Annotated in this window: 47 protein-coding genes, 4 pseudogenes and 2 riboswitches (1 of these 53 only partly in view); of the genes and pseudogenes, 35 read left to right on the top strand and 16 right to left on the bottom strand. The window is 34.0% G+C overall.

The features are described 5' to 3' along the window. Positions 1–144: 144 nt before the first annotated feature. On the top strand, positions 145–783 hold the full coding sequence (locus HRG09_RS13530; protein WP_174101283.1) for an L-fuculose-phosphate aldolase: 639 nt from the start codon (positions 145–147) through the stop codon (positions 781–783). A gap of 51 nt (positions 784–834) precedes the next feature. Here the strand turns inward: HRG09_RS13530 and HRG09_RS13525 are convergent, their stop codons facing one another. The 3 genes from HRG09_RS13525 to HRG09_RS13515 are packed head-to-tail and all read right to left on the bottom strand — an operon-like array spanning position 835 to position 3,851. After that, positions 835–1,842, bottom strand: coding sequence for a FecCD family ABC transporter permease (locus HRG09_RS13525; RefSeq protein ID WP_174101282.1), 1,008 nt, complete (start codon positions 1,840–1,842; stop codon positions 835–837). Further along, on the bottom strand, positions 1,839–2,879 hold the full coding sequence (locus tag HRG09_RS13520) for a FecCD family ABC transporter permease (protein ID WP_174101281.1): 1,041 nt from the start codon (positions 2,877–2,879) through the stop codon (positions 1,839–1,841). The genes HRG09_RS13525 and HRG09_RS13520 overlap by 4 nt, the downstream gene beginning before the upstream one ends. A 48-nt stretch (positions 2,880–2,927) precedes the next feature. Next, on the bottom strand, positions 2,928–3,851 hold the full coding sequence (locus tag HRG09_RS13515) for an iron-hydroxamate ABC transporter substrate-binding protein (RefSeq protein ID WP_174101280.1): 924 nt from the start codon (positions 3,849–3,851) through the stop codon (positions 2,928–2,930). A gap of 316 nt (positions 3,852–4,167) precedes the next feature. Here HRG09_RS13515 and HRG09_RS13510 point away from each other — a divergent pair, with 316 nt between their 5' ends. Next, positions 4,168–5,217, top strand: coding sequence for an NAD(P)/FAD-dependent oxidoreductase (locus tag HRG09_RS13510; protein ID WP_174101279.1), 1,050 nt, complete (start codon positions 4,168–4,170; stop codon positions 5,215–5,217). 289 nt (positions 5,218–5,506) lie between these two features. On the opposite strand, the gene HRG09_RS13505 is transcribed toward HRG09_RS13510, so the two are convergent. Next, positions 5,507–5,875: a hypothetical protein gene (locus tag HRG09_RS13505; protein ID WP_174101278.1), complete on the bottom strand. Its 369-nt coding sequence runs from the start codon at positions 5,873–5,875 to the stop codon at positions 5,507–5,509. Between the two features lie 190 nt (positions 5,876–6,065). Here HRG09_RS13505 and HRG09_RS13500 point away from each other — a divergent pair, with 190 nt between their 5' ends. From HRG09_RS13500 to HRG09_RS13475, 6 genes are all read left to right on the top strand, one after another. Next, the gene (locus tag HRG09_RS13500) at positions 6,066–6,305 is read left to right on the top strand and encodes a helix-turn-helix domain-containing protein (protein WP_174101277.1); all 240 of its coding nucleotides are present in this window, start codon (positions 6,066–6,068) and stop codon (positions 6,303–6,305) included. Between the two features lie 322 nt (positions 6,306–6,627). After that, entirely contained in the window at positions 6,628–7,098 is a 471-nt protein-coding gene (locus HRG09_RS13495; RefSeq protein ID WP_254610076.1) for a spore coat protein, read from the top strand. A 108-nt stretch (positions 7,099–7,206) separates the two neighbouring features. Continuing rightward, positions 7,207–7,656, top strand: a complete 450-nt coding sequence (locus HRG09_RS13490; RefSeq protein WP_174101276.1) for a spore coat protein — start codon at positions 7,207–7,209, stop codon at positions 7,654–7,656. Positions 7,657–7,860: 204 nt separating this feature from the next. Next, positions 7,861–8,529: an LSm family protein gene (locus HRG09_RS13485; protein ID WP_174101275.1), complete on the top strand. Its 669-nt coding sequence runs from the start codon at positions 7,861–7,863 to the stop codon at positions 8,527–8,529. A gap of 498 nt (positions 8,530–9,027) precedes the next feature. Further along, on the top strand, positions 9,028–10,281 hold the full coding sequence (locus HRG09_RS13480) for an ATP-binding protein (protein ID WP_174101274.1): 1,254 nt from the start codon (positions 9,028–9,030) through the stop codon (positions 10,279–10,281). Positions 10,282–10,491: 210 nt separating this feature from the next. Then, positions 10,492–10,872: a hypothetical protein gene (locus tag HRG09_RS13475; RefSeq protein ID WP_174101273.1), complete on the top strand. Its 381-nt coding sequence runs from the start codon at positions 10,492–10,494 to the stop codon at positions 10,870–10,872. A 22-nt stretch (positions 10,873–10,894) separates the two neighbouring features. On the opposite strand, the gene HRG09_RS13470 is transcribed toward HRG09_RS13475, so the two are convergent. Then, a complete protein-coding gene (locus tag HRG09_RS13470) occupies positions 10,895–11,527 on the bottom strand; it encodes a cyclase family protein (protein ID WP_174101272.1) in 633 nt (210 codons plus the stop codon). Between the two features lie 91 nt (positions 11,528–11,618). Beyond that, positions 11,619–11,731: riboswitch (SAM riboswitch) on the bottom strand. 152 nt (positions 11,732–11,883) lie between these two features. Here HRG09_RS13470 and HRG09_RS13465 point away from each other — a divergent pair. Further along, on the top strand, positions 11,884–12,993 hold the full coding sequence (locus HRG09_RS13465; protein WP_174101271.1) for a PRK06851 family protein: 1,110 nt from the start codon (positions 11,884–11,886) through the stop codon (positions 12,991–12,993). A gap of 170 nt (positions 12,994–13,163) precedes the next feature. Beyond that, positions 13,164–13,943: a nucleotidyltransferase domain-containing protein gene (locus HRG09_RS13460; RefSeq protein ID WP_174101270.1), complete on the top strand. Its 780-nt coding sequence runs from the start codon at positions 13,164–13,166 to the stop codon at positions 13,941–13,943. 28 nt (positions 13,944–13,971) lie between these two features. On the opposite strand, the gene HRG09_RS13455 is transcribed toward HRG09_RS13460, so the two are convergent. Next, positions 13,972–15,498 (bottom strand): FAD-dependent oxidoreductase, encoded by a 1,527-nt coding sequence (locus tag HRG09_RS13455; protein WP_174101269.1) that lies wholly within the window; start codon positions 15,496–15,498, stop codon positions 13,972–13,974. A 611-nt stretch (positions 15,499–16,109) separates the two neighbouring features. Here HRG09_RS13455 and desB point away from each other — a divergent pair. Next, positions 16,110–17,195 carry a Delta(10) desaturase DesB gene (desB, locus tag HRG09_RS13450; protein WP_174101268.1) on the top strand — a complete coding sequence of 362 codons (1,086 nt, stop codon included), beginning with the start codon at positions 16,110–16,112 and terminating at the stop codon, positions 17,193–17,195. 69 nt (positions 17,196–17,264) lie between these two features. On the opposite strand, the gene HRG09_RS13445 is transcribed toward desB, so the two are convergent. The 4 genes from HRG09_RS13445 to HRG09_RS13430 all read right to left on the bottom strand — a co-directional run bounded on the left by HRG09_RS13445 (position 17,265) and on the right by HRG09_RS13430 (position 21,515). Next, complete coding sequence (locus HRG09_RS13445) at positions 17,265–17,957, bottom strand: amino acid ABC transporter permease (protein ID WP_174101267.1); 693 nt, start codon at positions 17,955–17,957, stop codon at positions 17,265–17,267. Positions 17,958–18,055: 98 nt separating this feature from the next. Then, positions 18,056–18,850 carry an ABC transporter substrate-binding protein gene (locus tag HRG09_RS13440; RefSeq protein WP_174101266.1) on the bottom strand — a complete coding sequence of 265 codons (795 nt, stop codon included), beginning with the start codon at positions 18,848–18,850 and terminating at the stop codon, positions 18,056–18,058. Between the two features lie 113 nt (positions 18,851–18,963). After that, positions 18,964–19,686, bottom strand: a complete 723-nt coding sequence (locus tag HRG09_RS13435; protein ID WP_174101265.1) for an amino acid ABC transporter ATP-binding protein — start codon at positions 19,684–19,686, stop codon at positions 18,964–18,966. A 488-nt stretch (positions 19,687–20,174) separates the two neighbouring features. Then, positions 20,175–21,515: an FAD-binding oxidoreductase gene (locus HRG09_RS13430; protein ID WP_174101264.1), complete on the bottom strand. Its 1,341-nt coding sequence runs from the start codon at positions 21,513–21,515 to the stop codon at positions 20,175–20,177. Between the two features lie 224 nt (positions 21,516–21,739). Here HRG09_RS13430 and HRG09_RS13425 point away from each other — a divergent pair. From HRG09_RS13425 to HRG09_RS13405, 5 genes and pseudogenes are all read left to right on the top strand, one after another. Continuing rightward, a pseudogene (locus HRG09_RS13425) lies at positions 21,740–22,363 on the top strand (SpaA isopeptide-forming pilin-related protein); the annotation flags it as partial. A 359-nt stretch (positions 22,364–22,722) separates the two neighbouring features. Then, positions 22,723–24,387, top strand: coding sequence for a glycoside hydrolase family 13 protein (locus HRG09_RS13420; RefSeq protein ID WP_174101263.1), 1,665 nt, complete (start codon positions 22,723–22,725; stop codon positions 24,385–24,387). A gap of 189 nt (positions 24,388–24,576) precedes the next feature. Further along, entirely contained in the window at positions 24,577–26,214 is a 1,638-nt protein-coding gene (locus HRG09_RS13415; RefSeq protein ID WP_174101262.1) for a PTS transporter subunit IIBC, read from the top strand. Between the two features lie 3 nt (positions 26,215–26,217). Then, a complete protein-coding gene (locus HRG09_RS13410; RefSeq protein WP_174101261.1) occupies positions 26,218–27,009 on the top strand; it encodes an endonuclease/exonuclease/phosphatase family protein in 792 nt (263 codons plus the stop codon). A gap of 310 nt (positions 27,010–27,319) precedes the next feature. Beyond that, complete coding sequence (locus tag HRG09_RS13405) at positions 27,320–30,181, top strand: YhgE/Pip domain-containing protein (protein ID WP_174101260.1); 2,862 nt, start codon at positions 27,320–27,322, stop codon at positions 30,179–30,181. Between the two features lie 38 nt (positions 30,182–30,219). On the opposite strand, the pseudogene HRG09_RS13400 reads toward HRG09_RS13405, so the two are convergent. Continuing rightward, positions 30,220–32,094 (bottom strand): annotated as a pseudogene (locus tag HRG09_RS13400) (DNA topoisomerase III); the annotation flags it as partial. Between the two features lie 139 nt (positions 32,095–32,233). Between HRG09_RS13400 and HRG09_RS13395 the strand changes: the two are divergent. The 9 genes from HRG09_RS13395 (at position 32,234) to HRG09_RS28930 (ending at position 41,224) form a co-directional block, all read left to right on the top strand. Beyond that, entirely contained in the window at positions 32,234–33,481 is a 1,248-nt protein-coding gene (locus tag HRG09_RS13395) for a tyrosine-type recombinase/integrase (protein ID WP_174101259.1), read from the top strand. Beyond that, positions 33,465–35,411: a DNA-binding protein gene (locus tag HRG09_RS13390; protein ID WP_174101258.1), complete on the top strand. Its 1,947-nt coding sequence runs from the start codon at positions 33,465–33,467 to the stop codon at positions 35,409–35,411. Before HRG09_RS13395 ends, HRG09_RS13390 begins: the two co-directional genes overlap by 17 nt. Next, complete coding sequence (locus HRG09_RS13385) at positions 35,401–37,038, top strand: tyrosine-type recombinase/integrase (protein WP_254610075.1); 1,638 nt, start codon at positions 35,401–35,403, stop codon at positions 37,036–37,038. Before HRG09_RS13390 ends, HRG09_RS13385 begins: the two co-directional genes overlap by 11 nt. After that, positions 37,025–37,708, top strand: coding sequence for a hypothetical protein (locus HRG09_RS13380; RefSeq protein ID WP_174101257.1), 684 nt, complete (start codon positions 37,025–37,027; stop codon positions 37,706–37,708). The genes HRG09_RS13385 and HRG09_RS13380 overlap by 14 nt, the downstream gene beginning before the upstream one ends. Positions 37,709–37,819: 111 nt before the next feature. Continuing rightward, the gene (locus HRG09_RS29515; RefSeq protein ID WP_174101292.1) at positions 37,820–37,927 is read left to right on the top strand and encodes a GMP synthase (glutamine-hydrolyzing); all 108 of its coding nucleotides are present in this window, start codon (positions 37,820–37,822) and stop codon (positions 37,925–37,927) included. A gap of 305 nt (positions 37,928–38,232) precedes the next feature. Beyond that, complete coding sequence (locus HRG09_RS13370) at positions 38,233–38,748, top strand: TetR family transcriptional regulator (protein ID WP_174101256.1); 516 nt, start codon at positions 38,233–38,235, stop codon at positions 38,746–38,748. After that, positions 38,745–39,461 carry a hypothetical protein gene (locus HRG09_RS13365; RefSeq protein WP_167092504.1) on the top strand — a complete coding sequence of 239 codons (717 nt, stop codon included), beginning with the start codon at positions 38,745–38,747 and terminating at the stop codon, positions 39,459–39,461. The genes HRG09_RS13370 and HRG09_RS13365 overlap by 4 nt, the downstream gene beginning before the upstream one ends. Positions 39,462–39,463: 2 nt before the next feature. Further along, on the top strand, positions 39,464–40,483 hold the full coding sequence (locus HRG09_RS13360; RefSeq protein WP_167092501.1) for a hypothetical protein: 1,020 nt from the start codon (positions 39,464–39,466) through the stop codon (positions 40,481–40,483). Positions 40,484–40,786: 303 nt separating this feature from the next. After that, positions 40,787–41,224, top strand: coding sequence for a hypothetical protein (locus HRG09_RS28930; RefSeq protein WP_309232152.1), 438 nt, complete (start codon positions 40,787–40,789; stop codon positions 41,222–41,224). On the opposite strand, the gene HRG09_RS13350 is transcribed toward HRG09_RS28930, so the two are convergent. Genes HRG09_RS13350 through HRG09_RS13340 form a run of 3 tightly spaced genes read right to left on the bottom strand, consistent with a single transcriptional unit; the run spans position 41,125 to position 47,732 of the window. After that, positions 41,125–44,118 (bottom strand): type I restriction endonuclease subunit R, encoded by a 2,994-nt coding sequence (locus tag HRG09_RS13350; RefSeq protein ID WP_174101255.1) that lies wholly within the window; start codon positions 44,116–44,118, stop codon positions 41,125–41,127. The genes HRG09_RS28930 and HRG09_RS13350 overlap by 100 nt on opposite strands. Positions 44,119–44,178: 60 nt before the next feature. Further along, a complete protein-coding gene (locus HRG09_RS13345) occupies positions 44,179–45,537 on the bottom strand; it encodes a restriction endonuclease subunit S (RefSeq protein ID WP_174101254.1) in 1,359 nt (452 codons plus the stop codon). Continuing rightward, positions 45,537–47,732, bottom strand: coding sequence for a type I restriction-modification system subunit M (locus HRG09_RS13340; protein WP_217448028.1), 2,196 nt, complete (start codon positions 47,730–47,732; stop codon positions 45,537–45,539). The genes HRG09_RS13345 and HRG09_RS13340 overlap by 1 nt, the downstream gene beginning before the upstream one ends. A gap of 661 nt (positions 47,733–48,393) precedes the next feature. Between HRG09_RS13340 and HRG09_RS13335 the strand changes: the two genes are divergently transcribed. Beyond that, positions 48,394–48,609 (top strand): hypothetical protein, encoded by a 216-nt coding sequence (locus tag HRG09_RS13335; RefSeq protein ID WP_167092492.1) that lies wholly within the window; start codon positions 48,394–48,396, stop codon positions 48,607–48,609. Positions 48,610–48,714: 105 nt separating this feature from the next. Here HRG09_RS13335 and HRG09_RS13330 read toward each other — a convergent pair whose 3' ends face one another. After that, positions 48,715–48,948, bottom strand: coding sequence for a helix-turn-helix domain-containing protein (locus HRG09_RS13330; RefSeq protein WP_167092489.1), 234 nt, complete (start codon positions 48,946–48,948; stop codon positions 48,715–48,717). A 133-nt stretch (positions 48,949–49,081) separates the two neighbouring features. On the opposite strand from HRG09_RS13330, the gene HRG09_RS13325 reads away from it, so the two are divergent. The 3 genes from HRG09_RS13325 to HRG09_RS13315 all read left to right on the top strand — a co-directional run bounded on the left by HRG09_RS13325 (position 49,082) and on the right by HRG09_RS13315 (position 52,626). Then, on the top strand, positions 49,082–49,336 hold the full coding sequence (locus HRG09_RS13325; protein WP_174101253.1) for a transposase: 255 nt from the start codon (positions 49,082–49,084) through the stop codon (positions 49,334–49,336). A 75-nt stretch (positions 49,337–49,411) separates the two neighbouring features. Further along, a complete protein-coding gene (locus tag HRG09_RS13320; protein WP_174101252.1) occupies positions 49,412–51,601 on the top strand; it encodes a DNA topoisomerase III in 2,190 nt (729 codons plus the stop codon). Positions 51,602–51,966: 365 nt separating this feature from the next. Continuing rightward, positions 51,967–52,626: a hypothetical protein gene (locus tag HRG09_RS13315; protein ID WP_167092482.1), complete on the top strand. Its 660-nt coding sequence runs from the start codon at positions 51,967–51,969 to the stop codon at positions 52,624–52,626. Between the two features lie 474 nt (positions 52,627–53,100). Here the strand turns inward: HRG09_RS13315 and HRG09_RS13310 are convergent. Next, a pseudogene (locus HRG09_RS13310) lies at positions 53,101–53,421 on the bottom strand (toprim domain-containing protein); the annotation flags it as partial. 250 nt (positions 53,422–53,671) lie between these two features. Between HRG09_RS13310 and HRG09_RS13305 the strand changes: the two are divergent. The 6 genes and pseudogenes from HRG09_RS13305 to ilvA form a co-directional block, all read left to right on the top strand. After that, positions 53,672–53,821: pseudogene (locus HRG09_RS13305) on the top strand (iron ABC transporter permease); the annotation flags it as partial. Then, positions 53,815–54,573, top strand: coding sequence for an iron ABC transporter ATP-binding protein (locus HRG09_RS13300; RefSeq protein WP_174101251.1), 759 nt, complete (start codon positions 53,815–53,817; stop codon positions 54,571–54,573). The pseudogene HRG09_RS13305 and the gene HRG09_RS13300, both read left to right, overlap by 7 nt. A gap of 73 nt (positions 54,574–54,646) precedes the next feature. Next, positions 54,647–55,588, top strand: coding sequence for a siderophore ABC transporter substrate-binding protein (locus HRG09_RS13295; protein WP_174101250.1), 942 nt, complete (start codon positions 54,647–54,649; stop codon positions 55,586–55,588). Positions 55,589–55,694: 106 nt separating this feature from the next. Further along, a riboswitch (TPP riboswitch) is annotated at positions 55,695–55,804 on the top strand. A 70-nt stretch (positions 55,805–55,874) separates the two neighbouring features. Beyond that, a complete protein-coding gene (thiM, locus tag HRG09_RS13290; protein WP_174101249.1) occupies positions 55,875–56,684 on the top strand; it encodes a hydroxyethylthiazole kinase in 810 nt (269 codons plus the stop codon). A 6-nt stretch (positions 56,685–56,690) separates the two neighbouring features. Next, positions 56,691–57,347 carry a thiamine phosphate synthase gene (gene thiE, locus HRG09_RS13285; protein WP_375335758.1) on the top strand — a complete coding sequence of 219 codons (657 nt, stop codon included), beginning with the start codon at positions 56,691–56,693 and terminating at the stop codon, positions 57,345–57,347. A gap of 155 nt (positions 57,348–57,502) precedes the next feature. Then, positions 57,503–57,671: the 5' end (the start) of a threonine ammonia-lyase gene (ilvA, locus tag HRG09_RS13280; protein WP_174101247.1), read on the top strand. 1,040 nt of this gene lie beyond the right edge of the window; the window shows 169 of its 1,209 coding nt (coding positions 1–169); the start codon lies at positions 57,503–57,505; its stop codon lies beyond the right edge, outside the window.

The raw sequence follows: 57,671 nt of genomic DNA, 5'->3' as shown, positions 1-57,671 counted from the left end.
AGGTCACCTTTTGTTCTTCATAGCAGGGGATTATATGTTGAAAAATCAAAATAGATTTGTATATTAACAACTATAAAGAATATGGTACACCAATTATTTTAGCAAACTAGTCATCACAAGGTTCACATCAAGGGGGATATAAATATGTTACTACAAAAAGAAAGAGAAGAGATTGTAGCGTATGGTAAGAAAATGATCACTAGCGGATTGACAAAGGGAACAGGCGGTAATATTAGTATCTTTAATCGTGAGCAAGGTCTTGTTGCAATAAGCCCAAGTGGCTTAGATTATTTTGAAACAACGCCTGAAGATGTAGTTATATTGAATTTAGATGGTGAGATTGTAGAAGGTGAAAGAAGGCCTTCAAGTGAACTGGATATGCATCTTATTTATTATAGAAAGCGTGAGGATATCAATGCGCTTGTGCACACTCACTCGCCTTATGCAAAAACAATTGCATCATTAGGATGGGAGCTTCCAGCAGTATCTTATTTAATCGCCTTTGCAGGTCCAAATGTCCGCTGTGCACCTTATGAAACATTTGGAACAAAGGAATTAGCTGAGGCAGCTTTTGAGGGAATGATTGACCGGCGTGCAGTTTTACTTGCGAATCACGGTTTAATAGCTGGTGGAAACAGTATAAAAATGGCATTTACTGTTGCTGAAGAAATTGAGTTTTGTGCACAAATTTATTATCAAACAAAAAGTGTTGGAGAACCGAAGCTATTGCCAGAAGATGAGATGGAGAATTTGGCGAAGAAGTTTGAAGGGTATGGACAGTAGTAAAATGAAATGAAAACCCCCTTCAAGATTTTTACTCTTGAAGGGGGTTTTTTATGCTTTCTTCAACAATAAGTACATAAAGTAAGGTGCACCAATTAAAGCAACGATAATACCTGCTGGAATGCCGTTAGATTCGACAATATTTCGTCCAATTGTATCTGCTAATAGCAATAACCATCCACCAATTAAAACAGCGATAGGCATGAATATTTGGTGTCTTGGACCTACTAAAGATTTTGCGATGTGAGGAGCCATCAGTCCGATAAAGCTAATTCCCCCTGTTACAGAAACAGCTGCAGCTGCAAGCGCAACGGCTGCAATTAATAAGTATCTGCGTTCTTTTTCAATTTCAATTCCAACTCCAATTGCGACAGGTTCGTTTAATGCTAGAATGTTTAATCGATTTGCTTTATAGAAAACAAACGGGATCAATACGATTAACCATGGGAGCATTGCTAAAACGAAGATCCAGTCATCTCCCCAGATGTTTCCGGCAATCCATTTTGAAATAAAGTCTACTTTCATACGGTCTGCTGATGAAATAAGGACAATCATCGTTCCAGATAGTGCAAATGCAAAACCGATACCGGTTAATGTTAATCGTATTGGTTGAAGCCCTTCTGTTTTACTGTATGAGAATACGTAAATAAGACAAGCTGTCAGAAAAGCTCCGATAAATCCAACGACTGGTAGTAAATAAAGAAACGAACCAACATCTATCGGGAAGTATAGAAAGAAAACAGCAACTGCAACACCGGCACCGGAGTTGATCCCGAGAATCCCAGGTTCAGCTAAATCGTTTCGGGTAATACCTTGCAAGATAGCACCTGATAAAGCGAGTGCCATACCAGCTAATAATGTAATGACAATTCTAGGTAGTCTTAAAGAATATAAAACGAATTCCTCTTTAAATGTACCTTGTCCCATAAGTGTTGGGATCAATCTGTCATAGGAGAGAGAGGCAGAGCCGAGTCCCATTCCGATTACAATTGTTGTGATAGTAAGTATAAGTAATGCAAGTATGATTAGACGTTGTTTCTTGATAATAGATTGCATCATGAGAAAGTTCTTCCTCCTTTACGAACAATGAATAGGAAGAATGGTAATCCTACAATAGCGACAATAGCAGTAACCGGTGTTTCATACGGAGAGTTAATTGTACGCCCAATTGTATCTGCAAGTAGCATAAAAGAAGCACCAGCGATCACTGACATCGGTATGACAAAACGGTAGTCTGGCCCAACGATTGGACGAACCATATGAGGTACCATTAAACCGATGAATGCCATGTTTCCAACAAGTGCTACAGAAGCACCAGCAAGTAAGATAATAATGATAAATAGAATCGTTTTAATGACGATAATTTTTTGACCGAGTCCAATGGCAACTTCTTCACTGAAGCTAAGGACTGTCAATTTCTTTGAAAGTAAAATAGCGATAAATATACTTATTGAAATAACTGGAATAATAATTTTTAATTGGCTCCAAGTTGTTCCAATTACGCCTCCAGCCGTCCAAAGTGATACATCTTGTGAAATTTTAAAATAAATGCCAATACCTTCTGAAATTGCGATTAGGAATGCTGAAACAGCAGCACCAGCTAATACAATTCGAAGAGGAGAAAGCCCGCCCTTTTTCACCATCCCAATTCCAAATACCATAATAGCGCCAATTGCAGCACCGATAAAGCAAGCTAGTGTTAAGTAAAGGTAGCTTATGGAAGGATTGAAAGCAAGTGTCAGTGCAAGCGCAGCGTTCGCACCACCAGTTAGGCCGAGTAATCCAGGGTCTGCAAGTGGATTTCGTGTTAATCCTTGCATAATTGCTCCAGAAACAGCAAGTCCAGCTCCTACAAAAATAGCAGCAACTTCACGTGGCAAACGTATTTCGCGAATAATGGATATCTTGTCTCCTTTAGCAGAGGAAGTGAGTGCTAACCATACATCTTTTATAGAAGTATCTGCAGCACCTAATACCATTGCCACCATAAAAATTAGAAAGAATGCAAGTATGCTCAAAATTAGTTTGTATGTAAAAGTTATGGAACTTGGATTGTTGTGATCTTTTGTCATTCGTTTCACATCTTTTCTTTTCATAGAATAAAGGAAGAGGAATTCTTAAATTAAGAATTCCTCATGTTTGAATTATTGACCAAGAAAGCTTTTCTTGAAGAAGTCTAGTTGGAAGTCTAATGTAAGTGGATCATTGAAATAGAATTCCATCATGTTTGCTTCATATACACGATTGTTTTTTACTGCTGGAATGTTTTTATATGATTCTGTCTCTTGGAATGAGTTATCAGTATCTTTGTTTTTACTTACGATTAAGTAATCACCAGCAAACTCAGGTAATACCTCAGTAGATAATGCGTAGTAACCTTCTTTTAATGCTTTTTCTTTTACTTTTTCGGGCATTTTTAATTTCATTTCTTGGTAAAGAATTTCTGTTCCACGGCCCCAATTATCGCCGTACACATAAAGTTGTTTGTTGAAGTTTTCAACAACAGAAACTGTTGCATCTTCACCGATTTTTTCTTTAATTTCTTTACCAGCTGTTTGTGCACGCTTCTTGAAATCATCCACCCAAGCTTTTGCTTCTTTTTCTTTATTTAGTAATTTACCGATTTCAACATGTTGTGTTAAGTAATCAACTTTTCCGTAAGTGTATGTTACAGTAGGAGCGATTTTCTTTAACTTATCAACGTTTTTAATGTTTGATAAACCGATGATTAAGTCTGGATTTAATTCTGCAATCTTTTCAACATTCTCATCTGATACTTCAGCGACGTTTTTAAGTTTGCTATCAAAGCGTGGGTTGTGTTTAGACCATGAATCTACACCAACAAGATTAACACCTAAAGACATCACGTTACCTGCGAATGATGATAATACAACAACACGTTTTGGATTTGCAGGAACTTCAACTTTACCATTTTCAGATTGGTACGTAATTGTTTCTGATTTACTTCCCTTTGCAGTTGAATCGTTTTTCTTATCTGTCGAGCCGTTGCTACAAGCACTCATAACGAGTACGAATAGAACTGTAAGTGAAATGAATAATTTTTTCATTTTTCTTCTCCTTTTATAAAGTGTATGGAATGTATAGTTTTCTAACAAGATAGGTATTTTAATTGTTCTTATAAATCTTAAAATTGAGATTTATTACCATTAAATATTGAGTGAGTTATAAATAAATAGTTATTTTCCCTCCAATTTTGTTAATAGTTTACATATTGATAATGATTATCAATACTAACTCTTTAAATAATATAATTTTATCTTTTTGTCTTGTCAATAGTGATTTTGATTGTAAATCTAACAGAAAAAAGGTATATTTTACTGAGAATGATAATCATTTAAAGGAATGGTTGAGGAGTGAGCACAAATGAATCCAGAAGAATTATTTGATGTGACCGTGATTGGAGGAGGTCCGGCAGGGCTGTACTCAGCGTTTTATAGTGGGCTTAGAGAAATGAAAACAAAAATAATTGAATTTCAACCACAGTTAGGTGGGAAAGTACATGTTTATCCTGAGAAAATGATTTGGGATATCGGGGGATTGCCACCAGTTACTGGAGCAAAGTTAATTAATCAGCTTGTTGAGCAAGGATTAACCTTTCATCCAGAAGTAGTATTAAATGAAAAAGTAGAATCGATCACTAAGAATCAAGAGGGTATTTTTGTGTTAAGAACTTCCTCTGGCCAAAAGCATTTTTCAAAAACAGTTATTGTAGCTACTGGAAGCGGGATATTAAAGCCACAAAAGCTAGCAATTGAAGGGGCAGAGAGATTTGAAGTATCGAATTTAAATTATACTGTTAAATCTTTAAAGCACTTTAAAGATAAGACTGTCATCGTTTCAGGTGGAGGGAACTCTGCGATAGATTGGGCAAATGAATTAGAGCCAATTGCGAAAAAGGTTTATTTAACATATAGAAAAGATGCTTTAGTTGGTCATGAAGCGCAAGTTACTCAACTTATGAACAGTTCAGTTTCCTGTATCTTTCATACATCGATTACGAAATTAATTGCAGGCGAAAATCATGAAGCAATTGAACGTGTGGAACTGACTAATCACGAAACAGGAGAAATTTCCTATTTACCAATTGATGAAGTAATCATTAATCACGGTTATGAACGTGATATGACATTATTGGAAAATAGCGATTTGAATGTTGAAATTGCTGATGATTATTTTATTGCTGGGAGTACGAATAGTGAATCTTCAATAGAAGGACTATATGCTGCTGGAGATATTTTAAAGCATGAAGGGAAATTACATTTAATTGCGGGTGCTTTCCAAGACGCTGGAAATGCTGTAAATAAAGCAAAACAATTTATTCAGCCAGATGCGAGTGAATATGGAATGGTATCATCGCATAATGATGTATTTAAACAGCGTAATAGGGAGCTTATTAAGCAAATGATGAAATAGAAGAAAAAACAGAGGGAAAATGAGTGTGAATTTTATTTTCTTTTTCGTAGCAGATATATGAAAGATGTTTCAATTACCTTTAATAACAAATAAACACCCAGTCACTTTCCTATCTTTATTAAGTAAGGAAGGAGGCTGGGTATTTATCTGTTTACTCTTTTTTTTATCATTTGTATTGCACCGATTTCTTCAGTTCACGTCTTTTACATGTATTTTGAAAGAAGAGAATACAGAGATGTGAACATTTTATTTGTAAAATTTTTCATTTCTTTTTTAAAGATAAGGAAAATTATGCTGTTCCTTGTGTGTACTGATCAGGAAATTGTTTATTTTGCACAGAAGAGATGTATTGTTTTCCATGTTTTCTAGCAACAGATTCTAGTATTTGACGTACACGTTTTGTAAGTTTCCCCTTGCTTTGGAATGCTTCGCAGTATGCGTCATAGTAAGCATATTTAGCCCAGAGAAAATCATCTTGCTTGAATAAGAAATGATTTTGATACCATTCTCCAATAGTATTATAGTTTACGTCTTCATTTGCAGTCTTTGTTTGCTCAATAATTCTTTTTGGTAAAGCTTTAGAAAGTTGAGCAGCAGTGTTTGTTGTTTCCGCCTGTAATGATTGCTCTAACATTGTAATGATTTGACGAGTTGCCATGTGTTAACTCTCCTTTTGTAAATGGATAAATGCCATCTGTATTTTTTGAATACTCACTATATTATTATACATTATATGGAATGCATCTACCTGCTTTTTGATTTGGATTTACAAAATCTTTTTATTTTGTTTACAAAATTGTCCTATAATAAAGTAAGATGAATGCTGTATATGAAAAAATAATAAGGGAATGAAACTATTGTATATAACGATAAAAGAAGCAGCGGAATATTTAAATCTTCCTGAATCTTACGTTGAAGAATTAGTTCAACAAAAACGAATTCGAGCTTTGTATGACGGTGAGCAATATTTGCTGAATAAAGAACAGTTCAACACACATTTAGAGCAAATGGAAAAATATAAGCAGTTAGTAGAAGAAATATTAAATGAGCCAATTCCAGAGGATATGGATGTAAAAGACGAAGATTAATTTTCTTGGAGTTATAGCGTCGTATTCTATGAAAAATTATACAGAACCAGTTTTATAAATACCGTTTCAAGAGCTATAGGATAAGCATCTTGAAGCGGTATTTTTTATGATGAAATAATAAAGTTTTTTGTATAAGATGGAGGGCTAATTTCAGGATGGGCATTGATAGAAGTCATGTTAGTCTTTTATACATAAGGGATATATGTAATCCCGTGTTAAAAACATATTTTTGTATAATGAGACAATCAGAGAGAACGTAACCTGTATAGATACATATACTATCAGTGCAAACGACTTATAAGACACTGAAAGGAGTTTTCTCATGAGCACCATTAGTAGTGACTTGCTGTATGGATTGATTGGAGAAAGTGTTAGAGTGAATCGAGGTGGACCAGAGTCCCAAAAAGGTACAGTGGTCGCAGTGTATTTGGATTATTTCATTTTATTAAGTGAAAACAAAACGCTTTACTATTATCAACTTCAACATCTAAAAAGTATTACAAAGAATGCAAAAGACGTTGCTGCAGATCTTGGAGTTTTACCAACATTTGCAGAAGGTGAAGATTTTCAAGGTTTACTACAAATTTTAAAGCATCGTTGGGTAAAAATTAATTGCGGCGGTCTAGAAAAGATTGAAGGAATTCTACAAGATGTTTCTTCTGAATATGTGACATTAATTGTAAAAGAGGAAATTGTACAGATTCCGCATTTTCATATTAAAAATGTAAATTATGACATACAGGCACTAGAAGATGAAATATATGGTTATCAAGACTATCAGTCAAATAACTAATAATCCAATCAAAATATAATATATGTTCCATATTCAAAAAGTAAGAGGAACAAGACAATCAAGTGGATAATCGAGGCAAATCGTAATAAAGCAAAAGGAGGGATAAAATTGGAAAATATATTATCTGAAAATCAAATAGAAAGCTGGATTTATCAAAGCGTAAAAGTAAGTCTTGGAGGGCCAGAAAGCTGTACGGGCGTTTTGTTAGAGGTAGGCGGTGATTATCTCATTTTACAAGGAAATACGGGAGAAGTCATTTATTATCAACGGCGGCATGTAAAGGGTGTTATGAAAAAGAAAAAAGATATAGGATTAAGTCCTTATTTTATTGAGCAATATTATGTGGATGGTACCACGTTTCAAGAGATACTAGGTAGTCTTAAGTATAAATGGATCAAAATCAATCGTGGGGGACTAGAAAGTGTAGAAGGGGTATTAAGTGAAGTAAATGAAGAGTACGTTACACTAATAAACCGTGATGAAGTAATCTACGTTATTAATGTTCACATTAAAAACGTGAATCAAATCGTTCAAACTCATAAAGATGAAGAAGAGTAATGTTTGATTAGTAAGAGGAGGAAAATATTTTTAGTTGAATTGCTATTATTTTACTATAGTTTAAATGTCCCCTCTGCTATTTATACTGGTGGGCAGAGGTTATTGTGTCGTTCTGCATACATGCTTTCCCCTTATTATTCTTTTTTAGCTACATGTGAATAAGAGAAAGAGAGGAAGCCACTCTTTAAAGAAAGGAGGATACAGATGAATGAACTAAGCAAAAATATTGGAGAATATATCTATGTTACATTGATTGGTGATAAAAGGTTTAAAGGAATATTAATTGATGTAGGCAATGATATTGTTGTTATTTATGATGGAAAAGATTATATCTATATTTCCTTATATCATATTCAATATTATAAATTTACGGCGAGTTTTGTGGCCGAAATACAAAGAACAGAAATGGATTCTATTATTAAAAGTGAGTCCCCATCCATTTCCCTACGAAAAGTCTTGAGCACAGCTAAAGGGATTTTTACAGAGGTTTATGTGGCGGGTGATCACTCTATCCATGGTTATGTTACAGGTGTTATGAATGATTATTTAGTATTCTATAGCCCTGTTTATAAAATAGTATATATTTCTTTAAAACATCTAAAATGGTTAATCCCCTATCAAGAAAATCAAATTCCGTACTCCCTCAGTAAAAATGAACTTCCAGTTAATCCATTAAATATTACCCTAGCTAGAACATTTGAAGAACAGCTAATCAAAATGTCAGGAAAAATGATGGTGTTTGATTTAGGAGAACATGCAAATAAAATTGGGAAGATGACGAAAATTGAAGATAGTCATATTGAATTAGTCAAGGCGCGCGATGAAAAAATATATTTAAATATTCAACATGTAAAATCGGTTCATTTTCCGTAAGCGAGTTAAGAAGGCTTGCTTTTTCTTTTATATATGTAGAAGAAAAGGTCGAGCCTATTTTTATCCAGCTATTCGTAGGCAGTAAGAATCCTACCTCAAAATTCAGAGAAAGTATTGTCCAGTTCTAGCGGTTAGAATCTCCGGTCGTTTCGCCCCCTCGTTCGAGGGGGCTCCAATGTCCTGCGATTCTGAGTGAGCCGCTTCCGCTTTTCTAAAGAAGTTAGGAGATGGACCAACTACTTGTAAAAGCCTGATTGGTGAGGGATGATTAAATTTTCACCTTATATCGTTTTTTATTTAGATCTATAATAGCTATTTCCTATGGGATGGTAGTATTATAAAATTTGCATGACATAATAATTAGATAGAGAGGAATCCCTATTTAAATTAAATAGGGTTAAAGAATTACAGGTTGCTGTGACAACAATTTCATAAGTACAATTTAAAGAATTAACCAATGCAACATCACTGTTATATTGTTTAAAAGGGGTTATTTGGATGAGTAAATTTCAAAGCTTAATGCAGGAAGAAAAGGAAGCATTAAAAGTATTTTTATTGCTATTCTATATTATTTTTTTTGTATATGACGTTATGTATTATTACATATATCCTGCAATGAACATAAATGAAGCGCAAGTCGGATGGCCAGAGGGTGGACTAGGATTTTGGATATATATTTTTGTAAGTTTGTTATTTCCAACTTCAATGTATCTTCAAAAGGTAGGATATACATATGCTGTTAAATATTTATTTTTAATTGGCTATATGCTAATTGATGTTATCAATAATTTAATGATTTATTCAAAAACAGATCGAGTATTTGAAAATGGAAATATGGTAGAAATATTTCTAATACTTTTTGCACCGGTTTTTGTAAATAAAAAATATTTTTATTTAGTTGCTTTCAGTGTAATTGGTAAATATACGCTTTTTACTGTAGTACTACAAGATATAAAAGTGGTCATCCCTTTAGTGTTGTGTATCTTTTTCTTCATCATTTCTAATTCTTTATTAAAAAGATTTCAATCGTACGTTTGCACAGTGGTGACAGTGTTGAAAGATAAGGAAAAAACTGAGAATCTTGTGTTGATTGGAAAAATGTCTACAGCAATTGGGCATGAAATTCGAAACCCGCTAACCGCTTTAAATGGGTTCACTCAAATTCAAAAGGAACGCAATCCAACTGATGCTGTTAGTTACGATATTATGCTACAAGAAATTGAGAGAATCAATGGGTTTGTTAGTGAATTAATGCTACTTGGAAAGCCCAGACCAACAACTTATCAATTGTGTGATATGCAAAAAATTTTGTTATATGTTGTTCAATTGATGGAAAGTTATGCAATGCAGTATGCTGTAAAAATTGATATACAGGTAGATGAAGACTTACCTAATATAAAGGGTGACGAAAAACAATTAAAGCAAGTCTTATTAAATGTTGTTAAAAACGGAATTGAATCTATGATGGATGGTGGAAGCTTGAAGGTTTACGCATCTAAAACAACTGAAGAAAAAATTTATATTTGCATTCAGGATGAAGGATGCGGTATGGATAGTGAAAAAATAGAAAAGCTAGGAAAATCTGTTTATACAACAAAGGAGAATGGAACTGGCCTTGGCTTAATTATTACACACAAAATCATTGCAGAACATCAAGGTAATATCAAATTTGAAAGTGATGTTTGTGAAGGGACAAAAGTAAAAATAACATTGCCAACTATATCGAAATTAGAAACAAGAGCACTTTTCTGAAAAGTGCTCTTGTTGTGTAAATATAAACATTTTATAAAAAGATTCGAGAATGCTTTTTTTTATAAAACACTTAGTTTATAATAGAGAAAAATATCGGTATGTAGCTTGTTGCTCATATAACGGTTTGTAGTTTTTTGTTTTACGTGAACTAAAAAGAGGGGTGCACACGCATCCTTTTTTCTATGCAGATATTATGAAAGAGGTGGTATGATGGAATTAACATTAAATTCGACTGTATGTTTACACACGATTCAATTTCGAAAAGAACAAAAGAATTATATTGTAAAGGATACAATTACAGGCGAAAAGTATGAAATGCCGCCACTTTGTATTGATGCACTTGCAATGATGCGTGACGGCTTTTCATTGGGAGAAATTGAAGGGAAATTAAAGGAAGAATATCCAAAAGAAGAAGTAAACATTCTAGAATTTACAAGGCGATTGTTAGAACTAGAGCTTGTTGGAATGGTTGACGGTGAAGAAATCATTTGTACGAAAAAGAAAGATAAAGATTATTTTGCATGGGCTCGTCCTCGTATTGAACAATTTTTCTTTCATTTAAACCGAAAATATCGAAGCAGAGATCAATGATGATCTCTGCTTTTTTGTTGAATTAGAAAATAACCGCAAATGCTCTAGCAAAAGCGCCATCACTATTTTTAATTTTTAATGGTGCTGCTGAGAAGAAAAAGCGCTTTGTTTCAATCGCGTCTAAGTTTGTTAAGTTTTCAATTAAGTAAATATTATTCCCTAATAAAATATGATGAATTGGTGATGTTTCAGTTGTCACTTCATCGGGAGAAATGAAATCTAAACCGACAGATTTTACTTTCAACCTAACTAATTCTTCAGCAAGTTCTTCTGAAAGATAAAAGGCTTCTTTTTCATATGCTTCTGTATTCCATTTGTTTGAGAGATTAGAATGGAAAATGACGATATCTCCTTCTTTTATTCCAGCATCATGTAATACTTCTTTCGGTAATTTTCGTTCTTGTACATGTGTTACATCAATGAGAATAGCTTCACCTACAAATTGATTAAGTGGTAATTGATCAATTGTTGTTGCGCCTGAAATAAAATGGGCAGGTGCATTGCAATGTGTACCAACGTGAACAACTGAATGAAAATCTGTGACTTGAAATCCAGCCTCCTCAACACTTGTAATGGGTTCTAGATGAATAGGTGGTGTTCCAGGAAATTGAGGCATATTATTTTCGAATGTTTGTGATAAATCAATTACTTTCATCGGGGATACCTCCAATAATTTTTATAAAATATAAAAAGCCTACCTTTCAAATCAAGAAAGATAGGCTTTACATACTTACATGTAAATTCATGTTTTATCTTCCAAAATGCATTGCATTTTGCAGGATTTAGCACCTATTCAGTTTATATAAACTGAGGTTGCCGGGCTTCAAAGGGCCAGTCCCTCTGCCTCTCTCGATAAGAAAATTATTCAGTTTTAAAATTCGTAATTTTTTGTCGTCTTAATTGTAATTCATTTCCTTTTTTGTTGCAAGAACGAAAATAGATATTCACCCAACTTAGGCTTCAAGCATATTGTGACTTATGTAAGTAGACTGCTATAAAGGAGTGAGGGCAGTGACAGGGAAAATTTTAAATTATTATGCTGGAGGAAATACAGCGATAGGTTTTTATAGTTTATATGAGGAAAATTTAATTGGATTGGAAAGACTTTTCATTTTGAAAGGCGGCCCAGGAACAGGGAAATCCTCATTGATGAAAGCAATTGGGCGTGAGTGGGCTGGAAGAGGATACGATATTGAGCTTTTGCATTGTTCTTCTGATAATAAATCCATCGATGGTATTATTATTCCGAAATTAAAAGTAGGGATTGTAGATGGAACAGCACCACATGTCATTGAGCCAAAAACACCTGGAGTTGTAGAAGAATATGTAAACTTAGGTGTTGCATGGGATTCCGAGAAATTACGAAAACATAAAGATGAAATTAAACGTTATATTTCAGAAGCAAGTGGTGCATTTCAATCAGCATACGCTTGTTTCAAAGAAGCATTAGCTATACACGATGATTGGGAAAGAATTTATATTGATAATATTGATTTTCAAAAAGCGAATGAATTAACAAATCAGCTTATACAAAAGTTATTTGCAGGTAACAAAGGAAAACATGCTGTTGTAAAGCACCGTTTCTTAGGAGCAGCAACACCAAAAGGTGCGGTTGATTTCGTTCCAAATTTAACAGAAGGTATCCCGCATCGTTATTTTATAAAAGGACGGCCGGGATCAGGAAAATCAACAATGTTAAAAAAATTAGCAGCTGCAGCAGAAGAAAAAGGCTTTGAAGTTGAAGTGTATCATTGTGGCTTTGATCCGAATAGCCTTGATATGATTATTGTAAGAGAATTAGGTTTTGCAATCTTTGACAGCACCGCACCGCATGAATATTTTCCAGAGCGAGAAGGTGATGAGATTATTGATATGTATGATCTCATTGTTACTGCGGGAACGGATGAAAAATACGCTACAGAAATTCGCGATGTTTCCATTCAATATAAAACAAAAATGAGTGAAGCGATGTCTTTTTTAGCGAAAGCAAAAGCAGTTCGAGATAAACTGGAGAGAATTTATATTACTGCGATGGATTTTACAAAAGTAGATGCTTATAAAGATGAAATACAGAGTGAATTTGAGCAAATTGCAAAACTTATTGGCAAACAGCAAAAATGAAATAATTGTATAGCTGTCGGGAAGAACCTGACAGCTTTCTGAGAAATTTATTATGTTACTTACGAAAGAGTTACCGATATATATATTAAAAGTAGAATAACACTTCAATAATAAGAATATTATATTTGTCGAATTTCCAGGGAAATGATCAGAAAATGAGGATGATACATATGAAGAATAAAATTCAATTGGAATTAGAAAGAATTGAGAAAGAGAATAATGTGAAAGTTTTATTTGCAGTAGAATCTGGAAGTCGTGCATGGGGATTCCCGTCGAAAGATAGTGATTACGATGTTAGATTTGTATACATCCATCCGGTAGATTGGTATTTATCCATAAATGAAAAACGTGATGTTATTGAGTATCCAATTAGTGATGTTTTAGATATAAGTGGTTGGGATATTAGAAAAGCACTGCAACTATTTGCGAAATCAAATCCAGCATTATTAGAATGGATTCGCTCCCCAATCTTTTATTCTAAGAACTCGGATCTCCCAGAACGTCTACAGAAAATGAGCGAAAGCGATTTTGATCCAAAAGCAACGATTTATCACTACTTACATATGGCTTCAAAAAACTATCGTGAATTTTTACAAGGAGAGCGCGTGAAGTTGAAAAAGTACTTCTACGTATTGCGCCCTATTTTAGCTTGTAAATGGTTAGAAGAGAAAGGGACATTACCGCCTGTAGAATTTGAACGATTAATTATTGAATTGTCGCTAGAACAAAAGCTTTTAAATGAAATTGAAGATTTATTAATAAAGAAAAAAGGAGGCGTTGAGCTGGATGCTGGTCCAAAAAATATAGTATTAAATGAATTTTTAAAGGAGCAGATAAAGTATTATCAGGAATATGTGAAGGGGATTGAAAAAGGAAGGGGCATTGAAGTTGAGAAGTTGAATGATTTGTTTCGAGATATGTTATATGAAATAAGAACCGAGCGCCAGTAGAGTCGCGCTCGGTTTGTTTTAGTTAACTTTATTCTCCATCAACCCGTTTCAGCGGTTTCTCTGCCGGCCCCTCAATTACATCTCCTTCGATTGAAAAGCGGGAGCCATGACAAGGACAATCCCACGTACAATCACCGCTATTCCATTCTACTTCACAACCGAGGTGCGTACAGGTTGTATCGACAATATGTAGTTTGCCTTCATCATCTTTATAAGCACCTGCACGTTTTCCTCGAACTCTTACAACGGAACCTTCACCGTTTTCAAGGTCTTCGGGTTTACGGAGGGCAAATTCTAACTTGCCTTCAATTAAATGTTTTGCTACATCAAGGTTTTGAGAAAAGAATGTTTTTATATCTGGATCTGCATGGAAGCGGGATGGTGCAAAGAGTTCTTTATAAGGGCTATCTATTTTTGTAATAGAGTCTTGTAGTAGCTGAGCTGCAGCAGTCCCTGTTGTCATCCCCCATTTTCGATATCCAGTTGCAACAAATATGTTTGGATTTCCTTCATTGATGTGCCCAATGTAAGGAAGCTTATCTAGTGTAATTAAGTCTTGCGCTGACCATCTGTAAGGAATTTCATCTATTCCAAATGTTTCTTCTGCGAAAGAGTACAATGCTTCATAATGGAGCATTGTATTAATTCCTTGTCCTGTTTTATGGCTTTCGCCACCAACAAGAATGAGTTTTTCTCCATTCATGGTTGTATAACGCAAAGAACGCGTAGGATTGTCGATACTTAAATACATACCTCCCGGATAATCTTTTTTCGCTTTTATAGCTAGAACGTAAGAGCGCTCAGCATACATTCTTGCGAAGAAAAAGCTGTTTGCATCATAGAATGGGAAATGGGAACAGGAGACGACATATCCGCATGTAATGCGATGGCCATCTTTTGTAATGATTTGTGGATATGGGCCTTTCTCGATATCAATCGCAGTAGTCTGCTCGTAGACAGCTCCGCCTGCTTCAACAAATTGTTCAACAAGATTTTTTAAATAATGAAGAGGATGGAACTGTGCTTGGTTTTTCATAACAAGTGCTGCTTGAACTGATATAGGAAGCGGAATGGACTCTACGTAGTCACAAGGAATATTTAGCTTTTTATAAGCTTCGTATTCTTTTGTTAGTTTGTGTAATCCGTCGTTGCAAGTTGTATATAAGTAGGCATCTTCTTCAGTAAAGTCACAGTCGATGTTATTTGTTTGGATTGTTTCTTTAATAAATTGTAACGCTTTTTCATTTGCCTCGTAGTATAGACGAGCTTGATCAACTCCAAAATGATGAATCAGCTCGTCGTAAATAAGGTCGTGTTGTGCAGTAATCTTTGCGGTCGTATGGCCTGTTGTTCCATTTAAAATGTTTCCGGAATCGATTAAAACAACTTTCATACCCTTTTTTGTAAGTAAATAAGCGGTTGTGATGCCTGTAATTCCAGCACCGATAATCGCAACTTCAGTTCTTATATTTTCTGCTAGTTTAGGAAAAGTAGGGAGTGAAGTAGAATTACGCCAGTATGGTTCTGGAAATTGGGGAAATGAATCGTTTGTCATCATATATTCCTCCTGTTTTAAAACAATTTACTACTTAATTTTTCCAATTTATATAAAATTCATGTAAAGTATTTTCTTTTTAAGAGAAGAAAATACTATAAAGCGAACAGAAGGAAAGTATAAATATTTACAAAGTGATAAAGTTATTTTGATATGATAAAAATTGCATATTTCGTCATAAGGGTATTTAAAATATCAGTTAATTCTATAAAGAATTATTTCTGCTCGTATATAAGCTATTCTTGAATGAAACTGATTTTCTTATATGTGAAAGCATTTATATATATAATGGATAAAGTCTTATAAAATCTATGTTTTTTCTTTGGTAAAATAAAATATTATTATGAAAATACAACCACATTTTATTACTAGGTCATAAAAGTTGTTGACAATACAGAAAGTCTATTGATATGATTCATCATGTGGAAAGGTTGATAAAGAGTAAAAAGAGAAATGTTTTTCATTGATAATAAAAGCGAAAATGAGTGACAATAGAGTGAGTATGATTTACGTATATAAATGCTTTTTATAATTACCTAGTTTTATCAATCTGGAAACAAGAATTGATTTATGCAAGTTGCGTAAGCGCGGCATAAGAAAGGGGCAAAAGGATGAAGGAGCTTCATACGTTTGGATGGTATGCAGCACGTGTATCGCCGCATTTGCCAAAAAAAGCATTTAAACCAGTTCCAACTCGCTTGTTTGGTGGACTGGCTTATTTACTTGTGGCGGTAGCTGGATTAATAACGATTGGTTTATTTGACTTGAATGTGTGGGCAAATCTTGGGATTGCAATTGTTCTCGGATTATGTTTTGCTTCACTTGGATTTTTAGGACATGAAATTTTGCACGGGACGGTTGTAAGAAAAGCTTGGCTTCGTGATTTCTTAGGGGCGATTGCATTTATGCCGTTGTCTACAGGACCGAAATTATGGAGAAAGTGGCATAATGCAACGCACCATGTTCATACGCAGCATGAAGAACATGATCCTGATGCGTGGCCAACGCTTGAAAAGATGAAGAAGAGTAAATTTTTAAGATGGGTGTATCGTATGCCCCTTCATGTACGTTCTTTCTTTAGTTTTCTGTCACTAACAATTCAATTTACAATACATTCGACTCGGATGTTCTTTCATTTTATAAAAGAATTTAAGTCATCGAATCAACGATCTGTATGGCTTCAACTTCTTTTGCCATGGACAGTGTGGATTAGCTTACTATTTATTATGGGTCCTGCAAAGTGGCTATTTGCGTATGTGATTCCGTTACTAATTGCAAACTTTATTGTAATGGCATATATTGCAACAAATCACCGTTTAAACCCAATTGTTCCTGTAAATGATCCACTAGCTAACTGTTTATCTGTAACAGTGCCGCGCTGGGTTGACGTTTTACATTTTAATTTCTCATATCATACGGAACATCATCTGTTTCCGGCTATGAGTTCAAAATATTATCCGTTAGTAAAAGAGAAGATTAAAGAAATGTGGCCGGAGCGTTATCATGAAATGCCGATGACAAAAGCATTAGCAGCGCTTTGGAACACGCCTCGAGTGTACTACCAAGGTAGTGAATTAGTTGATCCTCATAAGGAACATTTCTATGGTTCTTTAGGGAATGGACTAGATCCTGAGAATATTTCATATCGTGAGGATCATATAGAGGAGCAAGAAACGATCAAAAAAGTGAATCCATGATTTTTGATGAATCATTTAGAACCTCCAACTATAAAAGCAAGCTACCAAAGAGTAGCTTGCTTTTATTTTTTAAAGAGAGAGAGCTTTTTCTTTCTCTTTATTTACTTGTAAAGAATTGCTTTGTTTACGCTGAAGTCGTTTTTCTAAGAGGTTTACGAGATAGGTAAATAAAAGTACGAGTGCAAGGTAATAGGCACTAACAACAATGTATGTTTCAAGTTGCTTAAAGTTCCCGGCGGCTATAGATAAACCGGATCCCCACAGTTCAGACATTCCTACATATGCGACAAGGGAAGAATCTTTTAATCCAATAACGAATTGATTTCCGAGCGGCGGGATTGATAATCGAAATGCTTGCGGTAAAATGATACGGCGCATAGCGAGCGGATAGGGCATTCCTAAAGAGCGAGCAGCTTCTAGTTGTCCACGATCAACAGATTGAATGGAACCACGGAAAATCTCTGTAATATACGCACCGTTATGAACTGCTAAAGCGATTGCACCAGCCCAAAAAGGAGACAGGACGACAATAGACGTAATACCAAAATAAAGAATCATGATTTGAACAATTAATGGTGTTCCACGAATAACAGCAATATATATATGTGCAATACTGTTTAAAATTTTATTATTGGAAATACGGAAGAAGGCAAATAAAAGGCCGATTAATGAACCGAGTAGTAAGGAAGTCAATGTTAATTGCAAAGTCATGATAATAGCTTTTAGAAATGTTGGATAAGTAGATATGAAAATATCTATCATTAGCGTCACCTCTATATGCGATTGATTTTAGAAAATAGATACAAATGCCCCACAGCTAAGATGAGGGGCATTGTTTTTTGATTGAAAACGGTTCTTTCTTATTTTGTCTGCTTCTCTTCTCCAAGAATGTTGCGTCCAAACCATTTTTTACTGATCTTTTCATAGGTGCCATCTTTAATAATTTCATCCAATGCCTTATTTACTTTTTTGACCATTTCTTTATCGTCTTTGCGAATTGCAATCCCCATCTCATCGAGGTTTAATGGTTTGCCAGCTTCTTTTATATTAGACTTACCTTCTTTAATCATACGAAGACCAACCATTTGATCAGTAATAACTGCATCTACTCGGCCTGGTTCTAAATCCATAAGAGCGGTAATGTCACTGTCGTATTCTGTAATTTGATCTGTTTGTTTTGCAACTAGTGTTTTAAAGGTACTTGCTTTTACAACACCAACTTTTTTACCTTTTAAGTCTTCTGCTGAAGAAATACTATTATTCTTCTTGGTAACGAAAGTTTGAGCACCAGAACGGTAATATGGGTTTGAAAAATTAACAGCCTTTAGTCGCTCTTCTGTAATTGCCATACTTCCTAATATGACATCATATTTTTTTGCTTTTAGACCTTGAATTAATGTTTCCCAAGGATTCGTAACTGGAACAGGCTTCATTCCCATTTTTTTTGCAAGTGCTTCACCAATCTCGACATCAAAACCAACTAGCTTTCCGTCATTTTCTTTAAAGTTAAATGGCTTATATAAGCCACTCATTGCATAGCGAAACTCCTTCTCGCCACCACCCGAAGTCGTACTACTTTCCTTACTACAGGCTCCAAGTATGAATGATGCACATAATGTAATAGCTGCAACAACAGTAAATATTTTCTTTCTCACAAAACCCCTCCTAGATATTTATCTTTTACATACGGACAATCATGTCACGCTTCAAAGTACTATGAGAGTTTTTCTATTGGGAGATAAGCTGCCCGTATGAGATTAAAATATTTTTATAAAATGTTTCGTAAAAATTGTTTGGCTCTCTCATTTGACGGCGCTGAAAAAAACTGTTCTGGTGGCGCATCTTCTACAATTTTTCCATCATCCATAAAGATGACGCGATCTGCTACATCTCGTGCAAAGCTCATTTCATGGGTGACGATAACCATTGTCATACCTTCCCCAGCAAGTTCTTTCATAACTTGAAGTACTTCTCCAACAAGTTCAGGGTCAAGAGCTGATGTAGGTTCGTCAAATAGCATGATTTTTGGATTCATCGCAAGTGCGCGTGCGATTGCAACACGTTGCTTTTGTCCACCAGATAAAAGGTGAGGTGTTACGTTTGCTTTGTCTTGTAATCCGACCTTTTTTAATAAATCATTTCCAATTTCTTTCGCTTTTGTTTTGTCCATTTTTTTTACATGAATAGGTGCTTCTACGATGTTTTCTAATGAGGTCATGTGTGGAAAGAGGTTAAAGTGTTGAAATACCATTCCAACATTTTCGCGGATTTTGTTTAAGTTTGTACTTTTAGGATCAATTCGTTCCCCTTGTAAGTGAATTTCCCCTTCATCGTACATTTCTAAAAAGTTAAGGCAACGAAGTAAAGTGCTTTTTCCTGAACCGCTCGCGCCAATTAAAACAACAACTTCTTTTTCTTTTACTTCTAAATTAATACCTTTTAAAACGTCCAATGAACCAAATGATTTTACTAGATTTTGAACTTGAATCATGCCAACCCCCCAGTCACTTTTGTATTTTACAAATGTTGCCCCTTATTTTTGTTATTAGTCATAAAGTGCCAAAACCCTTTATTTTTTGCCAAAAACATTGTTTTGGTATAGATTACGTGAGAGATATTTTCATGATTTTTACAGAATTTGTGAGCGGGAAAGCCCACGTGCTTTAGCAGTAGGAGTGGTCAATAATTGTATTGGAAAAGGAATTATATTAATTAGATTCTTGATAGTGAAACAATCTAATTAAAAGTCATTTTTGTTTTATCCCGCATTAACGGGCAGTAAGATCCCCCACCTTAAGATTCAGAGAGAAACAAGGAAGATAGGTAGGGAATCAACTGCCCGTAAAAGCCCGATTGGTAAGGGCTAACCATAAGTGGGGGATGAAGCCCCCCACTTATGGAAGTTTCACTTTATGTAAGGAAGAACAGAATGCCCTTCTTCCTAGTCTAAAATAAGATACCTCAAGAAAATTAAGTGGTTTATTTTAAACATTTAAAAGGGGGAATGCTCTGTGGAAATTTAAAAACATTGCATGGATCGTACTTTGTTTTTACTGCCCGTAATTTGGAAAAGTTTGTCCCGTAGTAAGTGCGCTGCCAGTCCTTAATATCAATATCAGGCCAATTTACATAATCGCCTAATGTATATGGCGACATAGCGTTTCGCAAATTTTTAATCCATTGTATATTTTCTTCTTCCTCTTCATCACATTCCCAAGATGAAATATATTCTTGTGCAATAATTGCTTTTCGATGAAAATAAGCTGTTTCATTTGGAGAGATATCTTCTACAGCTCCTACAAGTGATTGGTGCCAAACGCTAGCTGAAGGGGTGGGAGCATGACTAAGAAAATGTTTTAGAACTTGAATTCCTTTAAGAGGTATTGGTTTATATACATAGGAACCAGAGCGTTTGAAATTTTCCGGGATATTACCACTATTAAAGAATTGAACAGCTTCTATATAAGGAACTTCATCAATAAAAAGGGTAGGGGATCCTACATGGAGTAGAGGAGATAATAAGTCAAGAAGAACAGAAGGGGGACCAACAAATTCGCCTTTTACTTCAATTTCATTTCGCTGTTTAGAAAATAACTCAATAGATGAAGTAAGGTGCTCATCTACATAAGGCGCCCAGCTTTGCCAAGCCTGAAACGCGCTAATAAAGTCTTCCCATTCCCAAGTGACCGAAAAAATAGAGACATTTTGAATGGGATGAACACGAAATGTTAATGTTGTAACAATTCCGAAGTTTCCACCACCCCCACCACGGCATGCCCAAAATAAATCTGGGTTCTTAATTTTGCTGGCATGAATGAGTTTCGCTCCTTTTTTACCAGATACTTGCACCATCTCTACCTCTAATAGTTGATCGCAGGTTAATCCGAATAAGCGTGATAACATACCAATACCGCCACCAAGTGTTAACCCAACAACTCCTACGCTGGCACTTGTTCCAGCTGGGAGTGTTACGCCGTATTTCCAAAGTTTTTTATAAACAGTGCCAAGATTTGCACCAGCTTCAATGGTTGCGGTTAAGCGATCTTGAGAGACTGTAATTCTGTTCATTTCACTTACATCGATAACAAGACCATCGTTTAATAGTGAAAAGTTTTCATAACTATGGCGACCACTCCGTACACGAAATGGTATATGACGTTCTCTAGCCCACTTTAAGGCATTGCATACATCTTTCTTATTTTGACAGAAGACAATTATGCAAGGAAGCTTTGGAATACTTAAATTTAAGTTTATACGGGCTATATCGTATTCTGGGTCTGTTGGAGTTACGATACGACCAGTTAGTTTTGTTTGACTCAAAATAGGGCTCCTTTCTTATATAGAACATTTTATCCAGCATTAACGAGCAGTAAGACCCACATCTCAAGCTTCAGTAAAAGCAAAGAAATTAGGCGGAGGTAGGGATGCCCGTAAAAGCCTGATTTGTGAGGGCTAATAATCAGTGGTGGATGAAACCCTCACTGATTAAAGTTTCACTTTATTACTATTGTATGAGAAAGCTTGTTTAGGAGTGATTACCAGCAGTAACAGCTACTGTAAAAGATTTCTCAAAATTAAATGGTAAAAAAGAGCTTCATTTACAAATCAAATCACAAATTAAAGAAGAAGTAGCAGCTGGAACAGAGATTCTAAATACAGCAACAATTGATTTTACAAACAACAATGATGTAAGTGGCCACAAGGAATCTAAGCCAGTAATTGTTGTCCCAACAACTGGTAGCATTGCATTAACAAAAGTTGACGGGGCTGATGGTAAAAAACTAGAAGGCGCAGAATTTAAACTACAAGATAAAAATGGAAACACTTTAGTAGTAAATGGTAAAGAAATGACAGGTGTATCAAATAGTGATGGTGTAATCAAATGGGAACAAATTCCATATGGTGAGTATCAAATCGTCGAAACGAAAGCATCAACTTATACAAAAGAAGATGGTACAAAAGCTTCTTATCAAAAATTAAAAGAGCCAATCAATGTGACAATTGATAAAGATAACCAAACAGTGAAATTAACAGTAGAAAACAACAAGAGCGGCTGGATTTTTCCTGCAACAGGTGGTATGGGTACAGTTCTATTCACTGTAGTAGGTCTTGTGTTAATGGCTGTAGCAGCGTTTGTATTCTTTAGAAAAAAGCCTGCAAAAAACTAAGGTTATAGAGAAATATAGTGATGTAATATGAAAAGAGGAGGGCGAGTAGCTCTTCTCTTTTTTGTGTTTTAGCACACTGAAAGAGGTGCTATGAAATGTTTTTATATCCAACTAACTGTAAGTAGGTGGTTAACAAAAAAAGTACGTGTTCTGTGGAATACCATGCATATAATGGCTTTGACGATTTTGTTCTTGAAATATAGTTAATAACAATAAAACAAGGGTATTGTTTCTAAGTAAAATGTAGATATTTAATGATAGTATGAAAATTTCTCGTTGCAAACTCTCCATATTTTGTTATGATAGTGTTACGAAAACGTTTGCATAAATTTTAAAAGGATGCAAAAGGAGAGATTATTATGAAGAAAACTTGGTGGAAAGAAGCGGTTGCTTATCAAATTTATCCACGCAGCTTTATGGATTCTAACGGCGACGGTATTGGAGATCTACAAGGGATTATTGCAAAACTCGATTATTTAAAGGATTTAGGAATAGATGTAATTTGGATTTGTCCAATGTATAAATCACCAAATGATGATAATGGATATGATATTAGCGATTACCAAGACATTATGGATGAGTTTGGAACGATGGCTGATTTTGATGAGTTACTAAATGAAGTGCATAAACGTGGTATGAAACTTATTATTGATTTAGTTATTAATCATACGAGCGATGAGCATCCTTGGTTTATTGAATCCCGTTCTTCTAAAGAAAATCCAAAGCGTGATTGGTACATTTGGCGTGATGGAAAAGATGGAAAAGAACCGAATAACTGGGAAAGTATTTTTAATGGTTCTGCTTGGGAGTATGATGAAGTAACAGATCAATACTTTTTACACATATTCTCACGTAAACAGCCAGATTTAAACTGGGAGAATCCAGAGGTCCGTGAAGCTTTATATGACACTGTAAACTGGTGGTTAGATAAAGGAATTGATGGTTTCCGTGTAGATGCAATCAGTCATATCAAAAAAGAAGAGGGTCTAAAAGACATGCCAAATCCAAAAGGGTTAAAGTATGTGCCTTCTTTTGATAAACATATGAATGTAAATGGAATTCAGCCACTTTTAGAGGAATTGAAGGAGAGTACATTTTCAAAATACGATATTATGACTGTTGGAGAAGCAAATGGTGTGAAAATTGAAGATGCTGATCTTTGGGTTGGAGAAGAAAATGGTAAATTCAATATGGTATTTCAGTTTGAACATTTAAGCTTATGGGATGCAGAAAAGAAAAAAGAGCTTGATGTTGTAGAACTGAAAAAGGTGTTAACAAAGTGGCAAAAAGGATTAGAGAATAAAGGTTGGAATGCACTTTATATTGAGAATCATGATAAACCGCGTATTGTCTCTACATGGGGAGATGATAAACAGTATTGGCGTGAAAGTGCAACGGCTTTAGGAGCGATGTACTTCTTTATGCATGGAACACCGTTTATTTATCAAGGGCAAGAGATTGGTATGACTAACGTTCAGTTCCCGAATATTGAAGATTATGATGATGTTGCCATTAAAAACTTATATCGTGAAAAGATTGCAGAAGGTGTACCTCATCAAGAGATTATGGAAATTATATGGGCATCTTGCCGCGATAATTCACGTACACCAATGCAATGGAATGATGAAGAAAACGCTGGTTTTACAACTGGAACACCATGGTTTGGTATGAATCCAAATTACAAAGAAATCAATGTTCAAAAGCAGAAAGTAGAAACGGACTCTATTTTTAATTTCTACAAAAAGATGATTGCACTAAAAAAAGAGCATGATGTATTTAATTATGGAATATATGATTTAATTTTAGAGAATGATCCACAAATTTATGCGTATACACGTACGTTAGATGATGAAAAAGTGATGGTTATTAGTAATATTTCAAATGAGGAAGCTGTGTATAATGAGAACTCATTTACATTAGAACGCAAACGTTTGCTTTTGAATAACTATGAAGTAGCTGAACATCATGATTGTACTACAATGACATTAAAGCCTTATGAAACAAGGGTTTATCGCATTTCATAATAAAAAAAAGATGCTCTCGTAGCATCTTTTTTTATGAAAAATAATAAATTTATATTGCAATGTGAAAACGCTTTTATTAAAATAGGTTTATGAAAACGTTTGCGTTAAAAAAGGCATCGTTTTCATAAGAGGAAAGAAATTATTATCTATATCATTAGGGATATTATAAATAATGGGGAGGAAGAAACGATGAAAATCACGTCTTTTGATTTTTGGCAGAAGTTCGGAAAAGCATTGCTAGTTGTTGTAGCAGTTATGCCAGCAGCAGGCTTAATGATTTCCATTGGTAAGCTAATTGGTATGTCTGCTGGGGATGTAAATGCAGTACATACGATTGCTAGGGTAATGGAAGACATTGGTTGGGCAATTATTACAAACCTGCATATTTTATTTGCGGTAGCAATTGGGGGATCATGGGCGAAGGACCGAGCAGGTGGTGCATTTGCAGCGCTGTTAGCATTCGTCTTAACGAACCGGATTACAGGAGCTATATTTGGTGTTAACGCCGAAATGTTAGCGGATTCAAAAGCGAAAGTTTCTTCATTATTAGCTGGAGATTTACTTGTAAAAGATTATTTCACTTCTGTACTTGGTGCACCAGCACTTAATATGGGAGTATTCGTAGGGATTATTACAGGTTTCTTAGGAGCTACTTTATATAATAAATATTATAACTATAACAAATTACCACAAGCATTAGCGTTCTTTAATGGAAAGCGCTTTGTACCGTTCGTTGTAATTGTTTGGTCTACAGTTACTGCAATTGTATTATCACTTTTATGGCCATTCATTCAAAGTGGACTAAATGAATTTGGGCGCTGGATTGCAGAATCAAAAGATAGTGCACCAGTTGTTGCACCGTTCGTATATGGTACATTAGAGCGTTTGTTATTACCATTTGGATTACATCATATGTTAACGATTCCGATGAACTATACAGAGCTTGGCGGAACATATACGATGTTAACAGGATCGAAAATTGGTCAAGTGGTCGCAGGACAAGATCCACTATGGCTTGCATGGATTACAGATTTAAATAACTTGTTAGCAAATGGAGACACAAAAGCTTATAACGATCTATTAAATAATGTCGTTCCAGCGCGTTTCAAGGCAGGGCAAGTTATCGGTTCTACAGCTGCATTAATCGGTATTGCATTCGCGATGTACCGCAATGTTGATAAAGAAAAACGTGTAAAATATAAACCAATGTTCTTATCAGCTGCATTAGCAGTATTTTTAACAGGGGTAACGGAACCAATTGAATTTATGTTCATGTTCATTGCGCCAGTATTATATATTGTATATGCAATTACAACTGGACTTGCTTTTGCACTAGCAGATTTGATTAACTTACGCGTTCATGCATTTGGCTTTATCGAGCTAATTACGCGTACACCAATGATGGTGAATGCAGGATTAACAAGAGATTTAATTAACTTTGTTGTTGTCTCAGCGGTATTCTTTGGATTAAACTTTACATTATTCAATTTCTTAATTAAGAAATTCAATTTACCAACACCAGGACGTGCGGGTAACTATATTGATAATGAAGATGATTCTTCAGAAACAGCAGCGAATGTAAAAGAGGGATCTTTAGCAACGAAGGTTATTGACCTTCTAGGTGGGAAAGATAATATTGCGGACGTAGATGCTTGTATGACACGTTTACGCGTAACGGTGAAAGATTTAGAAGCTGTTGCACCAGAAGCACAGTGGAAGCAAAATGGGGCTTTAGGCCTTATTGTAAAAGATAAAGGTGTTCAAGCAGTATATGGTCCAAAAGCTGATGTGTTGAAATCAGACATTCAAGATATGTTAGGTGCATAATAAATGAAATTACTCACTTTAAACTGTCATTCTTGGCAAGAAGAGAACCAAGTAGAAAAAATAAAACATCTTGCTAAGACGATTCAAGAAGAAGAGTACGATGTGATTGCCTTACAAGAGGTTAGTCAGTCTATTAAAGCTCAAAATGTATGCGGTAACAAGAAAAAGGATAACTTTGGACTTGTATTACTTGCAGAGCTTGAGAAGTTAGGCTTAGAAAAGTACACTATTGTTTGGGATTTCTCGCATATTGGTTATGACATATATGAAGAAGGTTCAGCGATTATAACGAAACATCCAATTGAAAAACAAGGTTCTTTCTTTGTCTCACAAAGTAAGGATACAGCGTATTGGAAAACACGTAAGATTGTTCATGCAACAATTTCTTATCAAGGTAAGAACATAGCATTTTATTCTTGTCATCTTGGCTGGTGGAATGATGAGGAAGAATCGTTCCGAGGACAAGTGAATCGTTTAATAGAGTACGTAAATGGAGATGAACTTTCATTCTTAATGGGTGATTTTAATAATAATGCTCGTTTGCAAGGTGAAGGATACGAGTATCTTATGCAAAAAGGATTTTACGACACATATGAGCTAGCTTTGAAAAAAGATGAAGGAACAACTGTACAAGGAAAAATTGCTGGTTGGGATGAAAATAAGCAAAACTTACGAATTGATCTTATTTTAAGTAACAAACCAACAACAGTTATTTCTTCAAAAGTTATTTTCAATGGTGTAAATCGCAATGTTATTTCAGATCATTTCGGAGTAGTAGTTCAATTGGATATATAATATAGAAGGAATCCTCATAGCTATGTAAGCGCTGTGAGGATTTTTTTCTACGAATACAAGTATTTCCAAGATAAAATACTTGTATTTTTTATGACATTTCCTATATATTTGTTATTACTGAATGTAAAACTAATTTGGTCATTTTGTATGAATACTTTATCGACTTCGTTATATAATGAAGTAAGTGAAGTGTTTTGATTGGAAAAATCGTACATTTTCGTTTAATCCACGATATAGAAAATGATATAATGGCAAAATGCATGTATCATTTTCTAAAGAAGGAAAAATATATAATTAGGTGATAGCTTATATGAAACAAATATGGCGTATTTATAAGACGGACTTACGGAATGTAGCCAAACATTGGGCTGCAATTGTAATTGTATTAGGGTTAATGATTTTACCATCGTTATATGCATGGTTTAACATTAAAGCTTCTTGGGATCCATATGGAAACACAAAAGAAGTTCCGATTGCAGTTTCTAACCAAGATGTTGGGTCAAATCTAAGAGGAAAAGATATTAACATCGGGAATGAAATTGTAGATTCTTTGAAAAAGAATAAAAACCTTGGGTGGAAATTCGTTGATGAAAAGCAAGCAATTTATGGAGTAGAGCGGGGAGACTATTATGCAAGTATTACAATTCCTAAAGATTTCTCTGAAAAAATTGCAACAGTAATTAGCGATAATCCACAAAAACCAGAACTAGATTATTATGTAAATGAAAAGGTAAATGCGATTGCACCAAAAATTACAGCAAAAGGTGCATCAGGTATAACCGAAGAAATCAGCAAAAACTTCGTTAAAACAGCAAACGGTGAGATTTTTCAAGTTTTCAATGACCTTGGAATCGATTTAGAAACAAACTTACCAAGTATTGAAAAAGTAAAAGATCTTGTATTCAAGCTAGAAGCACAGTTCCCAGAAATGTATACGCTTGTGGATACAGCATTAGATGATGCGACTAGAGCACAAGATCTTGTGAAAGTTGCACAAGAGGATTTACCGGTCGTAGAAAGTGTGATTAATGATGGGCAGGCAACGTTGAAGAGCTTAGATGAATTTTTCGCACGAAATGATGAAACGTTAAAGAATGCTCCAGGAACAATTAAGAGAGATTTAACGGTTATGAAAAAAGGCATGGATGGTGCAGCGGCTATAACTGATTTCTTAATGGGACCAGGTGTTAATTTACAAGTCCCTGATTTTTCGAAGGTTCCAACACTTCCTGAGTTTCCATCTCTTTCTAATCTTCCACAGTTGAATGATGAAGGATATAGAAATATTGCACAAAATATTAATCAAACCGTAAATAATGTTCTAAGTTCAGCACGTGCAGGAACAGCGTATGCGCAAAGTGTTGTGAATGGTTTGCAAAATGGGAATTTTGATCCAGAGAAAGCAAAGCAAGATCTTAATGCTGTGTCTAATAACCTTCAAGGTCGCATTGATGATATTTCGTATCTTATTAATGTATTTACCAAATTACAAGAGTCAGCAACGACTGATTTTGGAAAAACCTTTTTCCAAGGACGAGTAGATCGTTTAACAAAGCTTAAAGGAGCTATGGAAAACTCCAATAACGGTATTAAAGATATTGTAAATATTATCGGTACAGGTCAAGAAGTAAAACAAGATGTGAAAGATGCTGTTAACCAAAAATTAAATGCAACAAATGCTTTAATTGATCAAGCTGAAAAAGATTATAATGAAACGTTTGTAGCAGATTATAAAAAAGCAGTCCAGTTTAAAGAAGAAACAGAAAACAAGATAAACGAGGATTATGAGAAAGCAAAGACTGAATATAATAAGGTAAGAGATGGTATTGAGAATGCTAAATCTGATGCTCAAAAAGCAATGGAAGACCTACAAAATAAAGGAATTAATGGCCTAGATTCAACAAAAGTAGCCTTAAATAGCTTAAATGGTCAATTCCAAGCAGGAGCAAACTTAATCGGTGACATGATACCTGTCTTAGAGAATGCCAACAAAGTTTTAGCTGATGTAAATAGCGATAAAAACTTTAATGATCAAATTGCGAAGTTGAAAAAAGCAAAAAATGGTCTAGAAAAAGGAATGGATTTAACTAATAAAGGAATTGACGCTATTAATAAAGGGCAGCAGCCAGCAAAAGATGTAATCGAAAGTATTAATGAAGTATCGAAAAATGTTTCAGCTGAATTAGGTGACATTTTAGCAAGATACGATTCAGAAATTGTTCCGAATTTCAATGAAGCAATTGCTCGTACAAAAGAGATGTCAAAAAATACATCTAAAATTTTAAACGATGCAGATAAAAAGCTTCCAGATGTAAAAAAACTGCTAGAAGATTCATCTAAAGGCTTAGTAGAAGGCAAAAAGAAAGTGGAAGATATTAAAGCTGAGATGCCAGCTACTGAGAAAAAGATTAAAGAATTAGCAGATAAAATTCGCAAGTTTGAATCGGAAGAAGATATAAAAGACATCATCCGTTTATTGAAAAATGATGTTGAAAAGCAAAGTGACTATTTTGCAAATCCAGTAAACTTAAAAGAAAATAAATTATTTGCGATGCCGAACTATGGTTCTGCGATGTCACCATTCTATACGGTGCTTGCGTTATGGGTAGGGGCATTGTTAATGGTTTCGTTATTAACAGTAGAAGTACATGAGCCGGGCGCGAATTATAAGAGCCATGAGATTTACTTTGGACGTTTCGTAACGTTCTTAACAATAGGTCTTATGCAGGCGTTTATCGTATCAATGGGAGATATATTCCTACTTGGTACGTACGTGGTTAATAAGTTCTGGTTTGTTGTATTTAGTTTATTTATCGGTGCAGTCTTTGTTTGTATTGTATACTCACTTGTTTCTATTTTTGGAAACGTAGGAAAATCGATGGCAATCATTTTACTTGTACTGCAAGTAGCTGGATCAGGCGGAACATTCCCAATTCAAATGACACCAACATTCTTCCAAACAATTTATCCGTTCTTACCGTTTACGTATGCAATCAGTGCAATTCGTGAAACAGTGGGAGGAATGCTTTGGGATGTTGTCCTGAGGGACCTTCTTGTATTAAGTGTCTTCGTCGTAATCATGCTTATTATGGCATTATTACTGAAAACACCAATTAACAAGTCGAGTGAAAAATTTGTTGAGAATGCAAAAGGAAGTAAAATTATTCACTAAAAAAAGTTCCTACCGAGAGCGGTAGGAACTTTTTTATTTTAATCAAACTTTAATTTTTTTAATGCTTCTGCTAATGCATTATTTAATGGCTCTTCTTCTTTTTGTTGTTGCTTCATATATTTTTGAACGTAACGCTTATCAGCTTTACTACCAGACTCTTTCTTACGACGTTCTTGGAATGTAGAAAGCTTTTCACGATATCCACATTTACATGTGAAGATTTGGCCAGCTCCTTCACCGCGAAGCTCTAGTTTTTTCTTACATTGCGGGCATCGTGCATTTGTCATACGGGATACATTTTTACGATGACCACATTCGCGATCTTGGCATACAAGCATTTTTCCCTTTTTCCCATTTACTTCGAGCATTGGCTTACCACAGTCTGGACAAGTTTTCGTCGAAATGTTTTCATGTTTATATTTTTTATCGCTCGCTTTAATTTCGGTAACAATTTCTTTCGTATAGCTTTTCATTTCTGAAATAAATACTTCTTTTTTTAATTTTCCTTTTGCAATCGCTTCAAGCTTTTGTTCCCATTCAGCAGTTAGTGTAGGAGATTTTAGTTCTTCTGGTACTAAATCGAGTAACTGACGACCTTTTGATGTAATGTGAATATCTTTGCCACGTTTTTCAATTAAAAATGAATTAAATAGTTTGTCGATAATGTCAGCTCGCGTAGCTACAGTACCTAATCCACCAGTTGATTTTAATGTATCAGCAAGCTGCTTATTTTGCGTATCCATGTATTTCGTAGGATTTTCCATTGCTGAAAGTAATGTTGCTTCATTAAAGCGTGCAGGTGGTTTTGTTTGACCTGATGTTTGAGCAATTAGTTTTACGTTTAATGTATCGCCTTTTTCAATGCGAGGTAAAATTTGCTCTTTTACATCTTCAGCTGCATCGTCATCTTCAAATCGGTTTTCATATACTTCTTTCCAACCGGAATGTAAAATCGTTTTGCCACGTGCAACAAACGTTTCATCACCAATTTTCGTGCGTAATGTTAGTTGTTCATATTCAAAGGCTGGGAATAAAACTGCTAAGAAACGCTTTACAACTAAATCATAAATTTTACGTTCCTTATCTGTGAAAGCAGAGAAATTCACATAGCTTTCCGTTGGGATGATTGCGTGATGGTCGCTTACTTTACTATCATCAACAAATGCTTTAGTGGATTTTATAGGTTTATTTAAAATTTTATGAGCGAAAGGACGATATTCTCCTACTCCACAAGCTTTTAGACGCTCTGGAAGTGTTCCGACGATATCAGATGAGATATAGCGCGAATCTGTACGAGGGTAAGTGAGTACTTTATGTTGCTCATACAATTTTTGCATAATATTTAATGTTTCTTTTGCAGAATAACCAAAGATTTTATTCGCATCACGTTGTAGCTCTGTTAAGTCATAAAGACCAGGAGCAAATGATTTTTTCACCTTTTTATCGATTTCCACCACAGTAGCATTTTGTTTGTCGAGTTTTTTCACAATCGTATCAATTTTTGCTTTATCAAAACTGCGACCATTCCCTCTAGCATCTTGCCAAGTCAGTTTTAACTTATTTGTTGTTTGAGCTTCAATTCCGTAGTACGTTTGCGCTTTGAAGTTTTTTATTTCATCTTCACGCCCTGCAATGATAGCTACAGTAGGTGTTTGGACACGACCGCAGTTTAGCTGTGCGTTAAACCGTGTAGTTAATGCACGTGTCGCATTCAGGCCGATATACCAGTCAGCTTCTGAACGTGCGACAGCTGAAGCGTATAAATTGTCATACGCTTTACCTGGCTTTAAGTTTGCGAATCCGTCTTTGATTGCTTTATCGGTAACAGATGAGATCCATAGACGTTTAATCGGTTTATGAACTTTCACTTTATTGATAATCCAACGAGCGACTAATTCTCCCTCTCGACCTGCTTATCTCCATAATGATGTACAATAATAATATACTCAATATTAAAGAACATCAAAGATGCTTAATTATTAATTTCATAAGGAGTTAGGGGATGATAAACTTTAAAATTCATTGCACATAATTAAAAAAGGGGGAGAGTTAGTGGGGGAATTAATCTCAGTAAAAAATGTGAATGAAAATCTTAAATTTATAAACCAACCAATTTGGATTGATTATGTGATTGAAGAAAATCAAACAGTTAAAGAGAAAAAACATATTTCATTAATTGCTCTTAAAAACGTCGAAAAGGACACATATGTAATTCATCATCTTAGCAATTTTATTATTGAAAAATGGGGGTATAAGTCATTTAATACTCAGAAAAAGCATGCTACAAATATAGTGAAGTTTTTAAACTACTTAATAAAATATTATCCAAGTTTGAAAATCAAAAATTTAACAGAATTGACTATCTCACATGGCTCAACATACTTAAATTGGTTGGGGACCAATAAGGTTTCTCAAGATACTGTTAAAGATGCTGAAAGAACCTTAGTGCACTTCTATACTTGGGGAATAAGCAAATTACTATTCTCAAAGGTTAGTTTAACCGATTTTAAACAAGAAAAAAACGAACACAATAAGTTATATTATAAATCTCCTTTCAAAGTAGTTTATCCACAACAGAAGATTAAAGAAATTGAACACATTTTGCCATTTGAATATATACCATTATTTTTAGAAATTGCCTCTACACATACTCCAAGAATTACTTTAGGAATATATCTCCAGATATTTGGAGGACTACGAGTTTCAGAAGTAGTTAATTTAAAACGTACACAAATATCAAAATCTCTAGCAAATAAAGAATTTATATTAAAAATAGAAAATCAAAATTTCAGAACAGATTTAAAAGAGCATGCCTCAGTAAAAAAGACACGGTCTCAGGTAGTATTAGATGTGAAAGGCTGGGGAACTACCTTGATTCGACAGCATTTAAAGCTATATTCCTCTAAACAAACTAATGCTTTGTTTTTAAACACCGATGAACAACCGATGTCTGGTAGAAGCTATAGACAGTATTTTGAAAAATGCAAAATCAAATTAATATCCACCTTAGAAACTTCAAATAATATTGAACATCGCTTAGTAGCTCAACATTTAAAAAGTGTTAAATGGTCTACTCATATAGGACGGGGTACATTTACAAATCTCATTGCAAATGAGGCACAAAACCCTTATGAAATTGCACATTTACGAGGTGATTCTAGTCTAGAATCTGCACTCTCCTATATGGTTTCAACACCAAGAATGCACCAAAAAATTGAAGAGAAATTAGATAATATGCATGAGGCATACATCCCTAAAATTATTGAAAGGAAGTTGAACGGTCATGATTCAATTAAATAAAGATTATTATTCAATTAAAGAAACTTCGGAGATTCTTGGTAGGAGTATGGTTTCTATTCAAAATAGCCTTTATTCAAAGCAATCCAATCATAAAATGAATGTAAAAAAAATAAATGGTCGAGTTTTTATACCAAAAGAAGAGCTGATAAAATACAAACAATTTCTCGAAGACCGTGATAATCTTGTGGAGATTGACTGTGAATATGCGATAAATAGAATAACTAATGAAACACAACAAAATAATTTGTTTATGGATACTCGAATGCTATTTATAACGTATTCACAAGCTTACTTTAACAAGTGTACAGGCTCTACATTTTATAAAAAAGATACTATTAGTCAATTTATTAATTTTCATAATAAACTCCAAAAAAACTTATCTAGGGAAGTCTTCGAAGTTGATATAGAGGAATTAAATCAATTGTTTTTAAAGGAAGGCCTGCTTACTGCGAAGGAAAAATTGCTATTTACTCGATTTCTATCATACGTGTTTGATCAAAAAAATATCCCTCTAAAGAATAAGTTGTTAGCTGCTCAAAAAACTAAACATGAGGAACAAGAAATTTATTCAGCTTCAACTTTTAATCAAATATATAAGCATGTACAAAATATAGAACTTCATGTCGAAAAAAGTTTTAATAGTAGAGAGTATGCAAATATGTGGGTATATGTTACTTTACTATGCTGTGACTTTATACGAGGAAGTGATTTAATTCTTAATACACCCCACTTGAACTTAAAAGAACTTGGCATTCAAGAATCAGACTTTTACATTAAAAATTTCACACTAAATGAATATCAAATTCAAATGATAATTAAGACTTTGTATCTTGCCTTTAGAAATAAGCGGGCAGCTAAAACTAATGAGTTACTCACCTTTTTAGTACCTTCAAACTTGGAGAAACCACTAGCTTATGCATTAGTTTTATCGGAGCGATTAAGAGAAACTAATACATTACAGTTGGAAACTTTTATTGAAGGCAAGTATCGTAGAATTAAAACCCAAGGTAGAAGAGAGAGACATTCGAAATTCTTTGAATATTATAAAGAATTTGAAGGGTTTAGATTTAGTAGCTTAATAATGAACCGTTCTTTGGCAACATACTTATACGGATCTGTAACTGAAGGAGATGCTTTTGATTCTGAACTAGCACTAACTTTAGCCCAAAATGCAAGATCACATAAAAGTGAAGATACCACAAAAGCTTATATACAGATGATGAATAAAGATGGATCCATTGGAAGGGTTTCTATTAATATTTTTCGGAGAGGAAATTTTGGATGGTTATATGAGCAATTATTAAGATTTACGTATAACGATAACTATAAAACCTTAAATCTAGAAGATAGAACCACTATAATTGAAGAAATAAAAGAACACCTCTCTCTTAAAGAAACTGAATCAATAGCAGCTTATGTTTCTAATTATTTAACCCCTGCCATTATAGAGGAGACTGATAATGATTCAGTTGTGGAAGTAATGAATGCAATCTATGAAAAGAGGTTAAAAGTTATACATCGAGTTATGCGTTTAAATAAACAGCAATTACATGAGTTATTTTTGGAATTATCGATTTATTCTATGCCATCTAAAATTGAACATGCACAATGTTTAGTATTTCCAAATTGTGCTTATCCAGCTTTAATGAATTGCATGTATTGTGAATATGTCCTTCCACAAAATTTGATTCTAATTCAATTAAATCAGGAGATTCTCAGACTCCTAACTTCAATACAGGGAAGTGATAATGAAAATCTTTTAAAAAGGCAAAGTCGCTTTCTACTGCAATGTTTATTGATACTGAGTGAAGCTAATAACACTTTCGGTAAAAGTTATGTAAAAGCTTATGTAGATGTTAATCAAATCAATGGTTTATTGAAGCGATATGCTCACAAAATCTATTTGTCAGGAGTTGAATATGGAAATTAGAAAGCTTTTAAATGAATCGAGTTTTTATAAAATAGAATCTATTCAACAAATTTCTAAAGATGATTTGTTGTTAAAAGACTATAAACAGATTTTTGATGATTTAGTTGAAAGTGAGATTATAAAAAGTAACTCTTTTGAAGAAAATTTATGGTTTGTTTATGATCCTTTATCACAATTAAATTTACAAATAAAGTTTGATTTAATTAGTTATCCCAAAATTAATGAACATTTAAAGTTTTATATGTTGCTCAGGCTTATATCAGGTAAAACGCCTAAAACCATTTATGATGAGTTAGCTTCATTAAGAAAGATTATACTTAGCTCGCAAGGTTTTGGGGATTTAATCCAATTAAAAAGCGTACTAGTTGAGAGTATTGAAAAATATAAATACCTTGGTTATCACATGGTTAATGCTACGTCTAATTTTATAGATTTCTATAGGATTGATAATTATCAAGAAATCCTTAATATTTGCTCAAATATGCCTAACCACTCTAAAACATCCAGAGATTTACCTGATTTTCAAGATGTACTTGAATTAGATGATATCATTAACCATTATTTTAAAAATCATAATGTAGAAGAAACTATAAGTTACACGCCAATTCTAGTCTGGTGGCTACTCACTAATACATTGCCTATGCGTCCAAGTGAACTTCTAAAACTCAAAAAAGATTGCCTATCTTATGATGACAGTAAAAATGAACCTTATACAATTTCGATTCCACGAATAAAAAATAAGTCTGCTACCATTGGCTTTTCTATAAAATACGATTCAGTTGTAATTGACCAAAAAACATATCAACTTTTAAAAGAAATCAGGGACAAAGTAAATATATATTTTCCTTACTCGGAATATTTTTTTCCATCAGAAATGTTCAGCTTAAATTATAAAGTTAGAAGGAAAAAGAAGAATCCAATAATGAATTTAAGAAATTTTAATGATTTAAAAGATCAATTCTATAAAATAATCGTAGAAGAGAAATATGGAAGATACAATTTGGAACGTGTGAAAGCTGGGGATACTCGTCATTTTGCCATCATCAATATGTGTTTACAAGGTTTTAGTATGCATAATATCGCTACACTAGCTGGTCATACAGAGCTTAGAGTTACGCAAGGTTATTTTAGTCATGCTAAACATTTCGTGCAATCATATGTATATAGGCTGGCTCAATTAAAGCTCGAAACAGAGATTGGCTATAGAATGGACAATTCTATCATAGGATGGAAAAAATATATTGTTCATAAATCTAACATTGAGAAAGAGAAGATAACCGAAATACACGTAGGTAGAGTTCAATACGGTTTATGTTCAGAGCTTAAAGGGAATTTCCCAAATACTTGTATTGAGTTTTGTGAGTTTTGTCCAAAATATATTTTCTCACCTAGTATAAATGAAAAAGACGATGCTATTAAGTGGCTATCTAGTCATTCTGAAGATTTAAAACATCGAATTGAAGAGGCTATTTCACTTTTAGAAAGTTTATTTTCATTGCCACAAAGACATGGTCATGACTTAAATACAGTTGAAAGAAAATCAGCGGCGAAAAGGTTGCAACAATATATGGAATTGAAATCTAAAATAGATGCTAATATTGCGGGTGATAAGAATGGTAAATACTAAAAGAGGTAAACCCCAAAAATGGTCTGATGAGGATTTAAAGCAAATTGCTTTAGAAGTTAAATACAAACAACCTAATCGTAAATTAACATCGCTATTATTAGAAAATGAAACTGGAATAGGGAGGAATACATGGAGTAGGCGAATGAAAGAATTTATAAATCATTTAAATTCACCTGTTCACATTCCTAAACTTGATGAAAGTGGGATTATAACGATTCCTAGTGTTGAAGAATTGTTTTTAAAATATGGTGCTAATACAATAGAATTAAAAAATGAGATCGCAAAGTTATTAAACATTATTAGTGATCTCTATACAGACGCAAAAAAATTAGCAAGGTTTGAAGAATCTATACAAAAAATGCAGTTAGAAATAGAGTGCTTAAAAGAGCAATTATCTAAAGTGACAGGTCAGAAGATTCACTACGAAACACTGTATAATCAAATTGTTGCTGAAAGTTATTTTCCTCACTTATACGAACAATCAGAAAAGTTAAAACAAGCTAATGTGAAGACAGAAGTTATTACCTTACCAAATCAAGCTTCACAAGTTTTAGAATTAAATAGCCCTAATAAGGTTTTTCAAAATGAATCAGAAATTGCAAATACTATTGATGTAAACGATAAAAAGATAAAAAAGCTTAATGAGTTATTTAATCTCGATTGGGAATAGATAGAAGAAACCCACACACTTTGAAAAAGTTTGATCAAAATGTGTGGGTTTTAATTTTGGATTCCTTAAGTTTTTATAAAAATGATTGAATATTTTATGTGGCCTACTTAAATAAATGCAGTTGTCAGTTTAATTACATTCCTTCATGATATAGCACATATCGACTGCATCGTGTATGACATTACTTCTAAGCCACCAGCAACTATCGAGTGGGAATAAAGATATAACATTATTTGAAGTGAAATTACCGTTCTAAAAACGTTTTAGCTATTATGTAATGGCTAAAACAATTAAATATTAACTTGTTTACCACCAAAAAACCCACCAATACAATAAGTGTTGGTGGGTTTTTTTTAGGAAATGATTCTAGCTTCATGTACCATCTTTTTGAAGTAGACATTTTTTTTACTATACGTTTGTTTATATTTGGTATAATATTACTATGGGTAATTCCATAGCTAATTATCTTGTCATAATATATATAGCTGTTTTAATATTAGCTATTAGAAAAGGAGGAAACTATTGTGAATTTCTATAAAATTCTATTTCAACCAAATGATAAGAAAAAACCTTTTTATAAGCAGATATCTTTGAATAATGTCATAGTGGGTGAAAATGGATATTCTTATGGAATTCAATATTCTCCTCAATCTTTTAATGACTGGTTAATGGATGATAATATATATAAAATCTTTTTGGAGAGTACAGTAAAACAACTTATAATGAGTAATCATAAGTTTTTAGATCTTATAACAGCGCAAGAAAGGCTCAATTTAACTCTCGTCGATTGTGAATTTAAAAATATTGATATTGAGGATGTATTAGATGGTGAAGAATTTGATTCGGAACTATTAAAATCAGTTATAGAAGACTTTGAATATCCGATCATGAAAGTTTACTTCCGCACAAAAAATCGCCACATGGTTACTTTAAAATCAAATGGTGTACTAGGAATAGACGATGATCTATCTGAAAATGAACTTGATGATATTAAAAAACTAATAGATTTTCTTGGTTTTGGACCGGTGATGCTTGTATGAAAGATAAAATTATTCAATCATTAAAAACGTTTATAATTACACTGATTGTTGCATTTGTAGCCACTGATCAACAGAACTTTGTATATAATATTTTAAAGACATTAGGTTATGAAAATGAAATTTTAAAGAAGACAACTTTAAGTGCTGTAATTACATTCATTATAGCAATTGTATTAATTTTAACCTCATATATATGGTCGAAAATAAAAGCTAATATAAAAAGAATGAATGTCTCACTGGTAACAAAACTAGATGGGACAAAAAGAAGTAGTTGTAAGTTTATACCAAATGATTGTGAATATGATGAAAAAGATGTTGAGATAGAAATTGTTCTTAATCCAGGAGGATGGCTTTCGAATCTATTGATAAAAAAAATGGGATTAAAGCTTAATATATATTTTAATCCTGAAATATTAGATGTTTCTTTTTTTGATAAGTGGGATTCAGATACAGCTGGGGCATTTAGATTATCAGAACGAAATATCTCAATTGATTTACTCGGAGAAATTGAAATTAAAGGAAAGACTTTTCCAGAAAGAAGTCATAGATTAAACGAACAGTTTAAAGTAAAGCCCATTAGAGTGAAAAATGATGTGACTGCTTTGGATTATGTGATAACAACAGAAAAATTCGGATATATTACAAGGATAATCTCAGGGACTTTATTATCAATTGAGTGTGATCCATTGAAAGTAACTTGTAAGGGGGAATAGAATTGGCAGTTTCTAAATTAACTTGTAAATTGTTTAAACTAACAGGGATAACTAGTTTGGCTGATGTAGAAAAAAATATACTAAATAAAAGTTATGCTGAAGCACTTAAAATATCTAAAAAAGATACTAAGCAAGCAGAGACTTTATCTGATGATGAAAAAAACTTTTATTATACATGGGAAGAATCATCTGAACTAAATGAAATTGAATTAACTGAAGCAAATGAAGAATCTGAACAGAATATTGCTCAATTTATGTTTGCTACTGCAAATATTGAATATACAAAGAAAAGAAAGAAGAATTCAATTGGTCAATTTCTTCCTAAAGCAGACAGAGTTAACGATACTCAAGTTATGACGTACTTTTTTTGTATGAATGATTCTGTTTATATAATTATCTGCACATCAAATGAGTTTCATGTAGAGAGGGTAAAAAAACTTATTGGAACCAATTACATAGCTAAGCAGGATTATACTTATGATATTCAATCTGATTTATTTAATTGGCTATTTTTTAAGTTTACTCAGAATAAAGGCTCTCTAGCAGACGGACTTAAGTTAATGAATATAAGTGGTTTTATTGGTAATATCGGTGATGAACAAAACATTTTTAAAGGAACATCAGATCAAACATCGGAACTTATAATAACTAAAGCTTTTATAAGTAACGGAGAAACTCTAAAAACAATTACTGCTAGGTTGAAAAATAAAGACATAGACATTGTTTTTACAGTTGATGATAAGTCTAATACTCAAATTTATACAAATCAATCAGAGGTATTGAAACTCCTTGAATTTCAAGATAATAATACTTTCTTTATTATTTACTTATACAGTAAATTAATACCAGAATTAAAATCATTATATAATGATGCTTCCACTCAGTTTCTCTCTGAAGAAAAAAAACAGTTCTCTGAAAAAATAGGTTTAGAGGTAATAGAATCGATAATAAAACAAAACCTCATAACATTAAAAGATATCTCAGTTTTATTTGAAAGCTCGAAAAAAAATACAGCGAGTTGATGATATTTCTTAGTAATTTTTATTTTGTTCAATTTACAAATGAAGCGACTAAACTAGGATGAAAAATTGGAATCAAGTTTGGGAATGGAATTAGAATCTACTAATATGATGGTAAACTATGCTGAATTTACTTTCTTTAAAACACAAAGATAAACGTATTGATCTACAGTCGAATGTTAATAATTTGTGTGAAATAGGCTAAATTATAATTAATCCCCCCACAAATAATCAAACGTTATTTTTTTTTCGCATTGAAATAAAATAACGTTTGATTATTTGTTATGTATAAGGGAGGGAAGTTATGTGAGGTTAGCAGTACGTTTGTCGATTGATACAATGAGATGGATCAATGAATTAGAAAAAATTTATAATGTTGAATTTGGTGGTTTAACACTTGGCCAAGGCCATGTAGTAAGCAAAGCTTATCATTTATTAAGTACGTCTCCTGAAAATTTAGAGGATATAAATTGGGTTAAAATAAAAAAAGAAATAATAAAAATTTCTGATATGGAAATAGAAAGTTTAGAAAATAACAATACAAACGGTAACGTAACATCATCAAACAGATTTAACGAAATACTAAAAAATCCAGCTACTCTTTATTTGAGCAACTGGATTTTTAATTTCTACTCTACTTTTTCTCAGTCTTCACGAAGTCGGCTATACAAATCTTCTGAGAACACACCAAATATAGAATTCTTTAAATCGTCTGAGCTAAGTAGCTTATTATTGAAGCTTTGATTTTCTGTAGTCGAATCCATGATAGCATCATCTATCTTATCGCTTAAAGCACTCTTGAAATCGTTAAGTGTATTTACTTTTGCTTGTTGGCGTAGTTCTGCATCATTAGCTAAGGTTTCAATTGTTTGTTCAACAATCTTCATCGCAGACTTAGCATCAAAATTCGTACCATGAAGTTCATTATATTCAGCAATCAAGTCCGACAATTTTTTAAATTGCCGTTGAATAGTCGGTGTATCAGCACCAGGAAGCCCCATATCTCCAGCATCTTCTTCCAATTCAGGAGCTTCGTGACTAGCCACTAATTTTGTCTTTCCAAATTTAGCATCAATCTTACCTGTTAGATCAATCGGTTCACTTGTTCCAATCTCAATTTCTTTTATCAGATAGTGAATGAACAAGTACATTTCATGGATACCATTATCTTTGAATGATGTTACCTGCGTCAAAAAATCGTAGAAACTATTAAATGCACGGAGTTCTTTCAGCATGTTTTTGCGTTTTTCTTCGCTCTTATGTGAATTAAATCGTGTTACTGCTTTATCCAAATAATATTCAGCCTTGCTCTTACCCTTGGTTTCGGTTTGAGTATAGTAAATGACTGTAAACTCATGCATATCGTCAGCGTCGAGAATATTACGCATATCAATTTTTTGTTTCAATTTGAAAATATCACGAGGATTAACGTCACGAGTCAATTTGGTGTTCGTATAATATTTAGAGAATGCTTTTTCGATATCGTCATAAGAATTTACAAAATCTAAAACAACGGTCTTAGTTTTGCCCTTATAAGTACGATTCAATCGAGATAAAGTTTGAACTGCAGTAACACCATGCAACTTCTTGTCAACATACATCGCCACAAGCTTAGGCTGATCAAAACCTGTCTGGTATTTGTTAGCGACGAGCAGAACTTGATAACTTTCAGTATTGAATCTATCAGGAAGTTCATCTTCACTAAAACCATTTACAGATACTTCGGTAACCTCCGTGCCATCCACTTTCAATTTACCGCTAAATGCCACTAAAGGTTTAATGTTCTGATACCCATTGTCAACGACATATTGATTAAAGGCATTGTAATATTTATAAGCAGCTTCACGACTACTTGTAACAACCATAGCCTTTGCTTGTCCATCAAGCATATCCATAACTTCTTCACGAAAATGTTCGACGATCACTTCTACTTTTTGTCCAATATAAGTATCATGCGTCTCAACAAACCGTTTCATCCAACGTTTTGCTTGAGAAGTTTCAAATAATTCATCATTTTGTGTTTTCTGAATTAAATTAATATAAGTATCATATTTATAATAGTTCTTCAACACATCTAGGATAAAACCTTCCTCAATAGCCTGCTTCATTGAATACAAATCAAACGGTTCAGGTTGTCCCTGAGCATTCATAGTTCCAAATTTTTTCAGTGTTTTTGGTTTTGGAGTCGCAGTAAAGGCAATCATAGATACGTTTGGTTGTTTCTTGCGAGAATCCAAATCACTGCCCATTTTTTGAGCTACCAATGCTTCAAGTAAGTCCATGTCATCCGTGTCGCCATCTTCTTCATTTTCTTCAAGCTGTTTACCTAGGGCTTTATTCACATTACTGATTAAGGTTCCAGCAGTTGAAGAATGGGCTTCGTCGATAATCACAGCAAAATTATTATCACTTTGGTTACTAATCGTATCAAGGATATACGAAAATTTATGGATGGTTGAAACAACAATTCGTGTTCGACCATTCAAAGCATCAGCTAAGTCATTTGATGTGGCATCTTCATCCATAACCTTGATTAGTCCCTGCTTATGCTCTAAGCCTTCAATGGCAGCTTGTAATTGTCTATCCACCACAATACGATCTGTAATGATAATAACCGAATCTACAACGGGGGTATTATCAACTTTAAGATTAGCCAATTGATGAGACAACCACGCAATCGTGTTTGTCTTACCTGAACCAGCAGAATGTTGAATCAAATAGTTACGCTCGGTTCCAAAGTTCTTCATATCAGCAATTAATTTACGGACGGCTCTCAACTGATGGAAACGAGGAAAAATCAAACGTTCTTTCATTTTGACTTTTCCTGTCTTTTCATCTTGTTCTGGTTTTTGTTCTAAGAAGATATACTTTGTCAAAAGGAGCAAAATCATGTCTTTTGTAAATATATCTTCCCAAAGATAGCTCACACCAAAACCATCTGGATTAGGAGCATTTCCGATTCCAGATTCATCATCACCTTTATTAAATGGCAAGAAAAATGTCTTTTGTTTCTCTAGATGAGTTGTCATATAAGCACGCTTGAAATCGACGGCAAAACAAACTAAAGCCCCTTTTTTCCATTTTAACAAACGTGATGTCGGAGTACGGTCATTTCGCCATTGTTTGATAGCATTTTTATAGGTTTGACCTGAAGTATTTGCCTTTAGCTCAATCGCAAATAAAGGGATACCATTCAAGAAAAGGACTAAATCAATCCGCTCACAATCTTTGTGGTAAACTTCCTCCATCACACTGAAACGATTTTTCTGGTAATCTTCGATGGATTTCGTGTTAATGTCCGTCGTTGGTTTGGTGTAAAGTAGGTCAAAATGCTCCATTCCGACGTCGAATCCGTGCTTTAGAGCGTCAAGTGTCATTCCATTTTTTGACAAAATCAAGTCGTTATACTTGCTGACAATGATATCATCGGTATTAGTACCATGCTGGCGATACACTTTCTGATATTCCTCATCTTGTGTATCCTTGATAAAGTCTAAAAATAATTCCTTATCCATCGCAGTAACTTGATCGTAATGCCCATCATTATATTGGCGCTCAATAAAGCCATTTTCATTCATCAAGTGGTCAATAATGTGGCGCTGATAATCATAACGTTCACGAATTAATGTTTTTGGCATTTCATTCACCTCCGGTTTTTCGAAGCAGTCATTTCTCTTTATTTTGTAACGTCGAAATGCTCATACTTCTACCCTCTCTTTACCAGTGACGTACTCGTAAATCAACGATTTCTTTGTTTGTTCAGCAAGTTCTATAATCTTTTTAACTTTACAAATTACCTTATCTAATATGACAACTTTATTATCCAAAAAATTGCTGATTTCTATTTGCTCTTTATATGGCGGAACTGGAAGCTTCATTTTTTTTATGTTGCTTGCCGCAATACCATCTCTGTTATCCCCGCCGCCGTAGTAACTTCGATTATACTTGTATGAAGCTTGGAAACAATAATCCAAATATCTATAATGCAGTTCTTTTTCATCGCAAATAAAACCAACAAGTGACTGATTGCCAGAACTGATAGTTTTAAGAATAGCTGTCATTCCTTTAGTTTTACCTTGTCCGTTCATGGCGAACATAACAGTATTCTCAGGATACAGTTTTGCTGAAGAATTTCTCAACCCTTTTATTGAAATCTTCTCATCAGTATCATAAACAAGTCTTTTGTTTACTTCTCCAGAAGACATCCAATTTATGGTGCCATTGTCCCAGTAAGAAAAGTTATCTCTGTCTGGTGTACCTCCAGAATATGAGATAGACATGTAATCTAGCTTTTTTAGTAGCCATTCACTTGGAATTTCACCAATCCAAGCTATTCCGCTATCTTTTAGTTCCCTATCTTTTTTCAACCCTCTTGTCACTGTTTCAAAGATGATTGATTTTCGAGTTTCTTGCAAAATCTCAAGCGACTTTTGAGCGTCAGCAATAATTTTATCTAATTTAATCACCTCGGAATCCAAAAATTTGCTGATTTCTATTTGCTCTTTATATGGCGGAACTGGAAGCTTCATTTTTTTTATGTTGCTTGCCGCAATACCATCTCTGTTATCCCCGCCGCCGTAGTAACTTCGATTATACTTGTATGAAGCTTGGAAACAATAATCCAAATATCTATAATGCAGTTCTTTTTCATCGCAAATAAAACCAACAAGTGACTGATTGCCAGAACTGATAGTTTTAAGAATAGCTGTCATTCCTTTAGTTTTACCTTGTCCGTTCATGGCGAACATAACAGTATTCTCAGGATACAGTTTTGCTGAAGAATTTCTCAACCCTTTTATTGAAATCTTCTCATCAGTATCATAAACAAGTCTTTTGTTTACTTCTCCAGAAGACATCCAATTTATGGTGCCATTGTCCCAGTAAGAAAAGTTATCTCTGTCTGGTGTACCTCCAGAATATGAGATAGACATGTAATCTAGCTTTTTTAGTAGCCATTCATTTGGAATTTCACCAATCCAAGCTATTCCGCTATCTTTCATTTGCGCCATACTCCCTCCTTTCCAAGTCAACTCTTCTTCAAACTGCACGTTCCCCATCAAATTTCAAACCTCTTCATCAAATCAATAAGTTCTGAACTTACTTGTTTGAATTCTTTCAAAAGAACTTCTGATTTTTCTGGTGCTTGGTATTCATAGAAATAACGCGTGAATGGAAATTCTGCACCCGTTTTAATTGAAATAGTTTTACCTGTTAAGTTTTCTTCAAATACTGGAATATAATCGGAAACGAAAGGCTTCACTTCACGTTCAAAGTATTCTTTCGGCTCCTCGCTCATAGGAATCAATTCAATATCTTTAGTAGATTTATCAATTTCTGGTGATCCATCTCGCTTCGTTTGAACTTCAGCTGTTTTATCGATTTTAGATAAAGCAAAAACTACCTTTTCCTTTAGGTACTTTTTGGTCTTAGTAATACCTGCTTTTTCAGTTTTTTCTTCAGGATACAGGTTGAAGTCATCAAACAATCCAACAATTTTAGCTTCGAAAGTTTTTGGTTCTTTATACAAAACATTATCAACATTATCTTTTAAGGTTTGAATCAGCTGTTCAAATAATGGTTGATGTAACAAATACTTATCCAAGTCTTTCTTCTCTTTCGCAGGAATCGGGTCAAGCAGTTGTAACTCTTCAACTTTATCTGGATCATAGTAGTTAGAAAGAACATTGCTGTCAACAATATTTTGAACACGCTCTTCACTTAATTGATAGTTGCGTTGCATTGGTTGGTATACCGAAAATTCACGATACATAAATTCTTCATTAGGAAAGATTTTACTAAATTCATTTTCTTTGAAGTCTGCATATAGTTCAGTGATTTTCTTAATATGAGCATCACTTAATTCTTTACGTTTGTTCCCCATAGACTTACGCATCTTTTTATAGAAAGACGTAGCATTAATGAATTGCACTTTCCCTTGTCGCTCAGGACGCTTCTTATAGCTCAAGATAAAGGCATAAATTGAAATTCCTGTATTGTAGAAAAGTTGATCAGGGAAACCGATAATCGTTTCAACTAGGTCATTTTCAAGTAGCCAACGACGAATTTGACTTTCTCCTGAACTTGTTCCACCAGAAAATAACGGCGATCCGTTAGTAATAATTGCTGCACGACCATTCTGTTTGTTTAACTTATACAAAGCATGTTGCATAAATAATAATTGTGCATCCCCTGAAGCAGGCGTCATTGTCATTTCAGGACCATCTTTACCAACCTTATGCGTGAAACGTCCCATTTTCTTTCCCTTGACCGGTTTTCCATTGTCATCAGAGTAGGCATCATTTTTAACAAAATCAGCTGTACCAGCTTCTGCTTTATCACCTGACCATGGCGTCCCAAATGGCGGATTCATGATAACAAAGCGAAATTCATCATCTGGGAATGCATCGTATTTCAATGTATTCTTTTGTTGGATATTACGAGCATCTTGACCTTTGATCAACATATCGGCAACACAAATTGCATATGATTTATCAAGAATTTCTTGGCCGTACATATAAATCTTGGCACTAGAATTGTGACGATGAATAAAATCATAAGTAGTCGAAATCATACCACCTGTGCCACAGGCAAAGTCGCCAATTTTGATAATTTTCCCAGGCTCATAGATATCCTCACTACCTTCAGCCAAAAGAACATTAACTAAACAACGAATCACTTCACGAGGTGTATAATGATCACCTGCGTTAACATTTTCAGAATAACGGCGTAGAACATCTTCAAAAATATAACCCATTCGTATAGGATCAACAGTTTCAGGAGATAAATCTAGCTTAGCAAAATCTTTGATAATAAGAAGAAGTTTATTAGCACCATCAAGTTTTTTAATCTGGTCATAGAAGTCTAAATCATTCAGAATATTTTTCACGTTATCGCTGAAACTGTCCAAGTAAAACTTAAAGTCTTTAGCGATAGTATCCGGTGATTCTTCTAACTTCTTCAAATCAAATTCGCTAGTATTATAAAATTCGAAACCGGATATCTTTTGGTAAATTTTAGGGATTGGTTCAATGCCTTTTTCTTTGTCGGCTTTATATCTTTGAAAAACTGATTTTTTTGTATCAGCAAGTGCACACTCAAAACGGCGAATGATAACCATTGGAATAATTACATCTTGATAATCTTCCGCTTTGTAAGTTCCACGAAGTTTATTGGCAATATCTAGCACCATTTTCACTTCTTGACTGATATTAATACTTTTGTCTTCATAAAGAGTTTCAATTTTTTTCGTCACTATCCACTAACCTCTTTTTTCTTATTATCTTTGTCGTAGTCAACAACTTCACAGATATCGCAAATATCCACTTCTTCCAAGGCATAACAACAGTTTCCAAAGCTTCTTGTAACTCATCGTCATAGAACATGCCCCTTTGCTTTTTTATTGCGCCAATCTTATGATCAGACATTTGCTCTATTATATCTTTTTTTGATATACAGATGTAACTTTATTTAGCTTTCGCTAAATAAAGAACTGATAACTCATTGTTGAATTAAACTACATTATTTGTGAAATACAATAAAACAGAGAGGCATTACTTTCTCAAGTAGGAGCAATAAAAGTTAAAAATCAATATCTCTAATCGCAAGGATATTCGAACTACAATATTACCTATGCGCAATTCATGAGCGATGTCTTCATCCCGTTTTATGAGTCTGACGTTCAAGAAAGTACTTATGAATCACGAAAACCAACACTTGAAATTTTAGTTAACCGGCTTTGGGAATAAGCTGATTCGAGCTATCAGTGTCGAGAGTGTACAGCACTTCAGAACATGGTTACTTTCTAAACGTGGCGCAAACTACAGTCAATCATATGCTAGTCTTGTATTCGGAATGTTTAAAAGAACCTTGAATTCGCTGTGACAATGCAATACTCAACAAATGTGGCGACCAAAGTGAAAGCTATTCCAAAAGGTAAAGCGATTGTTGAGTATTGGACTAGAGAAGGTTTTGAACAAGTCCTATCTACCATTTGTATTGACGAATATTATGAACACCTTTGTTTTGTAATGTTATGGGTCTACTTTAACACAGGTGTTCGTGTCAATGAAGGTTGTGCCCTTTGGTGGAATCTTATATATCCTCAGAAAGGTAAATGGAAATATATTTAAATATTAGTTAGAAAATGATTAACTCAAAATAGAGTTCTATAAAAATCGTTTGGGGTAATTTTTTAGCATATAAAATTAGTATTGGGTTTCTCTTTTTAGAAAAATTTATTGTTGAGAACTTATCAGCTCTTCTATTTCTTTGATTAATTCATGTGGAGCAATATTTAATACTTTACATATAACAAATATGGTAGATATGCTTGGTTGTCTTTGAGCACGCTCAAGTAACCCAATATAAGTTCTATCTAAATTACATTGAAGAGCTAATTGTTCTTGTGAAAAATTAGCTTTTTTTCTATGTTTTCTTAACACTTCACCGAAAGCTTTTGGGATTTCCATGACATCACCTCTTAGTTAATTAACTAAGAAAAATGGCATTTTAATCGACTGACTATAGTCATCAAAAGGAGGCGGTGATACAATAATAAACTATCTAGATGATAAAATTTTTACTAGAAAGGATTTTTAAGTAATGACAAACAAAAAGTATGATGAACACTTTAAAAAAGAAATTGTAAAGCTACACGTTGAAGGAAAATCTGTTACGGATTTAAGCATTGAATATGAAATATCTCCCACTTCTATTTATAAATGGATTAAATTGTATTCACAACAGCAAGTGATAGTTACTCCAAAGCAGTTTAATGAGGTTTATAGAGAGAATAAGAAATTAAGACAAGAAGTAGAGATTCTTAAACAAGCTATGTCAATTATGACTGCCAAATAGAGGGTGATCCTTACTGTTCTTCTTGAAAACTGTGGTATATTAAACGGTATATAGTTAGTAAAGGAGTTTGAATAAATGGCAAAGAGTGTAGTAATTACTGAGAAACCATCAGTTGCACGTGATATAGCAAAAGTATTAAAGTGTACAAAAAAAGGTAATGGATTTTTAGAAGGTGAGAAATACATCGTGACTTGGGCTCTTGGGCATTTAGTTACGCTTGCCGCCCCTGAGGTCTATGATAATAAGTATAAAACATGGAATCTTGAAGATCTTCCAATGCTTCCAGAACGCATGAAATTAGTTGTTATAAAACAAACGGGAAAACAGTTTAATGCTGTGAAATATCAACTTACCCGAAATGATGTTAATGAGGTGGTTGTGGCCTCAGATGCTGGGAGAGAGGGAGAATTAGTTGCACGTTGGATAATTGAAAAAGCAAAAGTGAATAAGCCAATTAAACGTTTATGGATTTCTTCTGTAACAGACAAGGCAATTAAAGATGGTTTTAACAATTTGAAACCAGGTAAAGCTTATGACAATTTATATGCCTCGGCTGTTGCCCGTTCAGAAGCAGACTGGTATATCGGTTTAAATGCTACTCGTGCACTAACAACAAAGTTCAATGCTCAATTAAATTGTGGGCGTGTTCAAACACCTACTGTCGCTATGATCGCTAGTCGTGAAGATGAAATTAAAAATTTCAAAGCGCAAACTTACTACGGTATCGAAGCTCAGACAACAAATAAATTAAAACTAACTTGGCAAGATGTGAACGGTAATAGCCGTAGTTTTAATAAAGAAAAAATTGATAGCATCGTAAAAAATCTAGATAAGCAGGATGCTACTGTTGTGGAGATTGATAAAAAACAGAAGAAGTTATTCTCTCCTGGTCTTTATGATTTAACTGAATTACAACGTGATGCGAATAAAATATTCGGTTACTCTGCGAAAGAGACATTAAACATTATGCAGAAATTGTATGAACAGCATAAGGTACTAACGTACCCTCGTACAGATTCACGCTATATTTCATCGGATATCGTTGGAACACTTCCAGAACGTCTAAAAGCGTGTGGTGTAGGAGAATATCGCTCTTTAGCACATAAAATTTTAAATAAACCTATAAAGTCTAATAAATCATTTGTTGATGATAGTAAAGTAAGTGATCATCACGCAATTATTCCAACAGAAGGGTATGTTAATTTCTCAGCTTTCACAGATAAAGAACGTAAAATTTATGATTTAGTTGTAAAACGTTTCTTAGCTGTTTTATTCCCAGCATTTGAATACGAGCAACTAACATTGCGTACAAAAATTGCTAACGAAACATTCATTGCACGTGGAAAAACGATTTTACACTCTGGTTGGAAAGAAGTATACGAAAACCGCTTTGAGGATGATGATGTAACTGATGACGTAAAAGAACAAATTTTACCTCGCATTGAAAAAGGCGATACATTGAATATAAAACTAATCATGCAAACATCAGGTCAAACAAAGCCACCTGCACGATTTAACGAAGCGACGTTACTCTCAGCGATGGAGAATCCTACAAAATATATGGATACGCAAAATAAACAACTTGCTGATACGTTAAAATCGACTGGTGGGTTAGGTACTGTAGCGACACGTGCAGATATTATTGACAAACTCTTCAATTCTTTCTTAATTGAAAAGCGTGGTAAAGATATTCACATTACATCAAAAGGTCGTCAGTTACTTGATTTAGTACCAGAAGAGTTAAAATCGCCTACACTAACTGGTGAATGGGAACAAAAACTTGAGGCAATTGCAAAGGGTAAACTGAAAAAAGAAGTATTCATTTCGGAAATGAAGAACTATACGAAAGAAATTGTTGCTGAAATTAAATCGAGTGATAAAAAATATAAACATGACAACATTTCAACGAAGTCTTGTCCAGACTGCGGTAAACCAATGCTAGAAGTAAACGGCAAAAAGGGAAAAATGCTTGTATGCCAAGACCGTGAGTGTGGTCATCGTAAAAATGTATCTCGTACAACAAATGCTCGTTGTCCGCAATGTAAGAAGAAATTAGAATTACGCGGGGAAGGTGCTGGCCAAATTTTCGCATGTAAATGTGGCTATCGTGAGAAGTTATCGACATTCCAAGAGAGACGTAAAAAAGAATCTGGAAACAAAGCTGATAAACGCGACGTTCAAAAATATATGAAACAACAGAAAAAAGAAGAAGAACCATTAAATAATGCGTTAGCTGAAGCCTTAAAGAAACTAAAATTCGATTAAAAAAAGAATTGCTCATCTAAATTTTTGATGGGCAATTCTTTTTTTGTGGATTTGAAATAAAGTTATACCGTTTATAAAAAAGATGTGAGGCTTTACCCCCTCCAAATAAGAAAATTTAAGTGGATTATGATCAATTGCTTTTCAAAAGGGATTCTTTTTTGTTTATCATATAATACTGATTTGTGAGATGTTTTTAATCAAACTTTGTTTTGGAATTATAAAAACGTTAAAGGTATTATATTTTTGTAATCAATTATATTTTTGTAATTGATTACAAAAATATAATTGATTGTAACTTTGAAGTGTATTATAATTAATTTATAAAATTTCGGTTGTTAAATAATTGATGTGGAGGGTATTATATTATGACTAAATTAAAAAATGACCTTGATTTAAACGATAATCATAGTGAAACGAATGATGTTACAGGTTCATTTGAATCATTAATGGAATCATTAGAAGCATATCAAGGTTATATTGGGAAAAAGGTATCTGAACATGCATCTAATAAGGAGTGGCAATCAGTAACAGAGTTATCTAGTCAAGGGGAGAAAGTTGACTTATTTATAAAGAAGGTTCATGGATTAAAAAATGAATGGACTAATCTAATATTTGACGAAGAAGAGCAATTCGATAGTGATGGAGCAAATAGAGAAGAGATTTCTGCAACAGCAAGAACTAGTTGGGCAATTACTGATGGGAAAATTCGTATCGAAACTATGAGAATTGAGGGTACACCATATTCTAATGTCGTTCCACTGGACTTATTTAAAGATATTGTTTTTTGTGCCCTTAACCATGTGGAAAAACATAAATATGTAAAAACCACGAATGTATTAAACGACATGGGTAATGAAATCATGTCAAAGAGCGAGTATAAAAGGGCCCCCCGCATTCCCATTTACGCTACATTTAAAGTATTAATGAAAGAGAATTTTTTTAAGAATGACGAAGGAAACTCTCATAAATATTTACTAGCTGGCTCAAGGGAACAGTTAATTGACTGGGTTGCTAGCTTAAAATAATAATGAATTGTTAGGGAAGCTGATTCGAAAAATCGTTGAATGACGTTTTTTTGGTCAGTTTCTTTTCATTTTTACTGTCTTTTACTTCTGTTGTGATTCATATCATTTAAAATCGGTCGTGATTTTTGAATAATACTATTATGAAATGATCAAACTTTATTTCAAAGTAACATTCAAACAAGGTATGCGATAATGTTAGCCTGTTTTATTCCTTTTTAATTAAAAAATTCTAAGTCCGTTTTAGTAAAACTTCTTTATAAAAACTAACTCCTTCACCAAGTTATATCCACTTATTTCGTTCAAAATTTTTCGGAATGGGTGGGTTTCTTCTATATAATATAAAAGAAGCGCGTAATTTAAGGATAAATTACGCGCTTCTTTTTATGTGCAATTGTAAAAGTATTAGATATCATTATTAACTTAAGGATGAAAGGTGTTTTAGGATGTATGTGCAGTTACACTTTATAGAGATAACCCAGCGTCTGTAGCTACAATTACTTCATTTACATCTTTTCTAATCAGTTGGCTTTTAACAGCATTAAACTGTTTTCCAGTTTGTTTAATTACTGTTAATTTCAAACGCTCAGGTAACATTGGCAGATCTTCTAAATTCCACTTTTTATATTTCACATCATAGCTTTCTGGATCTGCTAATGTAACGAGATGACCTAGAGCCCAAGTAACAATATATTTACTACCTTCAAGGTAGCCGTTCCCTTTTTTATCACATTTCAGTACACGTGCGATATCACGTGCAACAGAAGGTTTTTCAGCAATTACAACACTTTTTGCCATATTTCAAACATCCTTTCAAATTTCCGTAAGTTAAATATAGCATACATCCTTTGCGGATTCAGTTATGCCGAAGATTCTAACCTTTTGTTATTACTTAAATCCTCTACATCTTTAAGTAGTGAAGAGGTGAAAGCTTTCGTGTTTCGGATAGATAGAATAGTTGAGTATGTTTTTCTTTTTTATGGAAAAATATCAAAACGTGATGTAGCGAAGGATTTGAAACAAAAAATTAAGATGATGGGCGAAGGAATCCATCTTTATTAGTATTATCGCTTTAGTAGGTGGACAGCTAATTGTTGAAAGAGTGTTTGAGTTTAATACGACCTTAAGTGTTATTGTCAATTTCGTTGGTGGTGTGTACTTCATTTATCTTCTATTAAAGGAGAGCAAGACATGGTAGAAGTAAGAAATGTATCAAAACAATATGGAAATAAAAATGTTGTTGAGGATGTCTCTATTAAAATAGCAAAAGGGAAGATAACATCGTTTATTGGACTGAATGGAGCTGGGAAAAGTACAGTTCTATCTATGATGAGTAGGCTTTTGAAAAAAGATGCTGGTGAAATTCATATAGAGGATAAAGAAATTGGCGAATGGGATAGTAATGAACTTGCCAAGAAAATCTCTATTCTAAAACAAACGAATCATATCAATTTACGACTTACAATTCGAGAGTTAGTGAGTTTTGGAAGGTTTCCGTATTCACAAGGCAATCTATCAAAGGAAGATTGGAATCATATTGAAGAAGCAATCCGTTATATGGAGCTGGAAGATATTCAATATAAGTATTTAGATCAGCTCAGTGGCGGGCAACGACAAAGAGCGTATATTGCGATGGTCATTGCTCAAAATACAGAATATATTTTGCTAGATGAGCCGCTTAACAACTTAGATATGAAGCATTCTGTCCAAATTATGAAAGTGCTGAGACGATTAGTTGAAGAGCTTGGCAAAACAATTGTAATTGTCATTCATGATATTAACTTTGCTTCTTGTTACTCCGATTGCATCGTTGCCTTGAAAGATGGAAAGGTAATGAAAGAAGGAGCAACAAATGAAATTATTGATCCGGCTGTTTTGAAAGAGATTTATGATATGGATATTCATATTGAAGAAATAGCTGGCAACAATATATGTATTTATTTTTCATAGTGGAAGTTATTTTGATAGTAATCACTTGCTATCGATTTAAAATAATTTTAAAAAATTTATAGAGGTGAAGGAAATGAAGAAATTAGCAATGTTATTATTAACGTTCATGCTTGCTATTGTAGCTGTAGCATGTGGCAATAATGCTTCTTCTGACAAAAAGACAGAAGCAAGTGAAAGTAAAGAAATTACGATTAAGCACAAATTAGGAGAAACGAAAGTTAAAACAAACCCGAAAAAAGTTGTGGTATTTGACTTTGGTTCTTTAGATACGTTAGATAAATTAGGTGTTGAAGTAACGGGTGTACCACAAAAAAATACACCAGCATATCTTTCTAAATACAAAGATAAAAAATATACAAACGTTGGTGGACTAAAAGAGCCAGATTTCGAAAAAATTAACGAAATTAATCCAGACTTAATTATTATTTCTGGAAGACAATCTGATCCATACAAAGAATTCGAAAAGATCGCTCCAACAATTTATGTAGAACAAGATACAAAAGATTATATGAAATCATTTAAAGAAAACACAGAAATGTTAGCAAAAATCTTCGGTAAAGAAGATAAAGCGAAAAAAGAAATTGCAGCAATTGAAAAAGAGGTAAAAGCATTAAACGAAAAAGCTACGAAAAGTGATAAAAAAGGCTTAATTATCTTAGCAAATGACGGCCAAGTAAGTGCATATGGTCCAAATTCTCGCTTTGGTATTATTCATGACGTATTCGGTGTAGCTCCTGCTGATAAAGACATTAAAGCAGATACACATGGTAATAAAGTTTCATTTGAATATATTTTAGAGAAAAACCCAGATTACTTATTTGTAATTGATAGAGGTGCTGTTGTAGGCGGTAAATCTTCTGCAAAGCAAGTTGTAGAAAATGAAATTGTTAGCAAAACAAATGCTGCGAAAAACAAAAATGTAGTCTACTTAGATGCAAACTACTGGTACCTATCTGGTGGCGGTCTTGAGTCTGTATCAGCGATGGTGAAAGAAGTATCTAAAGCCTTAAAATAATAAGATGAGAAACAGTGATAGGATTCATTTCCTATCACTGTTTTTTTATAAGAAAGTAAAGAACTTGTTATTTTACGAGAATAAGAGTAGACTCTGAATTAGATGAATAAGAACACATGGGAGTTTGTGGATGCAGACTGAGAGTACGACTAAACCGTCGTTGACCATTGGAACCTGTTGGATAATGCCAGCGTAGGGAGAGTGTAAGTAGCACATGTTCAGGCACTTTGCATACGCGAAGTGTCTTTTTGTGTATCTCCCATTATAAAGTTAGGAGATGAAAAGAATGAATATACAAGAAATCTCAAAAGTAGTGGAGAAAGTAAGAGAATCAAATCCGCTTGTGCATAATATTACAAATGTCGTTGTGACGAACTTTACAGCCAATGGTTTACTTGCATTAGGAGCTTCACCAGTTATGGCATATGCAAAAGAAGAAGTGGAAGAAATGGCAAGTATTGCCGGGGCACTTGTTTTAAATATGGGTACGCTTCGTTCTGAAGAAGTAGAAGCGATGTTAATTGCCGGGAAGTCTGCGAATACACATCATGTACCTGTATTGTTTGATCCAGTCGGTGCAGGAGCAACGTCTTATCGAACAGAAGTTGCAAGACATATTCCGAGTGAAGTGAATTTAGCGATGATTCGCGGGAACGCAGCGGAAATTGCTAATGTGATTAATGAAAAGTGGGAAATTAAAGGTGTTGACGTCGGTGCTGGAAATGGTGACGTTGTAGGAATTGCAAAACAAGCAGCAGATGAATTAGATACAGTCACTGTCATTACAGGAAAAGAAGATGTTGTAACAGATGGTGAGCGAACAATCATTATTCGCAATGGTCATCCAATTTTAACGAAAGTGACAGGGACAGGCTGTCTATTAACTTCTGTAATGGGAGCATTTGCAGCAGTTGAAAAGGATTATGTGAAAGCAGCGGTTGCAGCGTTAACATTTTATGGGGTAGCAGCAGAAATAGCTGCAAATAAAACAGTGGAGCAAGGACCAGGAAGTTTCCAAATCGAATTTTTAAACCAATTAGCGAACACGACTGCCAATGATATTGTACAATATGGAAATATCCAAGAGGTGCAGTAAGAAGGGATGATAGAAATGGCACATATTGATCAACAGCAAATGTCCAAATTATTGCAAGTGTATTTTATTATGGGAAGTAACAACTGTAAGCAAGATCCGTTACAAGTAATGAAGGAAGCATTAGATGGCGGAGTGACACTTTTCCAATTTCGTGAAAAAGGTGAAGGTGCTTTAACGGGAGAAGAACGAGTACATTTTGCTAAGCAGTTACAAGCGCTTTGTAAAGAATATGATGTTCCTTTTATTGTAAATGATGATGTAGAATTAGCCATTGAATTAGATGCAGATGGCGTTCATGTCGGACAAGATGATGAAGGAATCACATCCGTTCGTGAAAAAATGGTAGATAAAATTGTTGGGGTATCCGCTCATACGATAGAGGAAGCTCGTTTTGCAATTGCAAATGGAGCGGATTATTTAGGAGTAGGGCCTATTTTTCCAACGAGCACGAAAAAAGATACAAAAGCAGTGCAAGGAACGAAAGGTCTGCGTCATTTTAGAGATGCGGGGATTACAATTCCGATTGTGGGAATTGGAGGAATTACCGTTGAAAATGCTGCTTCGGTTATAGAGGCTGGGGCAGATGGGATTTCCGTTATTTCAGCGATAAGTTTAGCAGATTCACCTTATGAAAGTACGAAAAAAATGGCTGGTCTTTATTGACAGCCATTTTTTTATGGGGGATATGCTATATAGCGTTGAAATTCCGATATATAGAAAAGTGCCGATTATAGAAATGGTTCTTTTTTACAGAATAAAACAAACTCAGCCGCTTAAACTAAGTATATATGAACATATATTGTTTCGGAGGCGAATGCATGATTTCTTTACAAGATATTATAGCTGCTCATGAGAAAATGAAAGGCATTGTCCATGTGACACCGCTAGATTATTCGAGCACATTTAGTGAACTATCACATAATGAAGTGTATTTAAAGCTCGAAAATTTACAAAAGACGGGTTCTTTTAAAGTGCGTGGTTCTTATA

The sequence above is a fragment of the Bacillus sp. Xin1 genome (genome assembly GCF_013314535.1).
In the GTDB taxonomy this organism is placed as follows: domain Bacteria; phylum Bacillota; class Bacilli; order Bacillales; family Bacillaceae_G; genus Bacillus_A.
This window is presented reverse-complemented; position numbering and strand designations above follow the sequence as displayed.

Excerpts from the sequence above, each read along its gene's own strand:
- HRG09_RS13530 (WP_174101283.1), top strand. The coding sequence starts at position 145 with ATGTTACTACAAAAAGAAAGAGAAGAGATTGTAGCGTATGGTAAGAAA.
- HRG09_RS13525 (WP_174101282.1), bottom strand. The coding sequence starts at position 1,842 with ATGATGCAATCTATTATCAAGAAACAACGTCTAATCATACTTGCATTA.
- HRG09_RS13520 (WP_174101281.1), bottom strand. The coding sequence starts at position 2,879 with ATGAAAAGAAAAGATGTGAAACGAATGACAAAAGATCACAACAATCCA.
- HRG09_RS13515 (WP_174101280.1), bottom strand. The coding sequence starts at position 3,851 with ATGAAAAAATTATTCATTTCACTTACAGTTCTATTCGTACTCGTTATG.
- HRG09_RS13510 (WP_174101279.1), top strand. The coding sequence starts at position 4,168 with ATGAATCCAGAAGAATTATTTGATGTGACCGTGATTGGAGGAGGTCCG.
- HRG09_RS13505 (WP_174101278.1), bottom strand. The coding sequence starts at position 5,875 with ATGGCAACTCGTCAAATCATTACAATGTTAGAGCAATCATTACAGGCG.
- HRG09_RS13500 (WP_174101277.1), top strand. The coding sequence starts at position 6,066 with ATGAAACTATTGTATATAACGATAAAAGAAGCAGCGGAATATTTAAAT.
- HRG09_RS13495 (WP_254610076.1), top strand. The coding sequence starts at position 6,628 with ATGAGCACCATTAGTAGTGACTTGCTGTATGGATTGATTGGAGAAAGT.
- HRG09_RS13485 (WP_174101275.1), top strand. The coding sequence starts at position 7,861 with ATGAATGAACTAAGCAAAAATATTGGAGAATATATCTATGTTACATTG.
- HRG09_RS13480 (WP_174101274.1), top strand. The coding sequence starts at position 9,028 with ATGAGTAAATTTCAAAGCTTAATGCAGGAAGAAAAGGAAGCATTAAAA.
- HRG09_RS13475 (WP_174101273.1), top strand. The coding sequence starts at position 10,492 with ATGGAATTAACATTAAATTCGACTGTATGTTTACACACGATTCAATTT.
- HRG09_RS13470 (WP_174101272.1), bottom strand. The coding sequence starts at position 11,527 with ATGAAAGTAATTGATTTATCACAAACATTCGAAAATAATATGCCTCAA.
- HRG09_RS13460 (WP_174101270.1), top strand. The coding sequence starts at position 13,164 with ATGAAGAATAAAATTCAATTGGAATTAGAAAGAATTGAGAAAGAGAAT.
- HRG09_RS13455 (WP_174101269.1), bottom strand. The coding sequence starts at position 15,498 with ATGACAAACGATTCATTTCCCCAATTTCCAGAACCATACTGGCGTAAT.
- desB (WP_174101268.1), top strand. The coding sequence starts at position 16,110 with ATGAAGGAGCTTCATACGTTTGGATGGTATGCAGCACGTGTATCGCCG.
- HRG09_RS13445 (WP_174101267.1), bottom strand. The coding sequence starts at position 17,957 with ATGATAGATATTTTCATATCTACTTATCCAACATTTCTAAAAGCTATT.
- HRG09_RS13435 (WP_174101265.1), bottom strand. The coding sequence starts at position 19,686 with ATGATTCAAGTTCAAAATCTAGTAAAATCATTTGGTTCATTGGACGTT.
- HRG09_RS13420 (WP_174101263.1), top strand. The coding sequence starts at position 22,723 with ATGAAGAAAACTTGGTGGAAAGAAGCGGTTGCTTATCAAATTTATCCA.
- HRG09_RS13415 (WP_174101262.1), top strand. The coding sequence starts at position 24,577 with ATGAAAATCACGTCTTTTGATTTTTGGCAGAAGTTCGGAAAAGCATTG.
- HRG09_RS13410 (WP_174101261.1), top strand. The coding sequence starts at position 26,218 with ATGAAATTACTCACTTTAAACTGTCATTCTTGGCAAGAAGAGAACCAA.
- HRG09_RS13405 (WP_174101260.1), top strand. The coding sequence starts at position 27,320 with ATGAAACAAATATGGCGTATTTATAAGACGGACTTACGGAATGTAGCC.
- HRG09_RS13390 (WP_174101258.1), top strand. The coding sequence starts at position 33,465 with ATGATTCAATTAAATAAAGATTATTATTCAATTAAAGAAACTTCGGAG.
- HRG09_RS13385 (WP_254610075.1), top strand. The coding sequence starts at position 35,401 with ATGGAAATTAGAAAGCTTTTAAATGAATCGAGTTTTTATAAAATAGAA.
- HRG09_RS13380 (WP_174101257.1), top strand. The coding sequence starts at position 37,025 with ATGGTAAATACTAAAAGAGGTAAACCCCAAAAATGGTCTGATGAGGAT.
- HRG09_RS13365 (WP_167092504.1), top strand. The coding sequence starts at position 38,745 with ATGAAAGATAAAATTATTCAATCATTAAAAACGTTTATAATTACACTG.
- HRG09_RS13350 (WP_174101255.1), bottom strand. The coding sequence starts at position 44,118 with ATGCCAAAAACATTAATTCGTGAACGTTATGATTATCAGCGCCACATT.
- HRG09_RS13345 (WP_174101254.1), bottom strand. The coding sequence starts at position 45,537 with ATGGGGAACGTGCAGTTTGAAGAAGAGTTGACTTGGAAAGGAGGGAGT.
- HRG09_RS13330 (WP_167092489.1), bottom strand. The coding sequence starts at position 48,948 with ATGGAAATCCCAAAAGCTTTCGGTGAAGTGTTAAGAAAACATAGAAAA.
- HRG09_RS13325 (WP_174101253.1), top strand. The coding sequence starts at position 49,082 with ATGACAAACAAAAAGTATGATGAACACTTTAAAAAAGAAATTGTAAAG.
- HRG09_RS13320 (WP_174101252.1), top strand. The coding sequence starts at position 49,412 with ATGGCAAAGAGTGTAGTAATTACTGAGAAACCATCAGTTGCACGTGAT.
- HRG09_RS13315 (WP_167092482.1), top strand. The coding sequence starts at position 51,967 with ATGACTAAATTAAAAAATGACCTTGATTTAAACGATAATCATAGTGAA.
- HRG09_RS13300 (WP_174101251.1), top strand. The coding sequence starts at position 53,815 with ATGGTAGAAGTAAGAAATGTATCAAAACAATATGGAAATAAAAATGTT.
- HRG09_RS13295 (WP_174101250.1), top strand. The coding sequence starts at position 54,647 with ATGAAGAAATTAGCAATGTTATTATTAACGTTCATGCTTGCTATTGTA.
- thiM (WP_174101249.1), top strand. The coding sequence starts at position 55,875 with ATGAATATACAAGAAATCTCAAAAGTAGTGGAGAAAGTAAGAGAATCA.
- thiE (WP_375335758.1), top strand. The coding sequence starts at position 56,691 with ATGATAGAAATGGCACATATTGATCAACAGCAAATGTCCAAATTATTG.